The 57,671-nt window shown below is 73.0% G+C and carries 34 protein-coding genes and 1 pseudogene (2 of these 35 cut by a window edge); 19 read left to right on the forward strand and 16 right to left on the reverse strand.

What is annotated here, in order from left to right; all coding sequences use genetic code 11:
* The 5 genes from ACFVTF_RS05465 to ACFVTF_RS05485 form a co-directional block, all read right to left on the reverse strand.
* Positions 1 to 45, reverse strand: the beginning of a protein-coding gene (locus ACFVTF_RS05465; protein ID WP_331743037.1) for a trypco2 family protein. The gene continues 288 nt to the left of window position 1, outside the view; 45 of the gene's 333 nt are visible here — the first part of the coding sequence; its start codon is at positions 43 to 45; its stop codon lies off the left edge, out of view.
* A gap of 293 nt (positions 46 to 338) precedes the next feature.
* On the reverse strand, positions 339 to 614 hold the full coding sequence (locus ACFVTF_RS05470) for a hypothetical protein (RefSeq protein WP_387809330.1): 276 nt from the start codon (positions 612 to 614) through the stop codon (positions 339 to 341).
* 190 nt (positions 615 to 804) lie between these two features.
* On the reverse strand, positions 805 to 1,191 hold the full coding sequence (locus ACFVTF_RS05475) for a nuclear transport factor 2 family protein (protein ID WP_387809333.1): 387 nt from the start codon (positions 1,189 to 1,191) through the stop codon (positions 805 to 807).
* Positions 1,192 to 1,270: 79 nt separating this feature from the next.
* Positions 1,271 to 1,966, reverse strand: a complete 696-nt coding sequence (locus ACFVTF_RS05480) for a type 1 glutamine amidotransferase domain-containing protein (protein ID WP_387809336.1) — start codon at positions 1,964 to 1,966, stop codon at positions 1,271 to 1,273.
* Positions 1,967 to 2,190: 224 nt separating this feature from the next.
* Complete coding sequence (locus ACFVTF_RS05485) at positions 2,191 to 3,960, reverse strand: MOSC domain-containing protein (protein WP_387809339.1); 1,770 nt, start codon at positions 3,958 to 3,960, stop codon at positions 2,191 to 2,193.
* Positions 3,961 to 4,263: 303 nt separating this feature from the next.
* Here ACFVTF_RS05485 and ACFVTF_RS05490 point away from each other — a divergent pair, with 303 nt between their 5' ends.
* From ACFVTF_RS05490 to ACFVTF_RS05505, 4 genes are all read left to right on the forward strand, one after another.
* Complete coding sequence (locus tag ACFVTF_RS05490; protein WP_387809342.1) at positions 4,264 to 4,803, forward strand: hypothetical protein; 540 nt, start codon at positions 4,264 to 4,266, stop codon at positions 4,801 to 4,803.
* Positions 4,804 to 5,451: 648 nt separating this feature from the next.
* Entirely contained in the window at positions 5,452 to 6,927 is a 1,476-nt protein-coding gene (locus ACFVTF_RS05495) for a hypothetical protein (RefSeq protein WP_387809345.1), read from the forward strand.
* Between the two features lie 295 nt (positions 6,928 to 7,222).
* Entirely contained in the window at positions 7,223 to 7,714 is a 492-nt protein-coding gene (locus ACFVTF_RS05500) for a signal peptide protein (RefSeq protein ID WP_387809348.1), read from the forward strand.
* 772 nt (positions 7,715 to 8,486) lie between these two features.
* The gene (locus tag ACFVTF_RS05505) at positions 8,487 to 8,861 is read left to right on the forward strand and encodes a transglycosylase SLT domain-containing protein (protein ID WP_331743014.1); all 375 of its coding nucleotides are present in this window, start codon (positions 8,487 to 8,489) and stop codon (positions 8,859 to 8,861) included.
* Between the two features lie 256 nt (positions 8,862 to 9,117).
* On the opposite strand, the gene ACFVTF_RS05510 is transcribed toward ACFVTF_RS05505, so the two are convergent.
* Entirely contained in the window at positions 9,118 to 10,401 is a 1,284-nt protein-coding gene (locus tag ACFVTF_RS05510) for an amidohydrolase family protein (protein ID WP_387809351.1), read from the reverse strand.
* A 480-nt stretch (positions 10,402 to 10,881) separates the two neighbouring features.
* Here ACFVTF_RS05510 and ACFVTF_RS05515 point away from each other — a divergent pair, with 480 nt between their 5' ends.
* The 9 genes and pseudogenes from ACFVTF_RS05515 (at position 10,882) to ACFVTF_RS05555 (ending at position 41,004) form a co-directional block, all read left to right on the forward strand.
* Positions 10,882 to 11,217: a DUF5132 domain-containing protein gene (locus ACFVTF_RS05515; protein WP_331743008.1), complete on the forward strand. Its 336-nt coding sequence runs from the start codon at positions 10,882 to 10,884 to the stop codon at positions 11,215 to 11,217.
* 451 nt (positions 11,218 to 11,668) lie between these two features.
* Positions 11,669 to 12,109: pseudogene (locus tag ACFVTF_RS05520) on the forward strand (ATP-binding cassette domain-containing protein); the annotation flags it as partial.
* Positions 12,110 to 12,217: 108 nt separating this feature from the next.
* Positions 12,218 to 36,214: a non-ribosomal peptide synthase/polyketide synthase gene (locus tag ACFVTF_RS05525; protein WP_387809355.1), complete on the forward strand. Its 23,997-nt coding sequence runs from the start codon at positions 12,218 to 12,220 to the stop codon at positions 36,212 to 36,214.
* Positions 36,215 to 36,217: 3 nt separating this feature from the next.
* A complete protein-coding gene (locus ACFVTF_RS05530) occupies positions 36,218 to 36,433 on the forward strand; it encodes an MbtH family protein (protein WP_387809357.1) in 216 nt (71 codons plus the stop codon).
* An 11-nt stretch (positions 36,434 to 36,444) separates the two neighbouring features.
* Positions 36,445 to 37,692 carry a cytochrome P450 gene (locus ACFVTF_RS05535; protein ID WP_387809360.1) on the forward strand — a complete coding sequence of 416 codons (1,248 nt, stop codon included), beginning with the start codon at positions 36,445 to 36,447 and terminating at the stop codon, positions 37,690 to 37,692.
* Positions 37,693 to 37,718: 26 nt separating this feature from the next.
* Positions 37,719 to 38,468, forward strand: a complete 750-nt coding sequence (locus ACFVTF_RS05540; RefSeq protein WP_387809362.1) for an SRPBCC family protein — start codon at positions 37,719 to 37,721, stop codon at positions 38,466 to 38,468.
* Positions 38,469 to 38,475: 7 nt separating this feature from the next.
* Positions 38,476 to 38,676, forward strand: a complete 201-nt coding sequence (locus ACFVTF_RS05545) for a hypothetical protein (RefSeq protein WP_331742991.1) — start codon at positions 38,476 to 38,478, stop codon at positions 38,674 to 38,676.
* 194 nt (positions 38,677 to 38,870) lie between these two features.
* On the forward strand, positions 38,871 to 39,698 hold the full coding sequence (locus ACFVTF_RS05550) for an SGNH/GDSL hydrolase family protein (protein WP_387809365.1): 828 nt from the start codon (positions 38,871 to 38,873) through the stop codon (positions 39,696 to 39,698).
* Positions 39,699 to 39,753: 55 nt separating this feature from the next.
* Entirely contained in the window at positions 39,754 to 41,004 is a 1,251-nt protein-coding gene (locus ACFVTF_RS05555) for an acyltransferase family protein (protein WP_387809368.1), read from the forward strand.
* A 97-nt stretch (positions 41,005 to 41,101) separates the two neighbouring features.
* Here ACFVTF_RS05555 and ACFVTF_RS05560 read toward each other — a convergent pair whose 3' ends face one another.
* From ACFVTF_RS05560 to ACFVTF_RS05580, 5 genes are all read right to left on the reverse strand, one after another.
* Positions 41,102 to 41,590, reverse strand: a complete 489-nt coding sequence (locus ACFVTF_RS05560; RefSeq protein WP_387809371.1) for a GerMN domain-containing protein — start codon at positions 41,588 to 41,590, stop codon at positions 41,102 to 41,104.
* Positions 41,587 to 43,188 (reverse strand): ATP-binding protein, encoded by a 1,602-nt coding sequence (locus tag ACFVTF_RS05565; RefSeq protein WP_387809374.1) that lies wholly within the window; start codon positions 43,186 to 43,188, stop codon positions 41,587 to 41,589. The genes ACFVTF_RS05560 and ACFVTF_RS05565 overlap by 4 nt, the downstream gene beginning before the upstream one ends.
* Positions 43,185 to 43,880, reverse strand: a complete 696-nt coding sequence (locus ACFVTF_RS05570) for a response regulator (RefSeq protein ID WP_387809377.1) — start codon at positions 43,878 to 43,880, stop codon at positions 43,185 to 43,187. The genes ACFVTF_RS05565 and ACFVTF_RS05570 overlap by 4 nt, the downstream gene beginning before the upstream one ends.
* A gap of 199 nt (positions 43,881 to 44,079) precedes the next feature.
* Positions 44,080 to 45,345, reverse strand: a complete 1,266-nt coding sequence (locus ACFVTF_RS05575; RefSeq protein ID WP_387809380.1) for a sensor histidine kinase — start codon at positions 45,343 to 45,345, stop codon at positions 44,080 to 44,082.
* Positions 45,342 to 46,007 carry a response regulator transcription factor gene (locus ACFVTF_RS05580; RefSeq protein WP_331742980.1) on the reverse strand — a complete coding sequence of 222 codons (666 nt, stop codon included), beginning with the start codon at positions 46,005 to 46,007 and terminating at the stop codon, positions 45,342 to 45,344. The genes ACFVTF_RS05575 and ACFVTF_RS05580 overlap by 4 nt, the downstream gene beginning before the upstream one ends.
* Positions 46,008 to 46,161: 154 nt before the next feature.
* Here ACFVTF_RS05580 and ACFVTF_RS05585 point away from each other — a divergent pair, with 154 nt between their 5' ends.
* Genes ACFVTF_RS05585 through ACFVTF_RS05600 form a run of 4 tightly spaced genes read left to right on the forward strand, consistent with a single transcriptional unit; the run spans position 46,162 to position 49,634 of the window.
* Entirely contained in the window at positions 46,162 to 46,653 is a 492-nt protein-coding gene (locus ACFVTF_RS05585) for a hypothetical protein (protein ID WP_387809383.1), read from the forward strand.
* Positions 46,643 to 47,734 carry an efflux RND transporter periplasmic adaptor subunit gene (locus ACFVTF_RS05590; protein WP_387809386.1) on the forward strand — a complete coding sequence of 364 codons (1,092 nt, stop codon included), beginning with the start codon at positions 46,643 to 46,645 and terminating at the stop codon, positions 47,732 to 47,734. Before ACFVTF_RS05585 ends, ACFVTF_RS05590 begins: the two co-directional genes overlap by 11 nt.
* Positions 47,731 to 48,441 carry an ABC transporter ATP-binding protein gene (locus tag ACFVTF_RS05595; protein WP_387809389.1) on the forward strand — a complete coding sequence of 237 codons (711 nt, stop codon included), beginning with the start codon at positions 47,731 to 47,733 and terminating at the stop codon, positions 48,439 to 48,441. Before ACFVTF_RS05590 ends, ACFVTF_RS05595 begins: the two co-directional genes overlap by 4 nt.
* Positions 48,438 to 49,634, forward strand: coding sequence for an ABC transporter permease (locus tag ACFVTF_RS05600; RefSeq protein ID WP_387809391.1), 1,197 nt, complete (start codon positions 48,438 to 48,440; stop codon positions 49,632 to 49,634). The genes ACFVTF_RS05595 and ACFVTF_RS05600 overlap by 4 nt, the downstream gene beginning before the upstream one ends.
* 105 nt (positions 49,635 to 49,739) lie before the next feature.
* Here the strand turns inward: ACFVTF_RS05600 and ACFVTF_RS05605 are convergent, their stop codons facing one another.
* Positions 49,740 to 50,954, reverse strand: coding sequence for a serine hydrolase domain-containing protein (locus tag ACFVTF_RS05605; RefSeq protein WP_387809394.1), 1,215 nt, complete (start codon positions 50,952 to 50,954; stop codon positions 49,740 to 49,742).
* Positions 50,955 to 51,220: 266 nt separating this feature from the next.
* Here ACFVTF_RS05605 and ACFVTF_RS05610 point away from each other — a divergent pair, with 266 nt between their 5' ends.
* Positions 51,221 to 51,940, forward strand: coding sequence for a helix-turn-helix domain-containing protein (locus tag ACFVTF_RS05610; RefSeq protein ID WP_387809397.1), 720 nt, complete (start codon positions 51,221 to 51,223; stop codon positions 51,938 to 51,940).
* A 198-nt stretch (positions 51,941 to 52,138) separates the two neighbouring features.
* Entirely contained in the window at positions 52,139 to 53,215 is a 1,077-nt protein-coding gene (locus ACFVTF_RS05615) for a hypothetical protein (protein ID WP_387809400.1), read from the forward strand.
* Between the two features lie 99 nt (positions 53,216 to 53,314).
* On the opposite strand, the gene ACFVTF_RS05620 is transcribed toward ACFVTF_RS05615, so the two are convergent.
* The 4 genes from ACFVTF_RS05620 to ACFVTF_RS05635 all read right to left on the reverse strand — a co-directional run.
* Entirely contained in the window at positions 53,315 to 54,388 is a 1,074-nt protein-coding gene (locus ACFVTF_RS05620; RefSeq protein ID WP_387809402.1) for a glycosyltransferase, read from the reverse strand.
* Positions 54,389 to 54,393: 5 nt separating this feature from the next.
* Entirely contained in the window at positions 54,394 to 55,428 is a 1,035-nt protein-coding gene (gene moaA / locus ACFVTF_RS05625) for a GTP 3',8-cyclase MoaA (protein WP_387809405.1), read from the reverse strand.
* Complete coding sequence (locus tag ACFVTF_RS05630) at positions 55,409 to 56,599, reverse strand: deoxynucleoside kinase (protein ID WP_387809408.1); 1,191 nt, start codon at positions 56,597 to 56,599, stop codon at positions 55,409 to 55,411. The genes moaA and ACFVTF_RS05630 overlap by 20 nt, the downstream gene beginning before the upstream one ends.
* Positions 56,600 to 56,670: 71 nt before the next feature.
* Positions 56,671 to 57,671 carry the final stretch of an MBL fold metallo-hydrolase gene (locus ACFVTF_RS05635; RefSeq protein ID WP_387809411.1) on the reverse strand. Its footprint extends 1,381 nt past the window's final position, so only the last 1,001 of its 2,382 coding nucleotides appear in the window; its start codon lies off the right edge, out of view; it ends in the stop codon at positions 56,671 to 56,673.

Raw genomic sequence — 57,671 nt, forward strand, 5'->3', positions numbered from 1 at the left:
CTCGTCGCGTACCGCAGCCACCGCGTCCGCCAGAGGAACATCCACCAGACCCACCCCACAGTCCTGACATACCGTCACCCGACACCGTAGAACCCGCACCCCCGTCCCCGCAGCCGAAAGCCGCCTTCTGTCGCGGCCGCCCCGGACCAACAGGACGGGGGCGGGCCGCTCCGGCTACGCGCAGGTGTCGAGCATGTCGGCCAGGGTCTGCTGCTCGGCCTGGGGGACGTTGAGGTGGTGGAGGCGTCGACCTTGACATGCCCACCTTCAAACCGGATCGCTGGACGCGCCACCGACACCCGAAGGCCGCCACCATCGTCCGCTCCATGGGCGACGCGTCAGAAGGGCACGTCCACGCCGGCTTCGCGGAGATAGGACAGAGCGCGGGACAGGCACTCGTGAGCGGTGGCTCCGTCGGCCCGCATCGGTTGCCTCAACGGACCGCCGCCGGCGGTGAACGTCCATGCGGGCTTCTGGTCCCGCAACCGCTCGGCGTCCACCCTGATCGCGGCGCCCACACCCTGCTCGCCCAGCCACTCCAGGATGAGCAACACCGCATCCTCGATGCCGCTGTCCTGGTCGATCTTCGGCCACCGGCCCCGGCTCACTGTCACAGGCGCGACTCTAGCCGCAACCGGACGAAGGCAGCCGTGTCGATCGGCCGCAGTCTAGGCAAGCCAACGGGCGCTGTGGCGGTGGCGCCCGGGCTCGGTCTCGATGTCCGGTACCAGTCCCGTTCGAAGCAGGCCCAGCTGATGTCGCGTCATTTGGCGAGCGCGTCGCTCCTCAACGTAGAGTCGCTGATCACTCCCCGGGTTCGACCCACTGGGACCGCCAGGCCGGCGGGTCGAACGGGTCGGCGAAGTACTGCGTCTCCCGCACCACGCGTCCTGCCGAGAACTCCATGATGCTCACGGTCTGTGTGGGTTTGCCGTCGTAGGTGAGCACGAATTCGGTGACCCAGAGGTCGCCGGATCCGAGGATCCTGCGCACGGTGAAGGTTCGGGCCGCGGGATGTTGGATGCGCAGTGCCTGGATGTTGCTCCTGCCGCGGATGACCTCGCCGGACTGGGGGTATTCGACGATGACGTCGTCGGCGTAGATGTCGTGTTCCGCGTCCGCGTCACCGCTGTTCGATGCGGCCCAGTGCCGGTCCAGCAGGGCCCGGGCAACCGTCGCTTCCACCGTCATGGCCCTTTCGCTCGGAACACCGCGCGTCCGACGTCCTGCGACGCGGGCGCGCGCCTGGGCGGGATCGCTCCAGGACTGGTCACTTGAGGATCTCCAGCATCCGGTTCCCGAGGACCGCGGCCGAGGCCGGGTTCTGTCCGGTCACCAGGTTGCGGTCCTCGACCATGTAGGGCTCCCAGACCGGACCGCGGCTGAAGTTGACGCCGACCTTCGCCTTCACGTCGGTCTCCAGCAGCCACGGCACCTTGGAGGCCAGTCCGACGCCGTCCTCCTCCTCGTCGGTGAAGCAGGTGATGTGGTAGCCCTTGAACGGCGACTCGCCGTGGATCCTGGTGGCCAGCAGTGCGGCGGGGCCGTGGCAGACGATGAACAGCGGGTTGCCCGAGGCCAGTTGCCGGGTCAGCAGCCGTCCCGCATCGGCGTCCCACGCCAGGTCCGCCATCGGGCCGTGGCCGCCCGGCAGGTAGACCGCGTCGTAGTCCTCCAGGCGCACGTCCGACAGCTGCAGCGGTCGACGCAGCACCTCTGCGGAACGGATGACGGCCTCCAGCTCCAGGGCGCTGTCGTTTCCGCCGACCATCTCGGGGCGCAGGCTCATCATGTCGACGGTCGGTGTCACACCGTTGGGCGTCGCGACGACGACCTCGTGACCGGCGTCCGTGAGGATCTTGTACGGGTTCGCGAACTCCTCGGCCCAGTAGCCGGTCGCGTGCCGCGTGCCGTCCTTCAGCACCCAGTAGGCGGCTCCGCTGACGATGAAAAGCACCTTTGCCATGGCAGAGATCCCCTCTCGGACACATGCCAGGAGTGGGTTCGGCGGGATGCCCCACGGCGGGATGTTCCACGGCGGGATGCCCCACGGCGGGATGGCCCACGCAACCGACCCGCCCCGCCGGTTCTGTCCCCTCGCCCCACGCAACCACGCTAGGCAGCTGCGCCGACCGCGCGCAACCCGGTGCTCCATAGGCGGAAGTGCCCCCGGTCACGGAGCACATCCGATCACATGTCCAGGACCACGTCGGCCGGGGGCGTCGAGCAGCAGATGAGCGCGCTCCCCGCGGCGGGGGGCTCCAGGGGCTGCGGGGCGTACTCGACGTGGCCGGAGAGGAGCGCGGTCTCGCAGGTGTGGCAGATTCCGGTGCGGCAGGACCAGCGCACGGGCACGTCGCACGCCTCGGCGAGTTCGAGCAGCGTCCCGTAGTCAGGGTGCCAGGGGACGACCAGCCCGCTGCGGGCGAAGGCTACGGACGGTCCCGGGCGGCCGCCGGGAGGAGCGGCCGGCTGGTGCGGTGCCCGGACGGGTCCGGTCACCACGCCGGGGGTGAGGCCGGACGTGGCCCCGAAGACCTCGGTGTGGACCCGGGAGGACGGCAGGCCGCAGGCCTGAAGGGCGTCCGTCATGTCCCGCATGAACGCGCTCGGCCCGCAGATGTAGGCGTCGGCGTCCGGAGGCGGCTCCAGGCCGTGGATCCGCTCGGGACTGAACCGCCCGCTGACCGTGTAGTCGACACCCGGGCGGTCGGCGCCGGACGGACGGCTGTAGGAGACGAACGACCGGCCTGCGGGCAGCTGGGAGAGCAGTGCGCGCACCTCGCCGGCGAACGGGTGGTTCTCGCCGTTCCGGGCCGCGTGCAGCCACCACACCGCGCGCTGCGAGTGCTCCGAGGCCAGGGCGTGCAGCATGGCCAGGACGGGGGTGGCGCCGACGCCGGCGGACAGCAGCAGGACCGGAGTGTTCGCGTCGGCGAGCAGGAACGTGCCGCGCGGAGCGGCGACATCGAGGGCGTCACCCACCGTCACGTGCTCACGCAGGTAGGTACTGGCGACGCCGTTCGGCTCCTGCTTGACACTGATGCGATACGTTTTGGCGCCCGGTCGGCCGGAGAGCGAGTAGTTGCGGATGACCGGGGAGGCCTGTGGGTCCGGCCGCAGGCGGACCGTGAGGAACTGCCCCGGCAGAGCGGCGGGGAGCGGTTCGCCGTCGACCGCCGCCAGAGTGAGCGAGAAGATGTCCGAGCTCTCCGGCTCGATGCGGGCGACTTCGAGCCGACGGAACCCGGGCCAGGCCGGCGGCGGACTGCTGGTGGTCAGCCCGCGGTTCCCACCCGCGGTGCCGGAGCCGCGGTCCGCGTCGTCGAGCAGGGCCTGCAGCGACGTCTTCCAGCCGGGGCTCAACGCGCTGATGCGCAGGGCCCGTTCGAGCTGCGGCCGGGCGTGGCCGGGCAGGTAGAGCAGCGCGTCGATCTCCGCGACGGTCATCTCCTCGGGGCCCGAGGCGATCTTCACGATCTCGTCGCCCGCCCGCACCGGCCCTTCGGTCAGCACCCGCATGTAGAAGCCCGGGCGGCGATGGGACACCAGCAGGGCGGCCATCTGCGGCTCGCCGAGCCGCAACCCCACGCGGTAGCACGTCACGCGGGGTTGGGTGACCTCGAAGACCGCACCGCCGATCCCGTAGCGGTCACCGATGCACACCTCGTCGTCGGCGAGTCCGTCCACGGTGAGGTTCTCGCCGAACTGGCCGTACGTGAAGTCGTCCCGCTTCAGGTGCTCCTGCCAATGGCGGTAGGAACTCAACTGGTAGACCAGCACGGCACGTTGCTCGCCGCCGTGCCCGGCGAGGTCGCCCTGCCCGTCGCCGTCCAGGTTGAGCCGGCGCGCCATCACGGGCCCGGCGACGGGGTACTTCCAGATGCCGGTGCGGGTGGTCCTGCCCTGCCAGGGGACGTCCTTGGGCATGCCGACGTTCACGGCGATCAGAACGGCCATGACCTGTGCTCCTCCCGCGCTCGACAGGCCGGTGCCTGCCTCCAGCGTCGTACGGCCGGCCGTCGGCCGCACCTGAAGAGCTCTGCGCGGCGCCGGGGCGCGGCGCCGAGTAGAGTGAAAACGGTGGGCGCCGTCGCCGGACGCGTACCGCAGGCGCGGGTAGGCCGCCGCCGTCGAGGCGATCATGAACCTCGACGATCATGCACCTCGAACAGGCCTCGTTCGTCACCGGCGAGATCCTGTGCGTCGACGGCGGCCAGAGCGCCGGCTTCTGGAAGAACCGGAATCGGGAGCGAACGACCTATGCGCACGCGCAAGCAGCTGACCCCGCTCGGCGCTGTCGGTGCGGGCCTGGCGGCGGGAGTGGTCGGCACCGTCTGCATGGACGCCGTGAGGTTCCTGCGCCAGCGCCGGGCCGGCGGCGAACACAACGCCCTGCACTGGGAGTTCGCCCCGGTCCGCACCTGGCAGGAGGCGCCGGATCCCGGGCAGGTCGGAAAGCGCCTGGTCGAGGCCTTCACCCGGCGCGAGCTGCCGGACAGCGCGGCGTTCCCCGTCAGCACGTTCATGCACTGGTCGTATGGCGTGGGCAACGCGGCCTTCTACGGCGCCGTCAGCGCCTCGCTGCGCAAACCCCGCGTCGTGTACGGGCTCCCGTACGGTGCGCTCGTGTGGCTCAGCGGATACGTGGTGCTTCCGGTCGCGGGACTCTACAAACCCATCTGGAAATACGACGCCAGGACGCTGGGCGATGACCTGACCGCCCACCTCGCCTACGGGCTCGGCACCAGCAGCGCCTTCTGGTTGCTGAGCAGGGTTCCCGTGTTCTCACGACGGCTGTAGTTCGCGATCCGGCCGGTGCCGGTGCCGGTGCCAGTGCCAGTGCCAGTGCCGGTCGGCGAGGTGGGGTGGGGCCGGGTTCGGGCGTGACGACGACCGTCGCGATCATGGCGAGGCGTGACCCAGGATCAGAGAGCGGCGGTCCCCCGATCGGCGTACGAGGACGTCGGGCATGTCGACCCGGTGACGCGCCAACTCGCCGGCCGCGTGCTCGTCGGGTCTGTCCGAAAGCCATGCCCCGGGCGGGGGCTCCCCTTCCTGGCCGACCATGAGGCTCCCGGTGCCGTCGGCGGTGCGCTGGCGGAGGTGTGGGGCGAGGCCGGGACGGATGCCAGGACCAGACGGTGGCCTGCTCGGATGCCGGCTCCTCGCCGGCTCGCGCGGATCGTTGCGACACCCGGGGTTCTCATGGGCTCGCTACCTCGAAGCGACCGGGTATGGGCGTCTAATTGTGGTTTGTCATGATTTTTCATCAGGTGTCCTGTGTCGCTTGTGCCTTGTCGCACGGGGGCGCGGGGCGCTTTGCTGTGAGGAGAGGTGAACCTGCGGATGAGCACTCGTACTCGTGGACAGGGCGATCTGCCGTGGTACCGGGTCAGCCGTCAGTGGCCCGTGGCCGTGTCCAACAGGGCCCCGGCTGGTGCCGTCGTCGTGTCCGATCCGGTTGGCGCGGGTGGGCGGCGCGGGGAGCGCGGTGCGGGGGTGGTGTCGGTGGGGAGCGCGCTGCTGTCCGGTATGGCACTGCTGGCGGCCACGGCTCCACCGGTGGCGGCCGCGCCGGTGGGGGCCGTGCCGGTGCGGGCGCAGCTGGCTGATCCGTCGCAGACCTTCACCTTCACCGGCGCATCGCAGACCCTGACAGTTCCGGCGGCGGCGGTGGTGACGATCACCGCGGACGGCGCCGGCGGCGCCGACAACACCGGCACCGCCTGTTCCGTCACGGGGGCCGGTGGGGCGGGGGCACGGGTGGTGACCACCTTGCCGCAGACCGCCACGGCGACGACCTTCACCATCAACGTCGGCGGCACCGGCGGCAAGGGCTGCAACGGCACGGGGACGCCGGGTGCCGGCGGGTTCAACGGCGGTGCCCCAGGGGGAGGTTTTCCGCTCACCGGCTTTCACTTCGAGGGCCCGGGTGGGGGCGGGGCCTCCAGCGTCAGCACGGGCGGCTCCCTGCTGGTGGTCGCCGGGGGCGGCGGCGCGGCCGGCGGCACCGGAGCGGGCTCCAGCGGAGGGAACGGAGGCAACGGCGGGACGACGCCGGACGCCACCGGCGGCACCGCGGGAAGCGCCACCGGCCCCGGGGCCTCGCCGGGGCAGGGCGGGGGCGGTGGCCGCACCAGTACGAGCACCGGGGGTGCCGGCGGGGCCGCCGGCACCGTTCCGTCCTGTCTGGTCGTGAACGGCGGGCCGGGGAGCGGGTTCTCGGGTGCCACGGTCGGTACCGGTGGCGCTGGGGGCAGCTTCGACGGCGGCTGCGCCGCCAGTACCATCGCTGCTGGTGGCGGCGGCGGGGGCGGGTACTTCGCCGGCGGGGGCGGCGGCAGCGGCGCCGTCAACAGGACGGGCACCTCGGCAGGTGGGGGAGGGGGCGGTGGGGGCAGCAGCTTCGCCACCCCCACGGGTAGCGGCACGAGCTATGCGCTCTCGACGATCGGGACGGCGAACCACAGTGGCCAGGTGATCATCTCCTACACGGTCCCGTCCCTGACCATCACCAAGACCCACGCCAGGCACTTCATCCAGGGGCGGGACGGCACCTACACCATCGCCGTCGGCAACGCCGCCGGGGCCGCTCCGACCGACGGCACCACGGTCACCGTGCACGACACCCTCCCCCCGGGGCTCAAGGCCGACAGCATCAGCGGCACGGGCTGGACCTGTGACCGGAGCACGCTCACCTGCACCCGCAGTGACGCCCTCCCCGCCGGGAGCAGCTACCCGCCCATCACGCTGCAGGTCGACGTCTCCTGCCGGGCCGACGACGAGGTCACGAACACCGCGACCGTCACCGGGGGCGGCGACACCACCACCCACACCGCCACCGACCCGACCAGGATCAAGCGCCACGAGCACGACGAACACGACGAGTACGACATGCGCTGCGACCACCACGAGCACTGGTAGACCAGCCCGGGGTCCGACGGGAGGAAGCACCGGCCGCCAGCACGGTGGCCGGTGCTTCTCGCTGTCCGGCGAGGGGCCCGAAGGTGCTTGTACTGCCCGCTCCTGGAGGGCCCTGGGCGGGGCCGCCGGTCCGGTGCGGATGCGCGTTGGGCCATTGGTGTGCAGGGTGGATGGGTACGGTCCGGGCCGCCCGGCGGCGGCAGTCCGTCCAGCCGGGGATGCGCTCGGTGGGCGGGTGACCGCCCGGCCGCCGGTGGACTTCCCGGGAGCGCCGTCGATGACCGAAGGAGACACCATGCCCACCTGGAAGGTCCTCCGCCGGGCTCTGGCCCCGACCGCCCTCGCCGCCGTGTTGGCCGCGCCGTTCACGATGCCGTCGCCGGCGCTCGCCACGGGGGCCTTGGCCCCTCAGGTGGTGACCGCTGTCGCGCCGGTCTCGTTTGTCGGCCTGCCCGACCGGCCGCTGCCGTCCGACCACGCGGCGCACCCGATCACGGTCTCCTACCGCAACGACTCGTCGGCGGACCGGACCGTCGCCCCGCAGATCCTCGTCGAGTCCCCGGACGACGGGCCCTTCCTCGCGCCGACGGACATCAAGCTCGAGGTCCTGAGCGGCGGCCACTGGAAGACCGTGCGGCTGGCCAGCGAGACCGGCACGCTGTACACCGACCTCACCCGGGCGAAGCTGGTCCTCCACAGCCATCACACCCTCACCCAGCGCTACCGGCTCACCGTCGTCAACGCCGGCCCGGGCACGGTTCAGCCCAGGATCGCGCTGTACTCCTGACCTTCGGGGCTTCGCCGGCCGCATGAGCCGCGTGAGCCGCATGAGCCGCGTGGGCCGCATGGACCGCATCGAGATGCCCGACGACTCGCACACGGCCACGAACGACGCCGGGCTGTCTTCGGCACGGGGGATTCCGCCAGGACGGGCGTCTCGGGGGCCGGCCGGGATCCCGTGACGGCTTCGCGCCCTGCCCGCCTGCCGCCCTGCCCGCCTGCCGCCGTGCCCGCCTGCCGCCGTGCCGACCAGGCGGCCGACAGCCGCGGTGACGCCCTGTGGTGCCGTTCCCGCGCCGGCCGGGTGTGGTGGCCGTCTCAATGGCGGCCGATCGGTGGTGACTCGGCGTGGTGGCGGCGGGCCGGTCGGTGATGGCGCCGGGGCTGGGGTCGTGAGTGCGCTCACATGGGAATGCGGTGTACGACGACGGATAGTGGTGTCCGTTTTGCACTATTTTGCAACTATTTGGCGTGTTATTGGGGGGTGTTTGCGCAGGCGGGGCGGGGTCGGCACGCTCCGGGCGGCTCGCCTCTCGAACCAGTGCCGGTCTGTCCGCTACGACGGCGGGTCGTAGCGAGGGGGTCTTGGCGAGGGCCGATCCGGTCTGGCAACTTGGCATTCATCGCCAGCCACACCGGCTCCTGTCCCACCGGTGAACGGCTTATCGCCGAGTCACATCCCGCGACCGTTCGGCCCCTGTCCGGCCACGGTCGAGGCGGGGAGTGACACCGGCCCAACTGATTGAGGTCTTCTGTATATGCCCGCTTTCAAGTTCCGCATGCGTACCACTGCCGTGATTCTTGCCGGTGCCGCCGGTGTGACCGCCCTGGGTGCCGCCGTGGTCCCCGCTGTCGCCTCGGCCGCGGACGCCTCCCCGCAGGCCATCGCCGCGCAGATCGTGCCGGCGGACCAGCTCGCCTCGTTCAGCCAGATCATCTCCCACGAGTCGGGCTGGAACGTCACGGCGACCAACCCGAGCTCGGGCTCCTACGGTCTGGGCCAGGCGCTGCCGGCCTCCAAGATGGCCTCGGCCGGTGCGGACTGGAAGACCAACCCGTCCACCCAGATCAAGTGGTCGCTGGACTACATGAACACCCGCTACGGCAGCCCGAACGCGGCCTGGACCTTCTGGCAGGCCAACCACTGGTACTAAGCCGACCATTCGGCTTCCCCTCACCCCGGGGGTCGGACAGGGGCAACCGGAGTGACCCACGAGGGCCTGTTCCCGCGCATCTGCGCGGGAACAGGCCCTCGTGCCGTTTCCGGGACGCTCGAAACGCCGCGATCGGCAGCAGCGCACCTGCGGCGGCGCCCACGCCCCCGGTGCCGCAAACCGCCCGGCGAGCCCGCCCGGCCCGCAGGGCTGGCACGGACCGCCCGAGCCGAGGGGCGGCGGGAGCCGGTTCGGGTCAGCCGAGCTCGTTCTTGTGGACGACGCCGTCCTTGACGATCAGTCGCAGGTTGCGTTCGGGGTCGGCGAGGACGGACAGGTCGGTGGTCGGGTCGCCGTCGACGACCAGGAGGTCGGCCCATGCTCCCGGCGCGATGACGCCGAGCGGCGCGGCGCGGTAGGGGTCCCGGCGGCCGGACAGGCGGAACAGCTCGGCGTTGCCGGAGGTGGCCGTCCGCAGGGCCTCGACCGGGCTGAGGTAGCTGCCGAGCCGGACGAGCATCTCGTTCTGCCGGTGGGCCTTACCGGGGTCGAGCACCAGGTCGGTGCCGAAGGCCAGCCGAACGCCGTGCTTCACCGCCCAGCCGATGGTGCGGGCGACGCCTTCGCACACTTCGCGGTTCTTGCGGTCGCTGTCCGGAGAGGCGTAGTGGTGGTCGTCGACCTCGAACGGCTGGGTGCTCAGCCACACGCCCTGCTCCGCGAGGTGGCGGATGGTGTCCTCGTCGACGAGGTGTCCGTGCTCGATGCAGCGCACGCCGGCCCGCACCGCGCGGCGGACGCCTTCGGAGGTGTAGACGTGCACGGTCACATAGGTGCCCCAGTCGGAGGCTGCGGCGACGGCGGCCTCCAGCTCGGCCGTGGTGAACTGCAGGACGTCCAGCGGGTCGAACTCGGAGATGACGCCGCCGCCGGCCATCAGCTTGATCTGGGCGGCACCCTTCTTCAGCTGCTCGCGCACCGCGGCGAGCACCCGTTCCGGCCCGTCGGCGACCCGGGTGAACCCGATCTGCTCGGTCCGGGCCGGTGGCCCGCCCAGGGCGGTGGGGGCGTCGTGGACCGTCCCGAAGTCGCCGTGGCCGGCGGTCTGGGAGACGGCCGCCTGGCTCGGGTAGATCCGTGGGCCCGGGAACAGCCCGCGGTCCAGCACGCGCCGCAGAGGTTCGGTGTCTCCGGCCAGGTCCCGCACGGTGGTGAAGCCGCGCATCAGCATGTCGCGGGCCGCGGCCAGGGCCTGGTAGTGGAGGGCGCCGGTCGGTGCGAGCCGTAGCTCCGCCATGGTGCTGCCGATCGCGAACAGGTGGACGTGTGCGTCGGTGAGGCCGGGCAGGAGGGTGCGGCCTCCGCCGTCGAGCACCGTCGCGCCTCCGGCGAGGCCGGGCGGGAGGGGTCGGCCCAGCACCACCTCTTCGATCCTGTCCCGTTGGACCCGGACGTGCCCCGGGACCGACTCCGCTCCGATCCCGTCGAAGACGCGCACGTTCGTCACCAGCAGCCCGGCACCCGAGTCGTCGACATGCATGCCGTCATCTTCGGCTGGTCGCGGGGCCGGGACCAGTGGGACAGGCCGATCCGACGGGGCGGCGCTCTCACCAGTTGATCGACAGTGTCCGGTGGGGTCTGATGGTCGAGGGCGCGGCCCGGGCGCCGCGCCCGACGGGCGGCGGGGGAACCCGGAAATCGCGAATGATCACTAAATAATATTATCTGCCAAGTTGATTGGCACACCTACCATCATTCGTTGCGAATGATGGTTCGGATTGCACTCGAACGAGTGAATCATGTTGAGAATGTTTGGTTTTGGTGAGCCCAACTCGACTACGGTGACGGAAGATCGGGCGGTGGACCCCATCGGCGAGGAGTATCGGTTCGGCGGGAAATCCGCGACGGGAACCGGTCATCCGGCGAGAGGGGTGCTTCCGTCCGTCCTGCTGTGCGCGCTCCGGAGTCCGAAGCGCCCCGGGTCCCCTGTCATCCGTCTGCGTAGAGAGGCTCGAACACCATGCCGCCCGTAGTTCCGCCGTTCCTGATCGGTCTCGTCGTCGCGCCGCTGGCCAAGCGCCTCCTCAAGCCACTGGTACGAGGCGTCGTCAAGACGTCCGTCGGCATCGTCATGGAGGTGAGGAAGGCCGCCCACGAGGCCGGGGAGAACATCCACGACCTCGCGGCCGAGGTGGCCGCCGACGTGGTGGCGGCTCAGGGCACCTCGGGGGACGGCCGCCGCGCTGCCGAGAATGCGGCCCCGGTCGAGAAGAAGACCGAGGTGACGGACGCGGGCGAGGCAGAGGCGAGGACCCCGAAGATCCGTGCGACCGTCGGTGCCGGAAAGGCGAACTGACACACCGGCGCGACCTGGCCCGCCGCCTGGACGCACACCGTGGCCGAGCTCGCGAGCTGGGTCCGCGCGGTGGTCGGCCGCGGGCCTTCCGGCCGCATCGGCCGCCCGTTCAGAATTTCCATTCCGTCACATTGATCCGTCGTGCCCGATGGCGGATCGCCCGTGACCTCCGCAAACAGGTGATCGTACACATGCCATCTCTGCTGGGCGCCGCAGCCGGATTCCGCTCCATGGATCTGGACGCGAGCCCGCGCTCGGTCATTCCGGGCCGCCAGCGCCGGGACGTCGGACCGGTTCTCGGACGGCCCCGGACGGCCGAAGTCCTCGCCGCGGCCCTGCGCCGCGTCCCAGGGGTTTCCGAGGCCCAGGCGAACCCGATCACCGGTGGGGTCCTCGTCCGGCACGAACCGCAGACGCCTGCCGCGGATGCCGGCCGGATCCTGCGCCGGGCGGCAGCTTCGGCGCCTCGGACGAGGCCGTCGTCGAGACTGCCGCGATGTCCGAGGCGCACGCCTCCATCGCGACGCTGCCGGACGGCTCTGACACGGTGATCGGCGAACGCGGTGCCGCGCTCTCGGGGGGCCGGCGGCAGCGGATCGCCCTAGCGCGCGCGATCCTCAAGGACGTGCCGGTCGTGGTCCTCGACGAGGCGACCTCCGCCGTGGACAACGAGACCGAGGCCGTCATCCGGCGCACGCTGCGCGGCTTCGCGGCCGACCGGACGATGGCGGTCATCGCCCACCGGCTCTCCACCGTCCGCCACGCCGACCAGGTCTACGTCATGGACCGGCGCGGCGTGGTGGCCGAACAAGGCACCCACGACGAACTCCTGGCCCGGGCCGGACTCTACGCATCCCTGTGGCAGCTCCAGGCCGGCGAACTCGCCGCCTGACCGCAGCAGCCGCGCCACCCGCCCGCCGACCGCGTGACGCCACCGCGGTCGGCGTGGCCCCGACGCGCCCCGGCGCGCCTGCCCGCCCACACTTCTGGAGGTACCCCCATGTCCCGTCGCGACGGCGACACCCTTGCCCTGACAGCGGCCCAGCGCGAGATCTGGTTCGCCGAGCAGCGCTCCCGGACACCGATCCCCGGCTACCGCGTCGGTGAGTGCCTGGAGATCCACGGGCCGGTCGACCCGGAGCTGTTCGAGACCGCGCTGCGCCGGGTGGTCGACGAGGTCGACGCGCTGCACGTGACCTTCGTCGACGACGGTGACGGCCCGCGCCAGATCCTCCGCGAGACCTGGGAGTGGGCACCGGCACACCTGGACCTCGGCGGGGAGCCCGCACCCCGCGCGGCGGCCATGGAGTGGATGGAGCGGGACCTGATGCGCCCGCTGGACCTCGCGCGCGACCCGCTGTTCGGGCACGCTCTGATCCGGCTGTCGCCGACCGAGTACCTCTGGTACCTGAACTACCACCACGTGGTGCTGGACGCGATCAGCAGCTCCATGGTCCGCCAGCGGGTCGGCGAGGTGTACTCGGCGCTCGCCGAGGACGGTGCCGTGCCGCCATCGCCGTTCGGCTCGCTGCGGAACCTGGTCGACAGCGATGCCGCCTACCGCGCGTCGGCGGACTTCACCGCCGACCGCTCCTACTGGACGGAACGCTTCGCCGACCGGCCGGAACCGACGCGGCTGACCCGCACGGCCCCGGCCGACCCGAACCGCGCGCTCCGGTTGGCCGAGGAGCGGGAACTGCGGCGCCCGGACGCGCTGCGCGCGGCGGCGGGAAGGACCGGCGTCCGCTGGTCCCGCCTGGTGGTCGCGGCGGCGGCGCTCTACGCGCACCGGCTGACCGGAACGCAGGACGTGGTGCTGGCCCTGCCCGTCACGGCCCGTCGGTCCGCCGACCGCGACCTGATGTCGGTGCCGGGCACGCTGTCCAACGTGGTGCCCCTGCGGCTGACGGTACGACCGGACATGCCGTGGCGTGACCTCGTCGCCCAGGCGGCGCGGGAGGTCGAGGCGGCCGTCGCGCACGAGCGGTACCGCAGCGAGGACCTGCTGCGGGACCTCGGGGCGCCCGGCAGCATCGGGACGGCGTTCCCGCTGATCGTCAACATCATGGCGTTCAACTCCCGGCCGACCTTCGCCGGCCACCCCGCCTCCGTGCACCACTTCGTGTCGGGGTCGACCAGCGACCTGGCCGTCTGGGTGTTCGACTACCGGGACGGCAACCCGCCGTTGCTCAGGCTCCACGGCTCGCCGGAGGCGTACGGCGAGGACGACCTCGCCGCCCATCAGCAGCGGCTGATCTCCCTGCTCGACACCGTCGCGGACTGCGACCCGGACGAGGTGCTGGGCCGGATCGGTCTGGTCGGGGCCGAGGAGCAGCGTGAGCTGCTGGCCCTGGGTACTGGGCCGTCGGTCGGGGTTTCGGCCGAGACCCTGCCGGGGCTGTTCCGGGCGCATGTGCGGGCGATGCCGGATGTGGTGGCGTTGGTGTGCGGGGATGTTTCGCTGACCTATGCGGAGTTGGACGGGCGGGCGAATCGGCTGGCGAACGCTCTGGTCGCGCGGGGTGCGGGGCCGGAGCGGCTGGTGGCGGTGGCGTTGCCGCGCTCGGTCGAGCTGGTGGTGGCGATTCTCGCGGTGCTCAAGACCGGGGCGGCCTGTGTGCCGGTCGATCCCGAGTATCCGGCCGCGCGGATCGCGTTGCTGCTGGATGACGCGTGTCCGGCGCTGGTGGTGACCGACACGGTCAGTGGGGGGCGGTTGCCGGGGGAGGGTTCGGTCGGCCGGCTGGTCGTTGACGATCCGGTGACGGCCGGGCTGGTGGCGGGTCTGTCGGGGGCCGATCCGATGGTGGTGGTCGATCCGGGTCATCCGGCGTATGTGATCTACACGTCCGGTTCCACTGGCAGGCCCAAGGGTGTGGCGCCGACCCATGGCGGTCTGCTCAACCTGCTCGCGGACCTGCGGGAGGTCCGCTTCGGGCCGGCGACGGGCGGGCGGCGGCTGCGGGTGGCGTTGACGACGTCGGTGTCGTTCGATGCGTCGTGGAACCAGTTGCTGGCCCTGTTCGCGGGTCATGAGCTGCATGTCCTGGACTACGGGACGTGGACCGACCCCGGCGCGTTCGTCGGTTACGCGGCGCGTCACGGGTTGGACTATGTCGAGGCGACGCCGTCCTATCTGGAGGTCCTGGTCGCGCACGGGCTTCTGGGCGGCGGGGGGTGGCGTCCGGCGCTGGTGGCGGCCGGTGGGGAGGCTGTTCCGGAGGGGTTGTGGGGGGAGTTGCGGGCGGCGGACGGGGTGTCCTGCCTCAATCTGTACGGGCCGTCGGAGTGCACCGTCAATCCGGTGGTGGCCTCGGTGGGGTCGAGTGCGGTCCCGGTGATCGGCCGGCCGGCCGGCAATGTCCGGCTGTATGTGCTGGACGGGGCCCTGCGGCCGTTGCCTGCGGGTGTGTCGGGTGAGTTGTACATCGCGGGGCCTGGTCTGGCGCGTGGGTATCTGAACCGGCCGGGGCTGACCGCGGGGAGGTTTGTGGCGGATCCGTTCGGTCCGGGTGGATCGCGGATGTACCGCACGGGGGACCTGGTGCGGTGGGGCGCGGACGGGAACCTGGAGTTCCTGGGGCGCACGGACGACCAGGTCAAGGTGCGCGGTTTCCGGGTGGAGCTCGGCGAAGTCGAGGCGGTCCTCGCCGAGCACCCGCAGGTCGCCCGGGCCGCGGCCATGGTGCGCACCGAGGACGAGCCCCGACTGGTCGCCTACGCCGTCGCCGAGCCCGGCGCCACGGTCACCGACACCGCCCTGCGCGAACACCTCCGGGAGCGGTTGCCCAAGCACATGGTGCCGTCGGCCCTCGTGCTGCTGGACGCCCTGCCCCTGACTCCCAACGGCAAGCTCGACCGGCGTGCCCTCCCCGCGCCCGACCGGCAGCCCGCCGACCCGGGCCGCGCTCCGCGCACCGCGACCGAGCACCTGCTCGCCGGGCTGTTCGCCGACGTCCTCGGCGTGTCCGGGGTCGGAGCGGACGACGACTTCTTCGACCTCGGCGGGCACTCGCTGCTGGCCACCCGGCTGGTCGCCCGGGCCCGGTCGGTGCTGGGCGTGGAGCTGGGGCTGCGCGACCTGTTCGACGCGCCGACGGTGGAGGGCCTGGCGGCGGCGGTGGACATCGCCGGCCGGGCGCGCCCGGCACTGGGTCGGCACGAGCGTCCCGAGACCGTCCCGCTGTCCTTCGCCCAGCGCCGGCTGTGGTTCCTGCACCGTATGGAGGGCCCGAGCGCCACCTACAACATCCCGCTGGCGCTGCGCCTCGGCGGAACCCTCGACGAGCGGGCCCTGGAGGCGGCCCTGACGGACCTGGTCGAGCGGCACGAGAGCCTGCGCACCATCTTCCCCGTGGCCGACGGCGAGCCGTGCCAGCGGGTGCTGGAGGCCGACGAGGCCCGGCCGCGGTTGCGGGTGACCGAGGGCGGAGAGCGCGACCTGCCGCAGCGGCTGGCGGCGGCGGCCCGGCACGGCTTCGACCTCTCCGACGAGCCACCGCTGCGCGCCGAGCTCTTCCGGCTCGACACCGAGGACCACGTGCTGCTGCTGGTGCTGCACCACATCGCCGGTGACGGCTGGTCGGCGGGCCCGCTCCTGCGGGACCTGAGGACCGCCTACGCGGCCCGTACCGAGGGCGCGAAGCCGGAGTGGTCGCCACTGCCGGTCCAGTACGCCGACTACGCCCTCTGGCAACAGGAACTGCTCGGCGACGGCTCGGACCCGGACAGCCTGCTGAGCGGCCAGATCGCCTACTGGCGTGAGCAGTTGGCGGACCTGCCCGACCAGGTGGAGCTGCCCTTCGACCGGCCCCGCCCGGCGGTGATGTCCTACCGGGGCGCCCACCTGCCGGTGCAGGTCGACGCAGAGCTGCACCAGGGCCTGCGCGAGCTCGCCCGCGACGGCGGCGCCAGCCTGTTCATGGTGCTCCAGGCCGGGCTGGCCGCCCTGCTCGGCAAGCTCGGCGCCGGCACCGACGTCCCGATCGGCACCCCGATCGCCGGGCGCACCGACGAGGCCCTGGACGACCTGGTCGGCTTCTTCGTCAACACCCTCGTGCTGCGCACCGACCTGTCCGGCGACCCGACCTTCACCGAACTGCTGGGCCGGGTGCGCTCCGACGCGCTGGCCGCGTACGCCCACCAGGACCTGCCGTTCGAGCAGCTGGTGGAGGCACTGAACCCGACCAGGTCGCTCGCCCACCACCCGCTGTTCCAGACCATGCTCGCCCTGCAGAACGCCCCGCTCGACGCCTTCGACCTGCCGGGGCTGCGGGTGGCGACCGATCTGGTGCACACCGGAACGGCCAAGTGCGACCTGACCTTCATCCTGGCCGAACAGCCGGGTGCGGAGGGGCTGTCGGGCGTGGTCGAGTACAGCACCGACCTGTTCGACGAGGCCACCGTGGCGGGGATCGTCGACCGGTGGCTGCGGCTGCTGCGCGCCGTCGTCGCCGACCCCGGTCGGCGGATCGGCCGGGTGGACGTGCTGTCCGCCGAGGAGCTCCGCGCGCTGCTGCCGGCCGAGGCCGACCGGAGCGGGGAACAGTCGGCAAGCAGTCTGACCGCGCTGTTCGAGCGGCAGGTGCGGGCCGACCCGGCCGCGGTCGCCCTCACGGACGGCGAAGTCGACCTGACGTACGGCGAGTTGAACGCCCGGGCCAACCGGCTCGCGCACGCGCTGATCGAGCGGGGTGTCGGCCCGGAGCAGCTCGTCGCCCTGGCGCTGCCGCGCTCGGCGGAGCTGGTGGTCGCCGTCCTGGCCGTTCTCAAGGCGGGCGGTGCCTACCTGCCGGTGGACCCGCAGTACCCGGCGGCCCGGATCTCCTACCTGCTCCAGGACACCTGCCCCGCACTGATGCTGACGACGCGTCAGATCGGCGACCTGCCCGGCGCGGAGTCCGTGGACCGGCTCCTGCTGGACACCGCCGACCTGGACGGCCTGCCGGACACGGACCCCGCGGTCGATGTCGACCCGGGTCACCCGGCGTACGTCATCTACACCTCGGGCTCCACCGGCAATCCCAAGGGCGTGGTGGTCCCGCACCGCAACGTGGTGCGGCTGTTCCGGACGACGGAGGAGCTGTTCGGTTTCACCGCCGACGATGTCTGGACCCTCTTCCACTCCTACGCCTTCGACTTCTCGGTCTGGGAGCTGTGGGGTCCGCTGCTGCACGGTGGACGTCTCGTGGTCGTGGACCACGAGACCAGCCGCTCGCCCGGCCGGTTCCTGGAACTCCTCGCCCGGGAGCGGGTGACGGTGCTCAACCAGACGCCGTCCGCCTTCTACCAGCTGATGCAGGCCGACGCCGAGCACCCGCGTGAACTCGCCCTGCGGACCGTCGTGTTCGGCGGCGAGGCACTGGAGCACGCCCGGTTGGCGAGCTGGTACGAACGGCACCCGGAGGATGCGCCCCGGCTGGTCAACATGTACGGCATCACCGAGACCACCGTGCACGTCACCTACGCCGCGCTCGACCGGTCCGGCCCTGCAGCCGGCCAGATCGGCGCGGGCCTCCCGGATCTGCGGACGTACGTGCTCGACGACGGCCTGCGGCCGGTGGCCCCGGGCGTGCCCGGCGAGCTGTACGTGGCGGGCGCCGGGCTGGCGCGCGGTTACCTGAACCGGCCGGGCCTGACCGCCGGGCGGTTCGTCGCCGACCCGTTCGGACCGCCGGGGTCACGGATGTACCGCAGCGGCGACGTGGTGCGCCGGACTGCGGAAGGCAGCCTGAGCTTCGTCGGCCGGGCCGACCAGCAGGTGAAGGTGCGAGGCTTCCGGATCGAGCTCGGCGAGATCGAGGCGGCCCTGGCCCAGCACCCGCGGATCCGCCAGGTCGCGGTGATCGCCCGGCAGGACCGCGCCGACGACACCCGCCTGGTCGCCTACCTGGTCCCGGCCGCCGACGCGGCCCCGCGCCCGGCCGACCTGCGTGAGCACCTGACCGCGCGGCTGCCGGAGCACATGGTGCCCTCGGCGTTCGTCGTGCTGGACGCGCTGCCGCTGACCACCAACGGCAAGCTGGACCACCGGGCCCTGCCCGCCCCCGACCTCGCCCCGGCGGCCGCCGGCCGCGCGCCGCGCACCCCGCGGGAGCAGGTCCTCTGCGAGTTGTTCGCCGAGGTCCTGGGCGTGGCGTCGGCCGGCGTCGAGGACGGCTTCTTCGACCTGGGCGGGCACTCCCTGCTCGCCACCCGCCTGGCCGCCCGGATCCGTGCGACGCTCGGCGTGGAGATGCCGCTGCGCACCCTGTTCGAGGCGCCGACCCCGGCCGGCCTGGCCGCCGCGCTGACGGCGGCCGGACCGGCGCAGGCGGCGCTGGTACGGCGTGAGCGCCCCGAGCTGGTCCCGCTGTCGTTCGCGCAGCGGCGGCTCTGGTTCCTGCACCAGCTGGACGGCACCGGCGCGAACTACCACATCTCCCTGGCCTGGCGGCTGTCCGGGGACCTGGACCGCCGGGCGATGGAGGCAGCCCTCGCGGACGTGGTCGGGCGGCACGAGAGCCTGCGCACCGTCTACCCGGCCGTCGACGGTGTCCCGTACCAGCAGGTGCTGGACGTCGTGGCGGCCCGCCCCCAGCTGCTCGTGCGCCGGACCGCCGAGGCCGGGCTGTCCGCCCTGATGGCGGCGGCGAAGGACCGGCCGTTCGACCTGGCGGGTGATGCGCCGCTGCGGGCCGGCCTGTTCGAGCTGGCGCCGGACGAGCACGTGCTCCAGGTGGTGATGCACCACATCGCGGGTGACGGCTGGTCGCTGGGCCCGCTCGCGCGGGACCTGACCGTCGCCTACGCGGCGCGCTGCCGCCGCGAGGAGCCGCGCTGGGAGAGCCTGCCGGTCCAGTACGCCGACTACACCCTCTGGCAGCACGAGCTGCTCGGCGAGTCCACCGACCCGGACAGCCCGTTCGCCCGCCAGGCGGCCTATTGGACGCGGCAGTTGGCCGGTCTCCCGGAGCGGATCCAGCTGCCGGCCGACCGGCCCCGCCCGGCGGCCGCCTCGAACCGCGGCGGCTTCGTGCACGCCGGACTGGACGCCGAGCTGCACCGCGGTCTGCGCGAGCTCGCCCGCGCGCACGGCACCAGTGTCTTCATGGTCCTCCAGGCCGGCCTGGCGGCGCTGCTGAGCAAGCTCGGCGCGGGCGACGACATCCCGGTCGGCAGCCCGGTCGCCGGCCGGACCGACCAGGCGCTGGACGAGCTGGTCGGCTACTTCGTCAACACCCTGGTCTTCCGCACCGACACCTCGGGCGATCCGACCTTCGCCGAGCTGCTGGGCCGGGTCCGGGACACCTCGCTGGCCGGGTACGCCCACCAGGACCTGCCGTTCGAGCACCTGGTCGAAGCCCTCAACCCGGTGCGCTCGCTGGCGCACCACCCGCTGTTCCAGGTCATGCTGGTGCTGCAGAACGCGCCCCGGGCCGACTTCGCGCCGCCCGGGCTGCACGTCGACGACATGCCGTTGACGACGACCACCGCCAAGCTCGACCTGGTCTTCACCCTGTCCGAGCGCCAGGCGCAGGACGGCACCCCGGAGGGGATCGACGGGCTCGTCGAGTACGCCGGCGACCTCTACGACCCGGCCACCGTCGAGACGATGTTCGGCCGCTGGGAGCGGCTGCTCCGCGCCGCGGTCGCCGACCCGCAGGGGCGGCTCAGCCGCTTCGGCGTGCTCTCCGCGGAGGAGCGCGACGACCTGACGGCACTGGGCACCGGACCGGAGGTGGAGCTCCCGGCCGCGAGCGTACCGGAGCTGTTCCGGGCGCAGGTGCGGGCGACGCCGGACCTGGTGGCGCTGGTGTGCGGGGACGTCTCGCTGACCTATGCGGAGCTGGACGAGCGGGCGAACCGGCTGGCGCACACCCTGGTCGCCCGGGGCGCGGGGCCGGAGCGGCTGGTGGCGGTGGCCCTGCCGAGGTCGGCCGAGCTGGTCGTGGCGATCCTCGCGGTGCTGCGGACCGGGGCGGCCTACGTCCCGGTCGATCCCGAGTACCCGGCCGCCCGGATCGGGCACATGCTGGACGACGCCGACCCGGTCCTGGCGGTGACCGACGCCCGGACCCGGGACCGGCTGCCGGAGGCCGGCCCGGCCGGGTGGCTGGTGCTCGACGACCCGGCGGAGGCCGCCCTGGTGGCCGACTGCCCGGCGACGGACCCGCTGGTCGCCATCGACCCCGGGCACCCGGCCTACGTGATCTACACCTCCGGCTCCACCGGCAGGCCCAAGGGCGTGGTGTCGACCCACGGCGGCCTGCTCAACCTCTTCGTCAGCCAGCGTCCGCTGCTGTTCCCCCGGCGGACGAAGGAGCGGCTGCGTATCGGGCTCACCACCTCGGTGTCGTTCGACGCCTCCTGCGACCAGCTCTCCAGCCTGTACGCGGGCCACGAACTGCACGTCCTGGACGAGGCGACCTGGTCCGACCCGGACGCCTTCGTCGACTACGTCACGCGCGCCGGCCTCGACTACGTCAACGCCACCCCGTCCTACCTGCAGGTGCTCGTCGCACGGGGGCTCCTGGACGACCCGGGGCGCCGTCCCGCGGTGGTCTCGATGGGCGGGGAGGCCGTTCCGGACCAGCTGTGGGAGCGGCTGCGGGCGGTCCAGGGCGTGTCCTGCCTGAACTACTACGGGCCGTCCGAATGCACGGTGGACGCCGTCGTCGCACCGCTGGAATCGAGTCCGCGCCCGGTGATCGGCCGGCCGCTCGGGGGCATCCGGCTGTACGTCCTCGACAGCACGCTGCAGCCGGTGCCCGCGGGCGTGGCGGGCGAGCTGTACCTCGCCGGAGCGGGCCTGGCCCGCGGCTACCTGAACCGGCCGGCGCTCACCGCGGGGCGGTTCGTGGCGGACCCGTTCGGTCCGAGCGGCACGCGGATGTACCGCACCGGCGACCTGGTGCGCTGGGGCGCCGACCGGAACCTGGAGTTCCTCGGCCGGACCGACGACCAGGTCAAGGTGCGCGGCTTCCGGATCGAACTCGGCGAGATCGAGGCGGCGTTGGCGGAACACCCGCAGGTCGCCCAGGTCGCGGTGGCGATCCGGAACGACCGGGCCGGGGACACCCGGCTGGTCGCCTACCCGGTGGCCGTCGCCGGGGCGCAACTCCAGCCGGAGGAACTGCGGGCACACCTGCGCGAGCGACTGCCGGACCACATGGTCCCGGCCGCCTTCGTGCCCCTGGAGAGCCTGCCGCTGACAGCCACCGGCAAGCTGGACCGGCGCGCGCTGCCCGCACCCGTCCACACCGCGGCGCGGACCGGCAGGGCCCCGCGCACCCCGCAGGAGCAGGTCCTCGCGGAACTGTTCGCCGAGGTGCTGGGCGTGGCCGGGGTCGGGGCCGACGACGACTTCTTCGACCTCGGCGGGCACTCCCTGCTCGCCACCCGGCTGGTCGCCCGGGCGCGTGCCGCCCTCGGGGTGGAACTGGAGCTGCGCGCCCTCTTCGAGACGCCGACGGTGGCCGGGCTGGCCGCCGGACTCGGCGGGGCCGGCCGGGCGAGGCTCGCGCTGCGCCGCGCGGAGCGGCCCGAGACGGTCCCGCTGTCCTTCGCCCAGCGACGGCTGTGGTTCCTGCACCAACTGGAGGACGCCGGCTCCGTCTACAACATGCCGCTGGCGTGGCGACTGACCGGAGACCTGGACCAGGACGCCCTGCGGGCGGCGCTCGGCGACGTCGTCGCCCGGCACGAGAGCCTGCGCACGATCTACCCCCAGGTCGACGGCGTCCCCCGCCAGGAGGTGCTGGACGCCCGAACGGCACCACCCCGACTGGCCGTCACCCGCGTGGGTGAGGCGGACCTGACGGAGCTGCTGACGGCAGCGGCGGCGGGCGGATTCGACCTCGCGACCCAACCGCCGCTGCGCGCGGAGCTGTTCGAGCTGGCGCCGGACGAGCACGTGCTGCTCGTGGTGATGCACCACATCGCGGGCGACGGCTGGTCGCTGGGCCCGTTGTCCGCCGACCTGGCCACCGCGTACGCGGCACGCCGCCGGGGCGAGGAGCCGCAGTGGGCGCCGCTGCCCGTGCAGTACGCCGACTACACCCTGTGGCAGAACCAGTTGCTCGGCGACGCGGCCGACCCGGACACTCTGTGCGCCCGCCAGACGGACCACTGGACGCGGACGCTGGCGGGCCTGCCGGAGCAGATCCCCCTCCCCGCCGACCGCCACCGTCCTGCGGTGCCCTCCTACTCCGGTGGCCACCTCGACGTCGAGCTGGACGCCGAACTGCACGCCGGCCTGGTCCGGTTGGGCCGGGAGCACGGCGCCAGCGTGTACATGGTGCTGCAGGCCGCCCTGGCATCGCTGCTGGACAAACTCGGCGCGGGCACGGACATCCCGGTCGGCAGCCTGGTCGCCGGCCGGACCGACCAGGGTCTGGACGAGCTCGTCGGGTTCTTCGTCAACACCCTGGTGCTGCGCACCGACACCTCGGGCGACCCGACCTTCACGGAGCTGCTGGCCAGGGTCCGGGAGGGGGCACTCGGCGCGTACGCGCACCAGGACCTGCCGTTCGAGCACGTCGTCGAAGCCCTCAACCCGTCCCGTTCGCTCGCCCGGCAGCCGTTGTTCCAGGTGCTGCTCGCGCTGCAGAACGTGCCCCGCACCGAGTTCACGCTGAGCGGCCTGGGTGCCGAGATCGTCCTGGTCCGGACGCCCACGGCGATGTTCGACCTCGGCTTCCACCTGCTGGAGCGCGGTGGCACCGGCGGGCCGGCCGAGGGCATCGTCGGGCGGGTCGAGTACAGCACCGACCTGTTCGACCGCGCCACGGTGGAGACGCTGCTCGCCCGGTGGCTGCGGCTGCTGGCGGCGGTGGTCGCCGAGCCGGAGCGGCCGCTGAGCCGGATCGACGTCCTCACCACCGAGGAGCGGCACGAGCTGGTGGTCGCCCGCAACGACACCGCCCGCCCGGTCCCCACGGCCGATCTGCCCGCGCTGTTCGAGGCGCGGGTCCGGGCGACCCCGGAGGCCCCGGCCGTGGTGTTCGAGGACACCGAGCTGACCTACCGCGAGCTGAACCGCCGGGCCAACCGCCTGGCCCACGCGCTGATCGCGCGCGGCGTGGGCCCGGAGCAGGTCGTCGCGCTGCGGCTGCCGCGTTCGGCCGAGCTGGTGGTCGCCGTCCTCGCCGTACTCAAGACGGGGGCGGCCTACCTGCCGGTCGACCCGGACTACCCGGCCGCCCGGATCGCGTACATGCTGGAGGACGCGGGCCCGGCCGTGGTGCTCGACGACCTCGCCGCCGTCACGCCGGACGGTGACCTGCCGGAGCACGACCCGGCCGTGGCCGTGGACGGGCGCCGTCCCGCCTACGTCATCTACACCTCCGGCTCCACCGGCCGGCCCAAGGCCGTGGTGATGCCCGCCGCCGGGCTGCTGAACCTGCTGGAGTGGCACCACGAGGCCGTCGGCGGTGAACCCGGCACGCGGACCGCCCAGTTCACCGCGATCAGCTTCGACGTCTCGGTGCAGGAGGTGCTCTCCGCACTGCTCTACGGCAAGACACTGGTGGTGCCGACCGAGGAGCAGCGCCGAAGTGCCGAGCTGTTCGCCCACTGGCTGGACCGGCACGAGGTGGCCGAGCTGTTCGCGCCGAACCTCGTGGTCGAGGCACTTGCCGAGGCCGCGGAGGAGGCCGGGCTGGAGCTGCCGGCCCTGCGACTGGTGGCCCAGGCCGGCGAGGCGATGCGCCTGAGCGGCGCGGTGCGCCGCTTCCAGGCCCGTCGGCCGGGCCGGGTGCTGCACAACCACTACGGGCCCGCCGAGACCCATGTGATCACCGCCTACTCGCTGCCGGCCGACCCCGCCGACTGCCCGCTGCCGGTGCCGATCGGCCGTCCGATCGCGAACTGTCAGGTGTACGTGCTGGATTCGGCGCTTCGACCGGTCGCCCCCGGCGTCCTGGGTGAGCTGTACCTCGCCGGGGCCGGGCTGGCCCGCGGCTACCTCAACCGGCGGTCCCTGACGGCCGGGCGTTTCGTCGCCTGCCCGTTCGAGGCGGGCGGCCGGATGTACCGCACCGGCGACCTGGTGCGCTGGCGCGCCGACGGCGAGTTGGAGTTCGCCGGCCGGGCGGACCACCAGGTGAAGGTGCGCGGCTTCCGCGTCGAGCCCGGCGAGATCGAGGCCGAGCTGACGGCGCACCCGGGCGTCGCCCAGGTCGCGGTGCTCGCCCGCGAGGACCGGATCGTCGCCTACGTCGTCCCGGTGGCCGGGAGCGGGGCGAGCGCGGCGGCGCTGACGGCTTACCTGCGCGACCGGGTGCCGGAGTACCTGGTGCCGTCGGCGTTCGTGCTGCTGGAGGCGTTGCCGCTGACGCCGAACGGGAAGTTGGACCGGGCGGCGCTGCCGGCGCCCGAGGCCACGGCCAGGGAGACCGGCCGGGCGCCGCGCACCCCGCAGGAGCAGATCCTGTGCGAGCTGTTCTCCGAGGTGCTGGGCCTCGCCCGGGTCGGGGCCGACGAGGACTTCTTCGCGCTGGGCGGGCACTCGCTGCTGGCCACCCGACTGGTCTCGCGGGTCCGGGCGACCCTCGGGGTCGAGCTGGAGCTGCGCAGCCTGTTCCGGACCCCGACACCGGCCGGGCTGGCCGCCGGGCTGCAGGGCGCCGCCACCGCGCGGCAGGCCCTGGCGCCCCGGCCCCGCCGTGAGCCCATGCCGCTGTCGTTCGCCCAACGCCGGCTCTGGTTCCTCCAGCAGTTCGGGGCACCGAGCGCCACCTACCACATGCCGCTGGCCCTGAGGCTGAGCGGCGAGCTCGACCGGGACGCGCTGAGCGCCGCGCTCACCGACGTGCTGACCCGGCACGAGACCCTGCGGACGGTCTTCCCGCACATCGCGGGCGTCCCGCACCAGCGGGTGCTGGACCCCGCGGAGGTGCCCGTCCCGCTGACCGCGCGGGCGGCCGGCGAGGCGGAACTGCCCGCCCTGCTGCGCGAGGCGGCGGTGCGCGCCTTCGACCTGACCTCGGAAGTGCCGCTGCGGGCGGAGCTGTTCGCGGTCGCGCCGGACGAGCACGTGCTGCTGCTGGTGATGCACCACATCGCCGGTGACGGCTGGTCCATGGGCCCGCTGGCCCGTGACCTGGCCACCGCCTACACCGCCCGGCAGGGCGGCGGGGCGCCGGACTGGCCGCCGCTGCCGGTGACGTACGGCGACTACACCCTGTGGCAGCACGACATCCTCGGCGACGAGCACGACGGGGACAGCCTCTTCGCCCGGCAGGTCCGGTACTGGAGCGAGGAGCTGGCCGGGCTGCCCGAGCAACTGCAACTGCCGGTCGACCGGCCCCGCCCGGCCACCATGTCGTACGGCGGCGACCTGCTGGAACTCCGGATCGACGCCGAACTGCACGCCGCCCTCCTGGAGCTGGCACGGCGGTCGGGGGCCAGCCTGTTCATGGTGCTGCAGGCGGCGTTGGCGGCGTTGTACACCCGGCTGGGTGCGGGGACGGACATTCCGATCGGGAGCCCGATCGCGGGCCGGACGGACGAGGCGCTGGACGAGCTGGTCGGGTTCTTCGTGAACACGCTGGTGCTGCGGACGGACACGAGTGGTGATCCGAGCTTCCGCGAACTGCTGGGCCAGGTACGGGAGACGGCGCTGTCGGCGTACGCGCACCAGGACGTGCCGTTCGAGCACCTGGTGGAGGCGCTGAACCCGTCCCGGACGCTGTCGCACCACCCGTTGTTCCAAAGCGGGCTGGTGGTGCAGAACGCGCCCGGTGGGGACTTCCGGCTGCCCGGCCTGCGGGTCTCCGGGATGACCGTGCTCACCGGGACCGCGCGGCTCGACCTGACCTTCGGGTTCGCGGAGGAACACGGGCCCGACGGCGCGCCGGCCGGGCTCAGCGGTGCGGTCGAGTACAGCACCGACCTGTTCGACCGTTCGACGGTCGAGGCCCTGGTCGCCCGGTGGACCAGGCTGCTGGCGGCGGTCGCCGCCGCGCCCGACCAGCCGATCGGCGGGATCGAGCTGCTGTCGGCCGAGGAGCGCCGCGAGCTGCTGCCCGCCGTCGAGGGCGGGGCGGCCGGGGTGAGCCTGCCGGAACTGTTCGCCGCGCAGGTGGCGGCGGTCCCGGACGCGGTCGCGCTGGTGTGCGGTGATGCGGAGTTGACGTACCGGGAGCTGAACGTCCGGGCGAACCGGTTCGCGCATGCGTTGATCGCGCGGGGTGTGGGGCCTGAGCAGCTGGTGGCGGTGGCGCTGCCGCGCTCGGTGGAGTCGGTGGTGGCCGTCCTGGGCGTGCTGAAGGCCGGTGCCGCGTACCTGCCGGTGGACCCGTCGTACCCGAGGGCGCGGATCGACTTCATGCTGGCGGACGCCCGTCCTTCGGTGGTGGTCGACGACCCGGCGATGGTGGGCGACGGAGACCGGCCGGACACGGATCCGGTGGTCGCGCTCGACGTCCGGCAGCCGGCGTACGTGATCTACACGTCGGGTTCGACGGGCCGTCCCAAGGGTGTGGTGGTGAGCCACAGTGGGGTGTCGGGTCTGGTGGCGGCGCAGGTCGAGCGGCTCGGCGTGGCGCCGGGCAGCCGGGTGCTGCAGTTCGCCTCACCCAGCTTCGACGCGTCGTTCTGGGACCTGTGCAGCGCGCTGCTGACCGGTGCCGCCCTCGTGCTGGCCCCCGCCGAGGCCCCGCTGGAGGCTCTGACGGACCGTCGGCTCGGCGTGACCCATGTGACGCTGCCGCCCTCGGCCCTGGCGGCGCTGGACGGCGCCGATGTCACGGCCGGCACGCTGGTGGTGGCGGGTGAGGCGTGCCCGCCGGAGCTGGTGGCGCGCTGGGCGCCGGGGCGGCGGATGGTGAACGCGTACGGGCCGACGGAGACGACGGTGTGCGCGACGATGAGTGACCCGCTGGCGGCGGGCTCCGGCGTGCCGCCGATCGGCCGTGCGGTCGCGGGCTTCCGGGTGTACGTGCTGGACGAGCGACTGCGCCTCGTAGCACCGGGTGTGGCGGGGGAGTTGTACGTCGCGGGGCCGGGTCTGGCGCGCGGGTACCTGAACCGGCCGGGCCTGACGGCGGGTCGGTTCGTGACCTGCCCGTTCGGCGCGGCGGGCGAGAGGATGTACCGGACCGGGGACGTGGTGCGCTGGCGTGCCGACGGCGAGTTGGAGTACGTCGGCCGGGCGGACCAGCAGGTGAAGGTGCGCGGCTTCCGCGTCGAACTCGGCGAGGTCGAGGCCGCCCTGACCGAGCACCCCGGGGTCGCCCAGGCCGCCGTCGTGGCCCGGGAGGACCGGCTCGTCGGCTACGTGGCGGCCCGTCCGGACGCGACCGTCCGTCCGGCGGAGCTGGCGGCACACCTGCGCGACCGGCTGCCGGACTACCTGGTGCCGGCCGTGTTCACGGTGCTGGACGTGCTGCCGCTGACGCCCAACGGCAAGTTGGACCGTGCCGCGCTGCCCGCTCCCGACCTCGGTTCGGCCGAGCTTGGCCGGGCGCCGCGCACGCCGCAGGAGCAGATCCTCTGCGAGCTGTTCGCCGAGGTGCTGGGCCGGGCCCAGGTCGGGGTCGACGACGACTTCTTCGACCTCGGCGGGCACTCCCTGCTCGCCACCCGGCTGACCGCGCGGGTGCGCTCGGTCCTCGGCGTGGAGCTCGGGCTGCGTGAGCTGTTCCAGGCGCCCACGGTGGCGGGTCTGGCGGGGGCGCTGACGGAGTCCGGCAGCGCCCGCCCGACGCTGACCGCGCGGGAGCGGCCGGAGGCCGTGCCGCTGTCCTTCGCCCAACGTCGGCTCTGGTTCATGCACCGCATGGACGGCAGCGCCGCCACCTACCACATCCCGCTGGCGCTGCAACTGACCGGGACGCTCGACCGGGCGGCGCTGGACGAGGCGCTGGCCGATGTGGTGGCCCGGCACGAGAGCCTGCGGACGGTGTTCCCGGAAGTGGGCGGCGTCCCGTGCCAGCGGGTCCTGGACCCGGCCGAGGCCCGGCCCCGAACCGGGCTGACCAAGGTCTCGCAGGCCGAACTGCACCATCGGCTCGCCGAGTTCGCCCGGCGGCCCTTCGACCTGGCGGCGGAGCCGCCGCTGCGGGCGGAGCTGTTCGCGATCGCGCCGGACGAGCACGTGCTGCTGCTGGTCATGCACCACATCGCCGGTGACGGCTGGTCGACCGGCCCGCTCGCCCGCGACCTCGCCGAGGCGTACGCGGCCCGGAGCGAGGGTCGTGCGCCGAATTGGTCGGCCCTGCCGGTGCAGTACGCGGACTACACGTTGTGGCAGCGCGACCTGCTCGGCGACGCCGCCGACCCGCAGAGCCGGTTCGCCGAGCAGCTCGACTACTGGAAGCACCAGCTGTCCGACCTGCCGGAGCTGATTCAGCTGCCCGCCGACCGGCCCCGGCCGGCCGTCGCCGGTTGGCACGGGGACCACGTCGGTCTGGAGCTGGGCCCCGAACTGCACGCGGGGCTAACCGAGTTGGCGCGGAATACCGGCACCAGCCTGTTCATGGTGCTGCAGGCGGCGCTGGCGGCGTTGTACACCCGGCTGGGTGCGGGGACGGACATCCCGATCGGGAGTCCGATCGCGGGCCGGACCGACGAGGCGCTGGACGACCTGGTCGGGTTCTTCGTGAACACGCTGGTGCTGCGGACGGACACGAGCGGGGATCCGAGCTTCGGTGAGCTGCTGGAGCGGGTGCGGGAGACGGCGCTGTCGGCGTACGCGCACCAGGACGTGCCGTTCGAGCACCTGGTGGAGGTGCTGAACCCGTCCCGGTCGCTGTCGCACCACCCGTTGTTCCAGACGATCCTGGCCGTGCAGAACGCGCCGATGGGCCGCTTCTCGCTGCCCGGCCTGGAGGTCGCCACCTACGCGGTGGCCACCGGAACCGCCAAGTTCGACCTCGGGGTGAGCCTCGTCGAGCAGTTCGGTCCGGCCGGGGAACCGGCCGGGATCCTCGGCGCGGCGGAGTACGCCACCGACCTGTTCGACCGCTCGACGGTCGAGGCCCTGGTGCGGCGCTGGACGCTCCTGCTGGAGGCGGTCGCCGCCGATCCGGACCGGTTGATCGGGGGGATCGATCTCCTCGACTCCGACGAGCGGGACCGGTTGCTGGAGCGGGGCAACGCGACCGTCCGCGAGGTGGCCGTCGTGAGTCTGCCGGAGGCGTTCGCGGCGCAGGTGGCGGCGACGCCGGACGCGGTCGCGCTGGTGTCCGGCGATGTCGAGCTGACGTATCGTCAACTGGACGTTCGGGCGAACCGGTTCGCGCACGCGCTGATCGCACGGGGTGTGGGTCCGGAGGAGTTGGTGGCGGTGGCGCTGCCGCGCTCGGTGGAGTCGGTGGTGGCTGTCCTGGGTGTCCTGAAGGCCGGGGCGGCGTACCTGCCGGTGGACCCGTCGTACCCGCAGTCACGGATCGACTTCATGCTGGCGGACGCCCGTCCGACGCTGATGATCGACGACCCGGCCGCGGTGGTCGAGGGCGACTGGCCGCCGACCGATCCGGAGGTGGCCGTCGACGTCCGGCATCCGGCGTATGTGATCTACACGTCGGGTTCGACCGGTCGTCCCAAGGGTGTCGTGGTCGCGCACGGCGGTGTGGCGAGTCTGGTCGCGGCGCAGATCGAGCGGTTCGCGATCGAACCCGCCAGCCGGGTGCTGCAGTTCGCCTCGCCCAGTTTCGACGCGTCGGTGTCGGAGATCTTCACCGCCCTGCTGTGCGGTGCGGCGTTGGTGTTGCCGCCGGCGGCGGAGCCGGTGGCCGCGTTGACCGATCCGGGGCTCGCGGTGACCCACGTGACGGTGCCTCCGTCGGTTCTGGCGGCCCTGCCGGAGGGCGCGGTGAGGGTGTCGACGTTGGTGGTGGCGGGGGAGGCGTGCCCGCCGGAGCTGGTGGCGCGGTGGGCGCCGGGGCGGCGGATGGTGAACGCGTACGGGCCGACGGAGACGACGGTGTGCGCGACGATGAGTGACCCGCTCGCGCCCGGTTCGGGTGTGCCGTCGATCGGTCGGCCGATCGCCAACGCGCGGGTGTATGTGCTGGACGAGCGGCTGCGGCCGGTGCCGCCCGGTGTGCCGGGGGAGTTGTACGTCGCCGGCGCCGGCTTGGCGCGCGGGTACCTGAACCGGCCGGGCTTGACGGCGGGGCGGTTCCTCGCCTGCCCGTTCGGCGCGGCGGGCGAGAGGATGTACCGCACCGGGGACGTGGTGCGCTGGCTGGCATGGGGGTCCCCCCGGCCGGAGGCTGGGGGAGGGCAGTTGGAGTACGTCGGCCGGGCCGACGAGCAGGTGAAGGTGCGCGGCTTCCGGGTCGAGCCGGGTGAGATCGAGACGGTGTTGGCCGAGCACCCCGCCGTCGCCCGGGCCGCCGTCCTCGCCCGGGACGACCGCCTCATCGGCTACGTCGTCCCCCGCCAGGACACCGACCGCGACAGCGGTCTGGAAGCCGACCACGTCGGCGAGTGGCAGGACATCTACGACGCCCTGCCCATCACCCCCGAGGAAGCCGTTTTCGGCCAGAACTTCGTCGGCTGGAACAGCAGTTACGACGCCAGCCCGATCCCCGTCGAGCAGATGCGGGAATGGCGCGACGCGACCGTCGCCCGCATCCTGGCCCTGCGCCCCCGCCGGGTGCTGGAGGTCGGCGTCGGCACCGGGCTGCTCCTCTCGCAGGTCGCACCGCACTGTGAGACGTACTGGGCGACCGACTTCTCCGCCACCGCGATCGACGCACTCACCACCCAGGTCGCCCGGCAGAAGCACCTGGCCGGCCGCGTCGTCCTGCACACCCGCCCCGCGCACGACACCGACGGCCTCCCGGCCGGGCACTTCGACACCATCGTGATCAACTCGGTCGTGCAGTACTTCCCGTCCGCCGACTACCTCACCGACGTGATCGACAAGCTGATGGGACTGCTCGCCCCCGGCGGCGCACTCTTCCTCGGCGACATCCGCAACCTGCGGCTCCTGCGCCCGCTGGCCACCGCCGTCCAGTTGCACCGGGCCGCCGACGGCGCCGATCTGCCCGCCGTGCGGCGCGCGGTGGAGCAGTCCCTGCTGGTGGAGAAGGAGCTTCTGGTCGACCCGGACTTCTTCACCACCCTTCGGGAGCACGGCACGGACATCGGCGCGGTGGCCGTGGAGGTCAAGCGCGGCCGCCACCACAACGAGCTGACCCGCTACCGCTACGACGTCACCCTGCACAAGCCGCCGGTCACCCCGACGGCTCCGGACCGGTCCGTCGAGCTGGCGTGGGGGCAGCAGGTCGCCGGACCGGCCGAGCTGCGCGAGCTGCTGGCCCAGCCGCCCGCCGACGTGCTGCGGATCACGGGGGTGCCGAACCGCCGCGTGGCGCGGGAAGCCGCGCTGGCCCGGGCGGTGCAGAACGGGGACGGCTCGCTCGCCGAGCTGCTGGAACGGCTGCACGCCCCGGAGGACGCCGACCTTCCCGATCCGGAGGACTTCCACTCCCTTGGGGCGGAGTTCGGCCGCTCGGCGGTCGTCACCTGGTCGGCCGCCGTGGCGGACGCCGTGGACGTCGTCTTCACCGACCCGCAGGCGCTCCACCGCTCCCCGGTCGAGGCCTACCGGCCGGCCCGGGCCACGAGCCGGGCGCTGTCCTCGCTGACCAACCGCCCGACCGGCGGCCGGGGCACCGGCGCCCTCCTGGGCGAAATCCGTGACTGGCTGCGAGGTCGCCTGCCCGACTACCTGGTCCCGTCGGCGTTCGTGGCGCTGGAGGCGCTTCCCCTGACGGCCAACGGCAAGCTCGACCGCCGTGCTCTGCCCGCACCCGACCTCGGCCAGGTCGCGGCCGGGCGGGCGCCGCGCACCCCGCAGGAGCAGCTCCTCGCCGAGCTGTTCGCCGAGGTACTGGGCCTGGCCCAGGTCGGCGTCGACGACGATTTCTTCGACCTCGGGGGGCACTCCCTGCTCGCCACCCGGCTGGCCTCCCGGGTCCGGGCCACCCTCGGCGCGGAGCTGGAGGTCCGGACGCTGTTCGAGACCCCGACCGTGGCCGGGCTGGCCGCCCGCCTGGACGGCTCCGGGGCGGCGCGGCCCGCGCTGACCGCCGGTCCGCGCCCCGACCGGGTGCCGCTGTCCTTCGCCCAGCGCCGCCTGTGGTTCCTGCACCGGATGGACGGGCCGAGCGCCACCTACAACATGCCGCTCGCCCTCAGCCTGACCGGCGAATTGGACCGCCCGGCCCTGCACGCCGCGCTGGCGGACGTGGTCGCCCGGCACGAGAGCCTGCGGACGGTCTTCCGCGAGACGGACGGCGTGCCCTACCAGGTCGTGCTGAGCGCTGCGCAGGCGCACCCCGCACTGCCGGTGGTCGAGCTCGACGAGAGCCGGCTGGCGGAGCGCCTGACGGAGACGGCCCGGTGCGGCTTCGACCTGGCCGCCGAGCCGCCGGTCCGGGCGGAGCTGTACGCTCTGGCCCCCGACCGGCACGTCCTGCTGGTCGTGGTGCACCACATCGCCGCCGACGGCTGGTCGATGGGCCCGCTCTCGGGTGACCTCGCCGCGGCCTACGCGGCCCGCTGCCGGGGCGAGGCCCCGCAGTGGTCCCCACTGCCGGTGCAGTACGCCGACTACAGCGCCTGGCAACGCGACCTGCTCGGTGACGCCGCCGACCCGGCCAGCCTGTTCGCCCGGCAACTGGCCTACTGGAAGGAGGAACTGGCCGGCGTCCCGCAGCAACTGCAGCTGCCCGCCGACCGGCCCAGGCCGCCGGTGGCCTCCCAGCGGGGCGACCGGGTCGTGGTCCGACTGGAGGCCGAACTGCACCAGGCCCTGCGGGACTTGGCCGCCGCGCGCGGCGCCAGCATGTTCATGGTGCTCCAGGCCGGACTCGCGGCCCTGCTCACCCGGCTCGGCGCCGGCACCGACATCCCGATCGGCAGCCCCATCGCCGGCCGGACGGACCAGGCGCTGGACGAGCTCGTCGGGTTCTTCGTCAACACGCTGGTGCTGCGCACCGACACCGGCGGGGACCCGGGCTTCGCCGAACTCGTCGGTCGGGTGCGGCAGAAGGCGCTCACCGCGTACGACCACCAGGACGTGCCGTTCGAGTACCTGGTCGAGGTGGTCAACCCGGCCCGGTCGCTGGCGCACCACCCGCTGTTCCAGATCATGCTGGCCCTGCAGAACGCGCCGCTCGGCGAGTTTGCGCTGCCGGGGCTGGAGACCGGCCACCTGGAGGCGCCGACCGGGACCGCACGGGTCGACCTGACCTTCAGCCTGGCCGAGCAGTTCCGCCCGGACGGCGCCGCCGACGGCCTGGTCGGCGCGGTGGAGTACGCGACCGACCTGTTCGACCCGGCCACCGTGGAGCTGCTGTTCGAGCGCTTGGCCCGGCTGCTGCGCGCGGCGGTCGCCGACCCCGACCGGCCGATCAGCCGGATCGACATCATGCCCGTCGAGGAACGCCGCCGACTGCTCGCCTGGTCCAACGGTGGCGCGGCTGAGCTGCCCGGGGCCGCCGTGCCGGAGTTGTTCGCCCGCCAGGTGCGGGCCACCCCGGAGGCCGTCGCGGTCGTGGCCGGTGGTATCGAGCTGACCTACCGGGAACTCGACCTGCGGGCCAACCGCCTGGCCCGGGCCCTGGTCCGCCAGGGCGTGCGGCCGGAGACGCCGGTCGCGGTCATGCTGGACCGCTCGGCGGAGCTGGTCGTGGCGATCCTGGCGATCATCAAGGCCGGCGGCGCCTACGTGCCGCTGGACTCGCGCTTCCCCTCCTCCCGGATCGACCTGATCCTGCGCGAGAGCGGGGCGGCCCTGGTGCTCACCCAGGAGGTGATCACCGCGCTGGTGCAGTCCGAGGCCGCCGATCCCTCCGGCTTCGAAGTCCGCTGTGAACCCGGGCAGTTGGCGTACATCATGTACACCTCCGGCTCGACCGGTCGGCCGAAGGGCGTGGCCGTCACCCACCGTGACGTGGTGGGTCACGCGCTGACCCCCGAGTTCCGCGGCGGCGGACACGAGCGGGTGCTGATGCACTCCCCGACGGCCTTCGACCTCTCCACCTACGAGCTGTGGGTGCCGCTGCTCAACGGCGGCCGGGTCGTGGTCGCACCGCCGGAGCAGCTCGACCTCGACCTGCTGCAACACACGATCGCCTCGTACGGGGTGACCGGACTGTGGCTCACGGCCGGGCTGTTCCGCCTGGTCGCCGAGGAGCGCCCGGGCCTGCTCGCCGGGGTGCGCGAGGTGTGGACCGGCGGCGACGTGGTCTCCCCGGCCGCCGTCGCCAGGGTGCTGGCGGCCTGCCCCGGCATCGAGGTGGTCAACGGCTACGGGCCCACCGAGGCCACCACCCTGGCCACCTGCCACCCGGTGGGCGTCCTGCCCGAACACGCCGCGACCGTGCCGATCGGCCGGCCCATGGCGAACATGCGCGCCTACGTGCTCGACGACCGGCTGCGCCCGGCGTCGACCGGCATGGTCGGCGAGCTGTACCTCGCGGGGACGGGCGTGGCCCGCGGCTACCTCGGGCGGGCCGGCCTGACGGCGGAACGCTTCACCGCCGACCCGTACGGGCCGCCCGGGAGCCGGATGTACCGCACCGGCGACCTCGCGTCGTGGCGGACCGACGGCACACTGGACTTCGCCGGACGCGCCGACCACCAGGTCAAGCTGCGCGGCCTGCGGATCGAGCCCGGAGAGATCGAGGCGGTCCTGGCGGGCTGCCCGGGCGTCGCCCAGGCGGCGGTGGTGGCCCGGGAGGACCGGCCGGGCGACAAGCGGCTGGTCGCCTACCTGGTGCCCGCCCCCGAGAGCGCGCCCGAGGCGGGCGAGCTGGCCGGCCGGCTGCGCCGCGACCTGCCGGACTACATGGTGCCGGCGGCGTTCGTCACCGTGGACGCGCTGCCGCTGACCGCCAACGGCAAGCTGGACCGGGCCGCCCTGCCCGCTCCCGAGTACGGGGCCTCGGCCGCCGGGCGCGGACCCCGGACGCCGCAGGAGCAGCTGCTGTGCGGCCTCTTCGCCGAGGTCCTGGGCCGGGAGCAGGTGAGCATCGACGACAACTTCTTCGACCTCGGCGGGCACTCGCTGCTGGCCGCCCGGCTGGCCTCCCGGGTCCGCGAGACGCTCGGCCTGGAGCTGGGCCTGCGGATGCTGTTCGAGGCGCCGACCGTCGCCGGTCTCACCGAGCGGCTGCTCATGGACGATCCCGACGACGCGCTGGACGTGGTGTTGCCGCTGCGTTCGACCGGGACCGGCGCGCCGCTGTTCTGCATCCACCCCGGCGGCGGCATCAGCTGGTCGTACAGCGGACTGCTGAACCACCTCGGCCCGCAGCACCCGGTCTACGCCATCCAGGCGCGCGGCCTCGGCCGGCCCGAGACCCTGCCGACGTCCTACGAGGAGATGGCGGCCGACTACGCCGACCAGATCCAGAAGATCCAGCCGGAGGGCCCGTACCTGCTGCTCGGCTGGTCCGCCGGCGGGCTGATCGCCCACGCGCTCGCCTGCGAGCTGCAGTCGCGCGGAGAACGGACCGCACTGCTGGCGATCCTCGACGCCTACCCGGTGAAGGACGTGCAGTTCGCGGAGGTGCCGGTGCCCACCGTGCGCGACGTGCTCGTCGGGGTGCTCGACGTCGACCCGGACGAGCTGGGCGACCAGGAGATCACCTACGCCGAGGTCGCCGAGGTCCTGACCCGGCGGGGCAGCGCGCTGGCCGGCCTGAACGAGCGACAGATCGAGGTGATCGTCGACATCATGATCAACAACGCCAGGCTGGCGGTCGACTTCGTCCCCGGCGGCTTCGACGGAGACCTGCTGCTCTTCAACTCCACGATCGACCGGGCCGAGGACAACGCGGGGCCCGAAATCTGGCGCCCCTACGTCGCCGGCCGGATCGAATCGCACGAGATCACCACCCGCCACGACCGGATGACCCAAGCCGGCTCGCTGGCGCAGATCGGACCGATCCTGGCCGCCAGGATCGCCGAGGCCACCGGTGACACCGATCGCGCCGATGGCGCCGGCAACGCCGATGGCACCACCACCCTTTCCCACCAGGAGGACTGACCCATGACCAACCCCTTCGACGACCAGGACGCCACCTTCCTCGTGCTCGTCAACGACGAGAACCAGCACTCGCTCTGGCCGCAGTTCGCGGACGTCCCGGCCGGCTGGACCGTCGTCCACGGCCCCGACACCAACGCCGCCTGCCTGGAGTACGTCGAGAAGTCCTGGACCGACATGCGGCCCAGGAGCCTCGCCGACGCCATGGAAGCCCAGCGGTAGCGCGGCCCGCAGTGAACCTGACCGACACCACGGACGAGGCCCGCCCCACGGCGGGCCCCGCCCCGGCCCACGACCTCGCCGCTGGCCTGCTCACCCCCGAGGCCCGGCGGGACCCGTACCCGTTCTACGCCCGCATGCGGCGCGAGAGCCCGGTCCACCGCAGCGCCCAGGGCATCTGGTACCTCACCCGGTACGCCGACGTCGAGACGGCGCTCGGCGACCTGCGGCTGTCCAACGACCGGGACCGGATGACCCGCGCCTACGGCGGCCTGGGCGGCGACCTGAAGGCCCTCAGCCGGCTCGCCGACCGGCTCGGCCGGGTGATGACCAACACCGACCCGCCGGACCACGCCCGGCTGCGCAAGCTGGCCAACCGGGCGTTCACCGCCCGGCGCGTCGAAGCCCTGCGCGACGGCGTCCAGCGGATCGTCGACCGGCTCATCGACGAGGCGGTCGCGGCCGGGCCGACCATGGACCTGATCGAAGCGGTCGCCTCCCCACTGCCGATGTCCGCCGTCTGCGAGCTCTTCGGCATCCCGGACGGGGACCGGCCCCAGGTCAAGAGCTGGTTCCACCGCTTCGGGCGGCTGGGCGAGGACATCGACAAGTCCGAGGAGGCGATCGGGCAGTACGAGGAGTACCTGTCTGGGCTCATCCGGCAGCGCCGGCGTGAACCGGGCGACGACCTGATCAGCGCCCTGGTCGCCACCCAGGCGCAGGACGACCGGCTCACCGACTCCGAACTGCTCTCCACCTGCTTCGTCCTGATCACCGCAGGCGACGAGACCACCACCCACCTGATCGGCAACGGCGTCCTGGCCCTGCTGCGCCACCCCGACCAACTGGCCCGGCTGCGCGCGGACCCGGGGCTGATCCGCGGCGCCGTCGAGGAACTGGCCCGCTACGACACGGTGACCCAGGCGATCGTCCGGGTCGTCGCGCAGGACCTGGAGATCGGCGGCCAACTGCTGCGCGAGGGCGAGCTGGTGTACCTGTTCCTCGGCGCGACCAACCGCGACCCCGAGCGCTTCGAGGACCCCGACCGGCTCGACCTGACCCGCCCCGGCAACCGGCACCTGAGCTTCGGCCACGGCCCGCACTTCTGTCTCGGCGGCCCGCTCGCCAAGCTCCAGGCGGAGGTGGCCGTCGGCACGCTGGTCCGCCGGCTGCCCGAACTGCGGCTGGCCGACGGCGCAGCGCTCGACTGGCGGCCCAACCCGCTGCAACGCCGGCTGAACGCCCTCCCGCTCACCTACTGATGAACGAAGACGAAGGAGCACCGACCATGGCCCGAGAATTCGAGGTCCGCCGGGAACAGGACCTGCCGGCCACACCCGAACAGGTCTGGGCCGCCGTCGCCACCGGCGCCGGCAACCTGGGCTGGCTGTACCCGATGGAGGTCGAGCCGCGCGTCGGCGGAAAGGCCACCCGGGGCGACTCCACCGTCGTCGCCTGGGAACCGCCGCACCACTTCGCCGTCCGGGCGACCCAGGACGGCGGCTTCTCCAACACGCTCAGCTACCGCATCGAGCCCGCCGACGGCGGAACGAGCCACCTGCGGATGGGGATCCACTGGGTGCACACGGGCATCGTCGACGAGGCCTGGAGGTGGGACGCCAAGTCGGACGTGGCCGAGAAGCACGTCGACTTCTACCAGCACGGCCTCGCCGAGTACCTGCGCCACTTCGCCGGCCGCCCCGCCGTCTACGTCAGGGCCCAGCGCCCCGAACCCACCGCCGACCCGGCCGACTTCGCCGCGCTGCGCCGCCGCCTCGGCCTCGCCGACGACGCGGCCGTCGGCGACCGGGTGCCGCTCCACCTCCCGGGGACGGACGGCCCTCCGGAGGAGGTGGTCGTGGACTGGCTCAGCACCGACTTCCTCGGTCTGCGCGGCCCGGACGCGCTCTACCGGTTCTTCAACGGCAGCACCTGGAACGTGCCGATCTGGCTCGGCCACCACCTGTTCGCCGAGGACACCGACGAACAGCGGGCCACCGCGGCGTGGACCGCCTGGCTCAACGACACCCGAGCCTAGGTCCCCGATGGAAACCTCAAGGCAAACACTGCTCTACGCCGCCGAACTCGTCGAGGAGAACGGCACCTACACGCTCGTCGTCGAGGACGTGAGGCGGGGCGGCGTCCAGACCACCCCGGTCCCCAAGGCCATGGTCGACAAGCTCCCGACCTTCCTCTCCGCGCTCGCCGCCAAGCTCGACCCGGCACCGCCGACCCGCCGCTGGTAGACCTCCTGGCCCCTCACGAGGCCGGTGCCGGCCGGAAGCCACCGCTCCCGACCGGCACCGGCCTCGCCGCCCCGGGCCGGAGTTGACGGCACACGCACCTCGGGGACGTCGGTTACGGGATGCTCATGAGGCCGTCGAACCGCGGTGACACAACGGTCAAACGGCGCGAAAAACGGCCTCCTAGCGTCTTCCTCATGACCTACGAACACCGAACGCCCCGTAACCACCACGGCACCCCCTCCGTTGGCCGCGGCCTGCGCCGGGGCGGCGTCCTCTGCGCGGCCGTCCTCGCCGCCGTCCTCGCCCTGACCTCCTGCGGAAGCTCCCCGGCCGAGGACGGGGGTGGCCCGGGGCCGGCGAAGGCCGAGGCCGAAGGGCTGAAGAAGCCCTCAAGGATCCTGTGGATGGGGGACTCCATCGCCGTCGGGCAGGCCCAGCCGCTGGCCGCCGCGCTCAAGTCCACCGGTATCGAGCTCACCTCCATCGCCGCCGACGGCGGCGGCGCGGCGGTCGGGCCGGTTGCGATGTCCAGCGGCGACATCGCCTCCCGGCTCGCGTCGGTTCGCCCCGACCTGGTGGCCTACCAGATCACCACCTATGATTGGGGCAGCCCGCAGGTGCAGCAGCAGGCGTACGAGAAGCTGATCGGCACGGTCAAGGCCGCGGGTGCCCGTCTGGTGATCGTCACCACTCCTCCGTTCGACACGGGCGATGACTTCTACGCCCCGCACAAGGCCGACATCGAGTCCGCTCCGGGGGCGGCCAAGGCGGCCGTCGCCGCGCACCCCGGCGATGCCTTCTTCCTCGACGCCTCCGCCCTGTGGGGCACCGACTTCAAGGCCCCGCAGGCACAGCGTTCGAACGACAGGACGCACTCCTGCCAGCAGGGCACGGCGAAGTTCGCGCAGTGGTTCACCACCGAGGTGGGCAAGCTGGCCGGGTTCTCGCCCGCCGATCCCAAGAGCTGGGCCAACGGCGACTGGACCAGGTCGGACGTGTTCGCCCAGCTGAACTGCGCCTGAGCCGGTGTCCGGGATGAAGACCGCCTCGACGGCGGGCCGGCGGCGGAACGCGCGCGTGCCCCGCCGCCGGCCGGGCCCGGGGCTCATCGCGCGCTCCGGGTCCCGCCGCTCCCATGTCCCGGCCCTGGACGGCCTGCGCGGGCTGGCCGTCCTCGGGGTCCTCCTGTTCCACCTCGGGGACTTCCCCGGCGGGTTCCTCGGGGTCGACCTGTTCTTCGTGCTCTCCGGCTTCCTCATCACGGGGCTGTTGCTGAGGGAGGCCGGGGAGAACGGCGGCCGGATCGACCTGGCGGCCTTCTGGGGCCGCCGGGCCAGGCGGCTGATGCCCGCCCTCGCCCTGGCCCTGGGCTCGGCGATGGTGCTGGCCTCCGTGCTGGGCACGGCGGCCATGGCCCGCTTCGCGCACCAGGACGCCCCCTGGGTGGTGGCCAACCTCGCGAACTGGCATTTCATCGACGCGCAGGTCGGCTACTTCCAGGCGAACCCGACCCGGGTGTTCACCCACCTGTGGAGCATCGCGGTGGAGGAGCAGTTCTACCTGCTGTGGCCACCGCTGGTGCTGCTTCTGCTGCGGCTGCGCCGGGCCGCGGGTGTCGGCGCGGCGGCCGGTGCGGTGGCCGGCGTGGCGCTGGTCGGTGCGCTGGTGTCCGCGGCGCTGATGGCGCTGCTCGTCGACCCGATGGACGCCACCCGTGTCTACGAGGGCACCGACACCCGCGTGTTCGCCCTGCTGCTCGGCGCGCTCGCGGCCACTCCGGCGGTGCGGCTGCGGGTGGCGCGGTTGCCGGGGCCCGCCGCGGGCCGGCTGGCGCTGGTCCCGGCGGGCCTGCTGGCCGCCGGGTGGGCGCTGGCCTCGGGGACGGGGCAGCTCGTCCTGTTCCGCGGCGGGTTGCTGCTGCACTCGGCGGCGGCGGCCGCGCTGATCGCCCTGCTCGCGCACGCCCCGGCGTCCCCGCTGGGCAGGGTGCTGAGCTGGCGCCCGCTGACGGTACTGGGCGGGCTCTCGTACGGCCTGTACCTGTGGCACTGGCCGCTGATCCTGCTCCTGGACCACGCTGGCCCCCGCCTGGACGGCTGGGTTCGGACCCTGTGGCTGGGCGGGCTGGCGGTGGCGGTCGCGGCATGCTCGAAGGCGCTGCTGGAGGACCCTGTCCGCTACCGGGCCCGCTGGGCCCACGGCCGCCCCGGGGTCCTGGCAGCCGTGGGCACGCTGGCCGCGCTCGCCGCGCTGTGGCTGGTGCTGTCGCTGATCGCGCCGACGGCGTCGGGTGTCGTCGTGGACGTCACCCAACTGTCCCTTCCCTGAGGCGCGGTGGCCGGATCCGCGCTGTGCCTGCGTCCGTTTGGGCCGGGCCCCGGGACCTGTCCCGGACCATGGCGGGCGGGCAGGCGGGCCGTCGGACTCAGCCGGTGTGGTGGAGGTCGCACTGCGCGAAGACCGGTCCGGGGGCGTCGCTGCTGACCACGGCGATCCGGGGGGCGGTCGCGGTGGTCGCGGGGGCGTCCTCGGCGGTGCAGACCAGCTGCTGGATGGCGTAGGGGCTCAGTGCGGAGGTCGGCCAGGACAGGCGCAGCGTGACGGTGCCGTCCTCGCCGGCGGCGGCGGTGACCTTGCCGGAGGCGGGCAGGGCGGTGCCGAGACCGGTGTGCTGCTCCGTCTGGGTGGGGCCTGTCATGAGGGTGTCCAGGGTCTGCTGGAGGCCTTCGCGTTCGGTGCCCGGTCTGATCGTCAGACGGATTCCCTGGGGGCTGAGGAAGTACAGCCGGGTGCCGGGCTCGATCCCGGTGGCGGGTTTGCCCGACTTCACCGCGCCGGCCGTGTCGGGGATCGCGCAGCCGCAGGCCGTGAGGAGCAGCGCCGCTGCGGCGATCGCGCGGAGGCGGATGGTCATGGGGCGTCCTTCGTCAGGGGTCCGCGGGGCAGGACGAGGGTGAACACCGCGCCGCTGCCGGGGGCGTTGGCGGCCTCGATGAAGCCGCCGTGCAGGCGGGCGTTCTCCTGGGCGATGGCCAGGCCGAGCCCGCTGCCCTCGGAGCGGGTGCGGGCCCTGTCGGCCTTGTAGAAGCGGTCGAACAGGTGCGGGAGTTCGGCGGGCGGGATGCCCGGGCCCCGGTCGGTGACGGTCAGCACCAGGTCGGATTCCGGCCTCGGGCCACGGGTGGTGAGGCTGAGGCGTACGGGCGGCCGGCCGTGGCGCAGGGCGTTGCCGGCCAGGTTGGCGACGATGACGTCGAAGCGGCGCGCGTCCAGGCGGACGGGCAGGGCGGCGGGCAGGTCCAGCTCGACCCGGTCGCTCCAGCCGCGCAGGTCGAGGGTGGCGCGTACGGCTTCTGCGGCGTCCACGTCCTCGGTGCGCAGCGGGGCGGCGCCGGCGTCCATGCGGGAGATCTCGATGAGGTCGTTGACCAGGCGGGTGAGGCGTCCGGTCTCGTTGCTGATCATGCGCAGGGCGGTCGCGGTGTCGGCGGGCAGGTGTTCGGCGTCCTCGTCGAGGATGTCGGTGACGGCGGCCATGGCGGCCAGCGGGGTGCGCAGTTCGTGGGAGACGTCGGCGGCGAACCGGCGGCCCTGGCTCTCGACCGCCCGCAGCTCCTCGATGGTGCCCTGGAGGGTGCGGGCGGTGTGGTTGAACGTCTTGGACAGCTGGGCGAGTTCGTCGTGACCGGAGACGGCGAGGCGGGTGTCGAGCCGTCCTTGGGCGAGGGCCTGGGCGGCGTCGCCCAGGGCGCGGACGGGGCGCAGGACCTGGCGGGTGGCGAGCAGGGCGAGGCCGGCGGCCAGGACGGCGGCGAACGCGCCGGCGCCGGTGGCGGCGGCCAGCAGTGTGCTGGTGGCCTCCTGTTCGCGGTCCAGGGGCAGGAGGGCGTAGACGGTCAGCCCGGACAGGTCGCCGGCTCTTGCGGCGGTGCTGGCGGTGGCGGCGGGGCCGGCGGTGGTGTGGGCGGTGTGGGTGACGGGGACGCCGACCGCGAGCCAGGAGTGCCCGTCGGCGGTGAACCGCTGGAAGGCGCCGTGGCCCGAGCCGACGGTGTCCTGGAGGGCGGCCGGGACGGTGACGGCGGCGGTCCACTCGGAGTGGGCGGCGCCGTAGCGGGCCAGGACGTGCCAGTCGCGGAAGCCGCCGGTGCCCGAGAGCCGCAGGGCCAGGCGGTCGAGTTCGGCCTGGGTCGGGGGGAAGGGCAGGGCGGGGGCCAGGACGTCGACGCGGCGGCGCAGCTCGTCCAGGGCGGTGTCCTGGGTCAGGTCGAGGGTGGAGCCGGTGGCGGCCTGGTAGGTGAGTGCGGAGGTGGCCAGGGCGCTGACGGCGGCGGTGGCGACGAACGCGGCGAGCATCCGCGGGCGCAGCCCCAGGACGGCCCGGCGCCACCGGAGGAGGTGGGAGGCGTCGGCGCGGTCCGGCCGGTCGTCGGCACGGGCGGTGCCGTCCGCGGCGTCGCGCGTGCGGGTTTCGGCGGAGGGGTGCTCCGGTGGGTGCGGCGGGGTGGTCACAGGGGTCCGAACCGGTAGCCGAATCCGCGCACGGTCTGGAGGTAGCGGGGCGTGGACGGGTTGTCCTCCAGCTTTGCGCGCAGCCGGTTCACCCCGGCGTCGACCAGGCGGATGTCCTCCTGGCGGCCCAGGCCCCAGACGGAGTCCAGCAGCTGTTCCCGGCTGAAGACCCGGCCCGGCGCGGCGGACAGCTCCAGCAGCAGGCGCAGCTCGCCGGGTGCCAGGGGCAGCGGGGTGCCGCGTTTGGCGACGGTCAGTGCGGCCCGGTCCAGCACCAGGTCGCCGTGCACCTCCCGCACCGGCTCGGCGACCCCGGGCGCGGGGGACACGTGGGTGGTGCGGCGCAGGACGGCCTTGATCCGGGCGTCGAGGACCCTGGACTGCGCGGGTTTGACCACGTAGTCGTCGGCCCCGTACTCCAGGCCGAGGACGGTGTCGATGTCGTCCCCCCGCGCGGTCAGCATGATCACTGGGAGACTCCCGTGTGCGCGCAGCCGTCGGCACACCTCGAAGCCGTCGATCCCGGGCAGCATCAGATCCAGCACCACGATCTCCGGAGGCTCTCGGAACGCCTGTTCCAGGCCCTCCTCGCCGGTGGCGGCCATCCGTACCTCGTGGCCCTGGCGGCGCAGGCCCAGGGCCAGCGCCTCGCGCACCGACGCGTCGTCCTCGATCAGCAGTACCTGTGACATATCCACCAGTATCGGGCCCTCCGATCTGCGCAGGGGGCCGTGGGGGCAGGGATCGGCGAGGTTGTTGCAGAACGCTCATACGCGGCTCACAGGCCCGGAAACCGCGCGACGGACGGTGGTTCCCGTCGCGGTGGCCGACTGTGCCGAACGGAAGGCACTGCACGGGAGGGCCTCGCGCCCCGGCCCCCGGGCGGTCGGGTCAGGCCGTGGGGAACTCGACCCGGACCCGCAGTCCGCCCGTGTCGCCGGGGACGGCGGTGACGGCGGCGTGGTGGGCGCGCGCGATGGAGGTGACGATGGACAGGCCCAGGCCCGCGCCCTCACCCGGGCTGTGCCGGCGCTCCCGGAGGCGGCGGAAGGGCTCGAAGAGGTAGGGGACGGTCTCCGGAGGCACCTGGGGGCCGGTGTTGGCGACCTCCAGGACACCGTCGTGCACGCCGACCTCGACCCGGCCGCCGTCGTGGTTGTAGCGCAGGGCGTTGCCGACCAGGTTGCGCACCAGGTGTGCCAGCAGCACCGGGTCACCCTCGACGGACACGGGGGCGGTGTCGGCCCGGACGGTGACGCGGTTCTCCCGGGCCTCCTGCGAGGCGGCGTACTCGGCGGCCACGGTGCTGGCCAGTTGGTCCAGTGCGACCGGTTCGCGGCGGTCCAGCCTCTGGTCGGAGACGGACAGCAACAGCAGGCCCTCGATGAGCCGTTCGCTGCTCTCGGAGACCTCGATCAGTTTGCGGCGGACCCGGGCGACGGCGGCCGGGTCCTCGGTGGCCAGCCCGATTTCGGCCGCGGCCCGCTGCACCGCGAGCGGGGTCCGCAGTTCGTGCGCGGCGTTGGCCGCGAACCGCTGCTGCGCGCCCACCAGTTGTTCCATGCGGTCGAGCATGGCGTCGAAGGTGTCGGCGAGCTGTTTGAGCTCGCCCGGGGGTGCGTCGAGGGCGATCCGTTCGTGCAGGTTCTCGCCCGAGAGCCGCCGCGCCGTGTTGGTGATCACCGACACCGGGCGCAGCACCCGCCCCGACATCCACCAGGCGAGCGCCGCCGAGATGACGGCGAAGGCGGCCAGAGCGATCAGGGAGACGGTCAGCAGCTGGTTCTGGGCTGCCTGCTCGGCGGCCTGGGTGACGACCTTGACGGCCTGGAAGTGGGACTGTCCGCCGTCGGCGGCGGTGGTTCCGGGGAGAGCGTTCGCGGGTGCGGCGGTTCCCACCGTGAGGGTTTGCGCCGCGGAGGGGCCCGGGGTCCCCAGCGTGGCCAGTCGCGGTTCGACGGCGACGGCCGTGCTGATCGAGGTGTACAGGTTCTCCCGGACCAGGAAGTTGACCAGGAAGATGAGCATGGCCCCGGCGAGGACGAGCAGCCCGCCGTAGAGCATGGTCAGCCGGCCCCGTTCCCCGCCCGGCAGCCGCGGGCGTGGTCTGCCGGGCAGGGGAAGGCGGTTCAGGGCGGCCGGGGCGATGCGCCTCATGCCGGGGCGCCGATGCGGTAGCCGTGGCCGGGCACGGTGTCGATGACCGAGGGCTCGCCGAGCTTGGCGCGGAGTTTGCTGAGGACGACCCGGACCGCGTTGGTGCGGTATCCCATGTTCTGCTCCCACACCTGCTCGATCAGGTCCTCGCCGCAGACGACGGCGCCCTCGGCCTGCATCAGTACCTCCAGGACGCCGAACTCCTTGCGGGACAGGGCGAGGTAGCGGCCTTCCCGGAAGGCCTGGCGGCGGGCGGTGTCGAGGGTGATGCCGGCGCGTTCGATGACCGGCGGGAGGGCGGGGTGGGTGCGGCGGCCGAGCGCCAGGACCCGGGCCAGCAGTTCCTCGTAGGCGAACGGCTTGGTGAGGTAGTCGTCCGCGCCCAGGTCCAGGCCGTCGACGCGGTCGCGAACGGTACCGGAGGCGGTGAGCATCAGCACCCGGGTCAGCAGTCGCTGCTCGACGACGCTCTGGCACACCTCGTCGCCGTGCGCCCCGGGCAGGTCGCGGTCGAGCACGAGCACGGCGTAGTCGGTGAGCCTCAGCCGCTCCAGCGCGTCGGCGCCGTTGTACACGACGTCGACGGCCAGGGCGTCGCGCCGCAATCCCTCGGCGATCATGTCCGCCAGGAATTCCTCGTCCTCCACGATCAGTACACGCATGACACCAGGTGTACCTGAAAGCCACCTTTCGTTGCCGTAAAGGTCTCGGCTGACAGCGGCGAAATGCGGGTGCGTGCCAGCCTCTGCGTGGTCGAAGTGGCCGGAGCGGTCGGCCACTCGTCATCGGACACGGAGGAATTCCATGCGGAACCACATGCGGAACCACAGGTACGGCGCGGCGGCCGCGCTGGTGGCGGGGATCGCGCTGTTCGCCACGGCCTGTGGCGGAGGCGTCACGGGCTCCGGCGGGGGCGGCGGCTCGGACTCGTCGGGCCAGGGCGCGGCGGCGGACCAGGCCTACGAGCACCGCAAGTGCCTGCGCGAACACGGCGCGCAGGTGAAGGAGCCCGAGCCGGGCCAGGACCCGCGGGCCATGGTCCTGGAGGGCGGCCAGGACAAGATGGGGGAGGCCCTCAAGGCCTGCGGGGGAGCCGGTGGCGGGGGTGGCGCGAAGATGTCGCAGGCCGACAAGGACAGGGCCCTCGAATTCGCCCGGTGCATGCGCGGTAACGGTGTGGACATGCCGGACCCGAAGTTCGACGGCGACTCGGCGATGTCGGGATCGGCGATGAAGGTCCCGGAGGGCGCCGAGAAGGACAAGTTCGACCAGGCGAACAAGACGTGCAGTGGTCAGAATGCGCAGTGAGCGCGGGCGCAGCCGCCGGACGTACCTGATCGCCGTGCTGGCCACCTCGGTCACGCTCGCGGGCGGGGTCACGGCCCTCTCGCAGACCGGGGGCGCCGGCAACGCCGGCGTGGCCCGCGCGGACGGGCTGCCGCCGGGCACGGGCTCGGTGGAGCGCCAGGACCTGAGCAGCCGGACCCGGGTGGACGGGACCCTCGGCTACGCCGAGGAGCGCCGGATCAACGCCGGTGTGCCGGGCACCCTCACCTGGGTCCCGGAGGCCGGCGCGGTGGTGAAACGCGACGGGGTCCTCTACGAGGTCGACGGCCGGAAGGTCCGGCTCATGATCGGCGAGCGCCCGATGTACCGGACGCTGAAGACCGGAGACGAGGGGCCGGACGTCAGGCAGCTGAAGGAGAACCTCCGCGACTTGGGCTACGGCAAGGGGCTGGCCGTGGACGAGAAGTTCACCGCCGGTACGGCGGAGGCGGTCAAGCGCTGGCAGAAGGCCCACGGCCTGGCCCAGAGCGGCGAGATCGGCCCCGAGCAGATCGCCTTCTCGCCCGCCGCGGTGCGGATCAAGAAGAACGACGCGGCCGTCGGCGACCAGGCCGCTCCCGGCAAGCCGGTCCTCACCGCCACCGGCTCCGAACGGCAGGTGCAGATCAAGATCGAGGTCTCCCGGGCCGACCTCGCCAAGCCCGGTACCCGGGTCGAGGTCGACCTGCCCGGCGGCGGCAGGGCCAAGGGCAAGGTCGCCTCCGTCGACCGCACCATCGGTGAGGACGGCAAGGAGCAGGGCTCCCAGGACAAGCCCGCCAAGGTCACCGCCCGGGTGGTCTTCGACGACCCGGGGCAGGCGGAGGGCTTCGACCAGGCGCCCGTCACCGTCGAGCTCGAGGGCGAGGTCCGCAAGGACGTGCTGACCGTACCGGTCAACGCGCTGCTCGCGCTGTCCGGCGGCGGCTTCGGCATCCAGATCGTGGAGGACGGGAAGGTGCGCGAAATCCCGGTCGAGCTCGGCATGTTCGGACAGGGCCGGGTCGAGGTCAGCGGGAGCGGCCTGGCCGAGGGAATGAAGGTCGGGGTGCCCAAGTCATGAGCACTGTGGTCGAGCTGAACCAGGTCGCCAAGGAGTACCCGGGCGGGGTCACGGCGCTGCACGGGGTGGACCTGCGCATCGAACGCGGCGAACTGCTCGCCATCGTCGGCCCCTCGGGGTCGGGCAAGTCGACCCTGCTGCACATCGTCGGCACCCTGGACCGGCCCAGCGCCGGATCCGTCACCCTGGCGGGCCACGACGTCGCCGCCCTGTCGGACCGCAGGCTCTCCGCGCTGCGCGCCCGGCACATCGGCTTCGTCTTCCAGTCCTTCCACCTGGTGGCCGGGGTCAGCGCCCGGGACAACGTCGCCGAGGGCCTGCTCTACTCGGGCCTGCCGCGCGCCCAGCGCCGAAGGCGCGCGGCCCTGGCCCTGGAACGGGTCGGGCTCGCGGACCGGATGCACCACCGGCCGCACGAGCTGTCGGGCGGCCAGCGCCAGCGGGTGGCCATCGCCCGGGCGGTGGTCGGCGAGCCGGACCTGCTGCTGGCCGACGAGCCGACCGGCGCGCTGGACTCCGCGTCGAGCGAGGCGGTGATGGAGCTGCTGTACGACCTCAACGCCGAGGGCGCCACCATCGCGGTGATCACCCACGACGGCGAGATCGCCGACAGCCTGCCGCGCCAGGTCCGCATCCGCGACGGCCGCGTCGTGGCGGATCTGCGCCCCGGCGCCGCCGCCCCGGCCGATCGGGGTGGCGAGCGATGAGCCGTACCCGGCTGGCCCCGGCCCGGCTCGGCCCCCGCGACGTCCTCCACGTCGGCTCGGCCGGCCTGCGCACCCGGCCGCTGCGGGTGGTGCTGTCCGCGCTGGGCATCGCCATCGGCATCGCCACCATGATCGCGGTGGTCGGCATCTCCTCCTCCAGCAAGGCTCAACTCCTGCGCCAGCTGGACCAGTTGGGCACCAATCTGCTGGTGGCCTCCCCTGGCCAGGGACTGTTCGGCGAGAAGGTGAAGCTGCCCAAGGAGTCGATCGGCATGGTGAGCCGCGTCCCCGGGGTCGAGCAGGTCGGCGCGACCGGGGACCTGGTGCAGTCCGTCAGGCGCAGTGAGAAGATCCCCGAGGGCGAGACCGGCGGCCTCACCGTGAAGGCCGCCACCGAAGGACTGCTGGACGTCGTGCGCGGCGCGGTCGGCTCGGGCACCTGGCTCAACGAGGCCAACGGGCGCTACCCCTCGACGGTGCTCGGGCATGTCGCGGCCCAGCGCCTGGGCATCACCGCCCCGGGCCAGCAGGTCCACATCGGCGGCCGGTACTTCACCGTCATCGGCATCCTCGACCCGCTGCCGCTGGCCCCCGAGATCGAACGGGCCGCCCTGGTCGGCTGGGAGGGCGCTGGCGCGCTGCTGGGCTTCGACGGCCACCCGACCCAGATCTACGAACGGTCGACGGACCAGACGGTCGGCGCCGTCCGCGCACTGATCCCCCGCACCGTCGACCCGCAGAACCCGCACAACGTGCAGGTCACCGACCCCTCCTCGGCGCTCCAGGCCAAGGCCGCCACCGAGGGGGCGTTCACCGACCTGCTGCTCGGACTGGGCGGGGTGGCGCTCCTGGTCGGCGGCGTCGGAGTCGCCAACACGATGATCATCTCAGTGCTGGAGAGACGCCACGAGATCGGACTGCGCCGCTCCTTGGGAGCCACCAGGGGCCAGATCCGCCTCCAGTTCGTGACGGAGTCCCTCCTGCTCTCCGGACTGGGCGGGCTGGCCGGCGTGGCCCTGGGCGCGGCCGCCACCTACGCCTTCGCCGCCTCGGGCGGCCTGCCCTGGGTGGTCCCCTTGTGGGCCGTCACCGGGGGCTTCGCCGCCACCCTGCTCATCGGCACGGTCGCGGGCCTCTACCCGGCCGTCCGGGCCTCCCGGCTCTCCCCGACGCTGGCCCTCCACGCCGGCTAGTCCTGTCCGGTCGATCTCGGCGGATCAGCCCGCGGCGCCCCCGGTCGAAGGCTGGGGGCGCGTCGCGTGCCCGGCACGATCGGCCGGACCTGGCCGGCCGGCGGATCAGGAGCCCGGGCAGAACTCCGCCTTCAGCTCGTCGGTGAACAGGTCGATCGGCCCGCTGCCGCCGTTCAGCCAGTCCCCGTTGACGTTGGTGGAGAGCAGGTGGCGGCCGTCCCGGCTGCCGTAGGTGTAGGTCCACGAGCCGTTGATGGCGCCGCCCATGCCCCAGACGGTGGTGCAGGGCAGGTTGACGGAGCTGACGCCCAGGCCGTAGGCGGTGTCCTTGATCCACTTGTCCGCCGGCGTCGGGATCATCGTGAACATCTCCTGCTGCTGGGCCGGCGGCAGCAGTCGTCCGCCCAGCAGGGCGGCGAAGAAGGTGTTGAGGTCGCGGGTGGTGGAGATCATGTCGCCGGACGCCCAGCCCCAGGACGGGCTCAGCTCGGTCACGTCGTGGTCCGGAGTGTTCGGGTCGGTGTACCCGAGGTGGGAGTACGCCCGCCCGTGCGGTCCGTGGATGGTGACGTCGTCGGAGGCGGGCTCGTAGGTGCTGGTGAGGCCGAGCGGGGCGGTGATGCGCTGCCGGATCTGCTGGGCCAGGGTGCTGCCGGAGGCCCGTTCGACGATCATCCCGGCGAGGACGTAGTTGGTGTCGGAGTACGTCCAGCCGGTGCCGGGGGCGAAGTCGGGTCGGTGGGCGCGGGCGATGCCGACGAGCCGCTCGGGGGTGAAGTCGTCGAAGCGGTGCTGCAGGAAGGGCTCGTGCCAGAACTCCTTCCCGATCTCGTCGTCCATGGCGAAGTTGGGGACCCCGCTGGTGTGGTTGAGCAACTGCCGGACGGTGATCCGGTCGGGCTGGTAGCCGGGGGCGTCGAGGACACCGGGCAGCCAGTGCTCCACGCTGTCGTCCAGGCTCAGCCGGCCCTCGGCGGCGAGCTGGAGCACGACGGTGGAGACGAAGGTCTTGGTGGTGCTGCCGATCCGGAACCGGTCCTGCTCCTGGCGGGGCCGCCCGGTGGTGATGTCGGCGACGCCCGCGTCGCCGAACCAGCGGTGGCGCCCGTCCCGCACCTCGGCGACCGCGCCGGGGAGACCACCGGTCGTCACGCCCCGGTCGAGCACGGACTGCACGCCCGGGTGGCGGTCCCGCTGCCCGGCCTGCCCCGCCTGCCCGGTGGCCTGGTCGGCGAACACCGGTGCGGCGGTGGTGACGGTGGCGGCGAGCACGGCCCCGGTGAGCAGGGCGGTGACGGCGGCGCGGGCGGTGGTCCTCATGGCGTGTTCCCCTTCGGCGGTGTTTCCCGTTGACGGAGAGAACGCTCCCGCGAATTCACGACACCGTCAACATCAACTCCATGGCCGGTTACGCATCATCGCAGCTCAGTTGGCGGATTTCCTTGCAATGTGACTGCCGGTGAATGCAACACCTGGGCGCTCCCATTGCAACAATGCGGGCATCGGGTGGATACTTTCCTGACCATCGCGAGGAGCCGCGCAAGGAGCCCGCGCAAGGAACCCGAGAGGACGAGGGGCGAGGACGGATGCCCGGAGGTCGACTGACCCAGCAGGACCGCCGCCGGATCGCCACCGGCCTGGCCGAGGGGCTCGGTTACGGCGCGATCGCCCGCGGCCTCGGCCGGCCGACCTCGACCGTCACCCGCGAGATCGCCCGCAACGGTGGCCCGTCCGGCTACCAGGCCGAGCGCGCCCAGCGTGCGACCGTCCAGCGTTCCCGCCGCAGCCGCTCCGCACCCGCCCCGCGCCCGAGCATCCCGGCCTCCGGCGGCGTCGACCGGGACCCGGCCGCCGTCGGCGAGTTCGCCGACCGGCTGGCCGAGTTGCTGGTTCACCTCGGCATGCCCCGGATGGTGGCCCGGGTGCTCGGCTGCCTCTACGTCACCGACGAGGGCAGCCTGACCTCCGGCGACCTGGTGCAGCGGCTGGGGGTCAGTCCGGCCGCCGTCTCCAAGGCGATCGGCTACCTGGAGGGGCAGGCGCTGGTCCGCCGGGAGCGCGACGACCGGCGGCGCCGCGAGCGGTACGTCGTCGACGGCGACATCTGGTACCGCGCGCTGCTGGCCAGTGCCGAACGCAACGCGGTGCTCGCCGGGATCACCCGCCACGGCGCCGGGTTGCTCGGACCCGCCACCCCCGCGGGCGCCCGGATGGACGACGCGTCCGCGCTGCTGGAACGGATCGGCCAGGACATCGTGCGGTCCGTCCGGCAGTGGCACGAGGAGCGCGGCCCGGTCCCGTCCTGACCGCCCGACGGCAGACCTTCGACACGATCGGCGGCGCGCAGAGCCCGTTCAGCCTTCTGACCGGCAAGTACCGGCGAGGCCCGCTTTCGACCGTCGATATCGAGTCAATCGAGGTGATCCCTGAGATGGATCCGTCCATCGGAAACTAAGGTTCGTTGACAGTGCATCAGTCGGACCAGGCTGCCTATAGGAGATCCAATGCGCCGACAGCTCTCTGGCCACGTCGACAACTCCCGTTCGCGGCATGCCACGCGTACCTGGTCAAGGGCGGCGCTGGCGGCGGTCGCGCTGGTCGGTGGCCTCGGCCTCCAGGCGCGGCCGGCCGCCGCCGCCGACGACGAGTGGATCTGTGGGCAACTGGTCAAGGGGGCGATCCTCGAGAAGTACCGGAGCATGGGCGGGCAGGACTCGCCGCTGGGCTGCCCCACCAGCGGGGAGGGCATCACCCCTGACGGGCGTGGACGGTTCACGGTCTTCCACGGCGGGTCGATCTACTGGACGCCGACGACCGGTGCGCACCCCGTGTGGGGCCTGATCCGTGACAAGTGGGCCGCCTCCGGCTGGGAGAGGGGGAAGCTCGGCTACCCCCTCACCGACGAGCTCACCAACCCCGACAACCGGGGGAAGCGGCAGCAGTTCGAGGGCGGCACCTACTACTGGCATCCCACCGTGTCCAACGGCGTGCATGCCGTGGTCGGCCGGATCGGCCAGCTGTGGAGCGAGTACGGCTGGGAGGACGGCTCGTTCGGCTATCCGGCTGGCGACGAGACCCAGGTCCTGAACTCGGTCGAGATCCGCCAGCAGTTCAGCAAGGGCTACACGCTGTCGTGGAACCCGGGCGACGGCAAGGTGTGCGCCAGCGAATGCACCTCGTACACGAACATGGTCCGCTCCACCCCCTGGGTCGAGTACACGAAGGTGTACAAGTTCGAGAACAGCGACAAGAAGCTGGTCGAGATCAGGCCGACGGCCGCCGGCTACAAGGAGCCCAGGGCCAACAGCGACGACCCCAACGTCGCCGCGGCCAACTTCAAGAAGCTGTGGGACGAGGTGTGGAGCCTCGCCCCCTATCCCAAGGGGCTGGAGGCCCAGGACAAGGCGAACTCGATCGGCAAGCAGATGTGGTGCCACGCGCTGTGGTCCTTCGACATTCCGATCAAGGGGCGCCTGGGCGGCGACACCTGGGACCTCGAGTCCTGGCGTCCGGACATTCCCTGGTCGCGTATCACCAGCGCCACCGAGGTGTGGAAGCACAAGTGCAACTGGGACTCCTGATCCGACTGAATCCGACTGATCGCCGTGCCACCGACTCGACGGCGATGACGAGCCACTGAAGACGGTCTCCGGCCCGGCCGCCTCAGGGACTCGGCCACCTCAGGGGGTGGAGGCGACGAGGTCGAGGGCGATCCGGGCAGCGCCGTTCGCTGCCCGGGCCGGTGGTGTGACCGGCCGGCTCCGCGTCCCGGCCGGGTCCTTCAGGGCCTCGGCCAGAGCGCCGGCGATGGCGTGCTCCTCGGCAGCGGCCACGACCATGGTCGGGCAGGCCGCGGCCTTCAGGTGGACGCGCTGGTCGTCGAAGTCGCGGACACCGGGCACGGCCACGGCCGGTACGCGGGAGCGGACCAGTTCCTGCACGGTGTTGTACCCGGCGTGGGTGATCGCGGCGTCGGCATGCCAGTACACGTCGTAGGCGGGTCCCAGGTACGGGCGGACCCGCACCGGTCCGGGCATGCCGGGCGGCACGAGGACGGCTCCGTCGAAGTGCGGGCCGGTGAGTACCAGGACGTCGACGTCGGCGGGGGCATGTCGGCTGCGCGCGAACTCGCGGATGCCGTGCAGCGCGGCCGTGAGGAATCCGGGCGCGTCGTCGTGCCCACCGCCACCGGCCACCACCGCGATCCGCAGGGCCCGGGTGTCCTCGGGCCAGGGCGAGCGGTCGTCGAGCAGCGGCCGGACGACGTGGGGCACGCCCAGCACGCGCACCCCGTGGACGGTCTCCTCCCGTCCCGGCTCGCCCAGCAGGTAGATGGTGCCGATGGCGGGCGTGTGGCGGGAGACCCAGTCCGGTGGGTCGGGGCGGTTGCGCTGGAAGCGGTGCACCAGGAACTGGGGGCAGCCCAGTCGGGCGGCTTGGTCGTACAGTTCCCGCTGCACCGTCACGTCGTGCAGGACCACGTCGTCGGGTCGCAGCACCCGGGTGACCATGGCCCGGGCGAGACCGTGGTCCACCGCGGGGCCGGTTCCGTGCAGTGCCTCGCCGACCAGGCTGTCGGCGTCGGTGGGCAGGACGGTCTGGGTGAATCCGTAGTCGTCGATCAGCCGTTGGGCCCGTTCGGTCAGCAGCAGGGAGTCCCAGCCCAGGCCGCGCAGTTCGCTGTGCACGGCGATCTGGCGGGAGACGTGGCCCAGCCCTCGGCCCCAGGTGAAGGAGACCACGCGGCCGTTCACGGCGGTCAGCCGCCGATCATGGACATGCTGCGGTCGGGCCGGACGAAGTCGGGGTGGTTGATCTTGTGTCCGGGCCACTTGCGCCACATCGCCTCGCGGACCAGCCGTTCCAGTTCGGTGTCGTCGGCGCCCGTGCGGAGCGCGGTGCGCAGGTCGGTCTCCTCCAGGGCGAACAGGCAGACGCGGAAGGCTCCCTCCGCGGTGGTCCGCATGCGGTTGCAGCTGTCGCAGAAGGGCTTCGTCACCGAGGGGATGAAGCCCAGGACCCCGGGCGCTCCGTCGGCGAAGCGGAAGGAGGTGGCCGGCTGCGGCGCGTCCTGGGTGACGGGGACCAGGTCGTAGGCGGCGGAGACCGCCGTCAGCGTCTCCGCGGCCGGGACCACCTTCTCCCGCTCCCAGGTCCGCTCGGCGTCCAGCGGCATGTACTCGATGAAGCGCACGTCGTAGCCGCCTTCGCGTGCCAGACGGGCGAAGTCGACGGCCTCGTCGTCGTTGGTGCCGCGGATCACCACACAGTTGATCTTGATCGGGTCGAATCCCGCCTCGCGGGCCGCCTCCAGACCCGCGGTCACCTTGTCGAAGGCGTCCCGACGGGTCATCTCGGCGTAGCGGTGCCTCATCAGGGAGTCGCAGGACACCGTGATGCGGCGGAGCCCCGCTTCCCGCAGGGGCCGGGCCAGGCGGTCCAGCAGCAGTCCGTTGGTGGTGATGGAGACGTCCACCCCCTCCAGCGCGCACACGCGGGCCACGATCTCGGGCAGTTCCCGGCGGACGGTCGGCTCCCCGCCGGTGATCTTGAAGTCGCGCACCCCGAGGGAGTGGAAGAGCCGGGCGAGCCGGTCGATCTCGTCGACGGTCAGGAGCTCCTCCTTCTCCAGCCAGGGCAGCCCTTCGGCCGGCATGCAGTAGGTGCAGCGCAGGTTGCACTTGTCGATCACGGAGATGCGCAGGTCTCCGCCGATCCGGCCGAACGTGTCGATGAGCGGGCCGCCGGTCGGGGCGGGTCCCGGATTGCGCCAGTCAACCTTGGGCTTGGTCATGTCGGTCGCTCCTTCGCTTGGCGGAGCCGGTGCGCACCGGGAGCAGTTCCTCGAAGCGCGCCAGCACCTGGTCGGGGTTCATGTCGGAGGTGTCGAGGTGGTGGACGGGGATCCGCGGGGCGAGCTCCTCGGCCACGTCCTCGAAGCACTGGGCCACCAGGGACACGTAGGAGCTGGTGAACGAGCGCTCCAGGACGCGGTTGCGGCGGCGGAGCCGGCGCATCAGCACGTCGGTACGGGCGGTCAGGTGCACCACCGCGTCGGGTGGTGGCAGCGCGGAGGTGATCAGGTGGTGGTAGCGGTAGTACGTCTCGTACTGCTGGGCGCTCAGGGCGCCGCTCAGCCGGAGCGCCTTGGCGTAGGCCAGCGAGCTGTGCACGTCCTGGTCCATGACGCCCGTCTCGCCGGTGCGGAGGTTCTGCAGCACCCGCAGGAGCAGGGTCTCCATCTGGCAGAAGAACCCCGAGGCGTCGTCGCCGCGCAGGTAGCGGGTCAGGTAGTTGTCCGGCCCGCGGTCCCGGCCCCGGCTCACCGGGACGACGTCCCGTACGTGCTCGGTCTCCGGGGCGCGGGCGGTGTGCCGCTTCAGCAGGGTGCTCTTGCCGACGGCGGGCGGGCCGATGACCACCACGCGGGCCGCTCCGTCCTTGCGCCACAGCGCGGGGACCGGATCGATCAGCCGTCGTGCCTCGTCCTCGATCTCGGCGGTGGTCCGGCCCTCCCCGTCCGTGGCGGCGGGCAGGTGGGCTCGCCGCAGCTCGCCGAGGCAGTACGCGGAATGCGGATCGAGTTCGACACCCTCCCCGGTGACGGTCTCCGGTTGGCTCCAGCGGAGCCCCGGTCCGGGTGTGGTGCGCCGGGCGGTGCCCGCGCACCGGTGGGCGAACACCCGCACGTCGTAGGGCGCTTCCCCGCGGGGGCCGGGCGGGAGGTGGAGTTCGGTGAGGTAGTGCAGCCGGGCCGCGGTCACGCGTTGTCGGCAGGCGTGGCGGGCCACGTCCGCCGCGACCTTCCGAGCCGTGGTTCCCGGTGGCACGACGGCCCAGGGCAGGCCGGCCCGCTCGTCGGTCGACCGCGGTTCGGTGAGCAGCACCCGGTCCTGCTCGTCGAGGATGACGCATGCGGCGCGGAGGTGCTCCGGGCGGTGCCGGGGCGGTGGTTCGGTGAGCATCGCGGTCCTCGCGGTCGATCGGGGAAGCCGGGTAAGGCGGGTAAGGCGGGGAAGCCGGGGATCGGGCGGGGTCAGGCGGCGCAGGCCGGCGGCAGCCTGGCCTTCACGTACGCCCGGCGGGCCAGTTCCGCCAGGGCGAGCAGCGCCACCCGCTCCGCGAAGGCGACCGGATCCACGGCCCGTCCCGCCTTCCGCGCGGTTTCCCGGGGCGGCAGCAGCCAGGAGAAGCGCACGTCACCGCCGAGCAGCGCCCGCAGGAGGGCGTCGTGCGGCGTCAGCGGGCTGGGAAACGCCGCCCGCACCCGGAACTCGGGCTGACCCACCGTCGTGTCGTCGGTGTTCCGCTGCTCCGGCCCGCCGTCCGCCTCGACCAGGCCGTGGAGCTGGCACCCGGGCGACTCCTGGAGGACCAGGGCCCGTGGGCCGTCGGACGCCTCCTCCAGCGGGGGCACGCCGAGCCACCAGCAGCGCTCGGCTCCCCTGGTCACGGCCGGGTCGGGAGCGACCGGGTCGAGCAGCTCGCCGTCCCAGCCCCGGCGGGCCAGGTCGGCACGGAGCCGGTCGGCCGGTACGGGGAACAGCGAGGCCGCACGCCATCGGGGCACCCGCACCCCCGGGGGAAGCACCGCCGGTACCCGCCACCGGCGGACGGGGGAACGCTCGATGTTCGCCAGCAGCTGCCGGTAGGAGGAGTCCGGGAACCGCACCCCGCCGCCGAGGTGGGGTTGGGCGTCCAGCAGGCTCGTCAGCACGAGCAGCCCCACGCCGTCGTCCGGCCCGGACGCGGGCACGGGCCATTCGCCGCGCCCGAGCACACCGAGGTAGTGCGTGCGGCCCGCGTCGGTGAACGTCCCGGACACGAGGGACGGGTCCTCGCCCCGGGCCAGGCAGTGGGCGATGCGCGGCCAGAAGGGAGCCGGCTGCGGTCCGGAGCGCGGCTGCGACCGGAGGAGCGGGGGAGCGGTACGGGCCCGCGGCGCGGAGGGCGGACGCACCGGACGGCCCTGGAGCCAGGCGTCGAGCTCGCGGTCCAGTTCCACCAGCGCCGAACCGAGCCGGGCGCGCAGCAGGA

It is taken from the genome of Kitasatospora sp. NPDC057940 (genome assembly GCF_042887425.1).
GTDB lineage: Bacteria > Actinomycetota > Actinomycetes > Streptomycetales > Streptomycetaceae > Kitasatospora.

Excerpts from the sequence above, each read along its gene's own strand:
- ACFVTF_RS05475 (WP_387809333.1), bottom strand. The coding sequence starts at position 1,191 with ATGACGGTGGAAGCGACGGTTGCCCGGGCCCTGCTGGACCGGCACTGG.
- ACFVTF_RS05480 (WP_387809336.1), bottom strand. The coding sequence starts at position 1,966 with ATGGCAAAGGTGCTTTTCATCGTCAGCGGAGCCGCCTACTGGGTGCTG.
- ACFVTF_RS05485 (WP_387809339.1), bottom strand. The coding sequence starts at position 3,960 with ATGGCCGTTCTGATCGCCGTGAACGTCGGCATGCCCAAGGACGTCCCC.
- ACFVTF_RS05490 (WP_387809342.1), top strand. The coding sequence starts at position 4,264 with ATGCGCACGCGCAAGCAGCTGACCCCGCTCGGCGCTGTCGGTGCGGGC.
- ACFVTF_RS05500 (WP_387809348.1), top strand. The coding sequence starts at position 7,223 with ATGCCCACCTGGAAGGTCCTCCGCCGGGCTCTGGCCCCGACCGCCCTC.
- ACFVTF_RS05505 (WP_331743014.1), top strand. The coding sequence starts at position 8,487 with ATGCGTACCACTGCCGTGATTCTTGCCGGTGCCGCCGGTGTGACCGCC.
- ACFVTF_RS05510 (WP_387809351.1), bottom strand. The coding sequence starts at position 10,401 with ATGCATGTCGACGACTCGGGTGCCGGGCTGCTGGTGACGAACGTGCGC.
- ACFVTF_RS05515 (WP_331743008.1), top strand. The coding sequence starts at position 10,882 with ATGCCGCCCGTAGTTCCGCCGTTCCTGATCGGTCTCGTCGTCGCGCCG.
- ACFVTF_RS05525 (WP_387809355.1), top strand. The coding sequence starts at position 12,218 with ATGTCCCGTCGCGACGGCGACACCCTTGCCCTGACAGCGGCCCAGCGC.
- ACFVTF_RS05530 (WP_387809357.1), top strand. The coding sequence starts at position 36,218 with ATGACCAACCCCTTCGACGACCAGGACGCCACCTTCCTCGTGCTCGTC.
- ACFVTF_RS05540 (WP_387809362.1), top strand. The coding sequence starts at position 37,719 with ATGGCCCGAGAATTCGAGGTCCGCCGGGAACAGGACCTGCCGGCCACA.
- ACFVTF_RS05545 (WP_331742991.1), top strand. The coding sequence starts at position 38,476 with ATGGAAACCTCAAGGCAAACACTGCTCTACGCCGCCGAACTCGTCGAG.
- ACFVTF_RS05550 (WP_387809365.1), top strand. The coding sequence starts at position 38,871 with ATGACCTACGAACACCGAACGCCCCGTAACCACCACGGCACCCCCTCC.
- ACFVTF_RS05560 (WP_387809371.1), bottom strand. The coding sequence starts at position 41,590 with ATGACCATCCGCCTCCGCGCGATCGCCGCAGCGGCGCTGCTCCTCACG.
- ACFVTF_RS05570 (WP_387809377.1), bottom strand. The coding sequence starts at position 43,880 with ATGTCACAGGTACTGCTGATCGAGGACGACGCGTCGGTGCGCGAGGCG.
- ACFVTF_RS05575 (WP_387809380.1), bottom strand. The coding sequence starts at position 45,345 with ATGAGGCGCATCGCCCCGGCCGCCCTGAACCGCCTTCCCCTGCCCGGC.
- ACFVTF_RS05580 (WP_331742980.1), bottom strand. The coding sequence starts at position 46,007 with ATGCGTGTACTGATCGTGGAGGACGAGGAATTCCTGGCGGACATGATC.
- ACFVTF_RS05585 (WP_387809383.1), top strand. The coding sequence starts at position 46,162 with ATGCGGAACCACAGGTACGGCGCGGCGGCCGCGCTGGTGGCGGGGATC.
- ACFVTF_RS05590 (WP_387809386.1), top strand. The coding sequence starts at position 46,643 with ATGCGCAGTGAGCGCGGGCGCAGCCGCCGGACGTACCTGATCGCCGTG.
- ACFVTF_RS05595 (WP_387809389.1), top strand. The coding sequence starts at position 47,731 with ATGAGCACTGTGGTCGAGCTGAACCAGGTCGCCAAGGAGTACCCGGGC.
- ACFVTF_RS05600 (WP_387809391.1), top strand. The coding sequence starts at position 48,438 with ATGAGCCGTACCCGGCTGGCCCCGGCCCGGCTCGGCCCCCGCGACGTC.
- ACFVTF_RS05605 (WP_387809394.1), bottom strand. The coding sequence starts at position 50,954 with ATGAGGACCACCGCCCGCGCCGCCGTCACCGCCCTGCTCACCGGGGCC.
- ACFVTF_RS05610 (WP_387809397.1), top strand. The coding sequence starts at position 51,221 with ATGCCCGGAGGTCGACTGACCCAGCAGGACCGCCGCCGGATCGCCACC.
- ACFVTF_RS05615 (WP_387809400.1), top strand. The coding sequence starts at position 52,139 with ATGCGCCGACAGCTCTCTGGCCACGTCGACAACTCCCGTTCGCGGCAT.
- moaA (WP_387809405.1), bottom strand. The coding sequence starts at position 55,428 with ATGACCAAGCCCAAGGTTGACTGGCGCAATCCGGGACCCGCCCCGACC.
- ACFVTF_RS05630 (WP_387809408.1), bottom strand. The coding sequence starts at position 56,599 with ATGCTCACCGAACCACCGCCCCGGCACCGCCCGGAGCACCTCCGCGCC.